The organism is Phyllobacterium sp. A18/5-2 (assembly GCF_025452215.1).
In the GTDB taxonomy this organism is placed as follows: domain Bacteria; phylum Pseudomonadota; class Alphaproteobacteria; order Rhizobiales; family Rhizobiaceae; genus Phyllobacterium; species Phyllobacterium sophorae.
The window spans coordinates 3,289,807-3,346,211 of the sequence record NZ_CP104966.1 but is presented as its reverse complement, the minus strand read 5'-3'; the positions used below and the strand labels follow the sequence as shown (position 1 = coordinate 3,346,211).

General features: G+C 56.6%; 52 protein-coding genes, 1 tRNA gene and 4 pseudogenes (2 of these 57 only partly in view). 29 read left to right on the top strand and 28 right to left on the bottom strand.

Going from position 1 to position 56,405, the window contains the following annotated elements; translation table 11 throughout:
- A protein-coding gene (locus N8E89_RS16635) for an NAD(P)/FAD-dependent oxidoreductase (protein ID WP_106663243.1) crosses the window boundary here: on the top strand, positions 1 to 1,042 show its 3' portion. It extends 266 nt beyond the left edge of the window; the window shows 1,042 of its 1,308 coding nt (coding positions 267–1,308); its start codon lies beyond the left edge, outside the window; it ends in the stop codon at positions 1,040 to 1,042.
- Positions 1,043 to 1,132: 90 nt separating this feature from the next.
- Here the strand turns inward: N8E89_RS16635 and N8E89_RS16630 are convergent, their stop codons facing one another.
- Entirely contained in the window at positions 1,133 to 1,717 is a 585-nt protein-coding gene (locus tag N8E89_RS16630; protein ID WP_410010386.1) for a MarC family protein, read from the bottom strand.
- Between the two features lie 381 nt (positions 1,718 to 2,098).
- Here N8E89_RS16630 and gyrA point away from each other — a divergent pair, with 381 nt between their 5' ends.
- Positions 2,099 to 4,816, top strand: a complete 2,718-nt coding sequence (gene gyrA / locus N8E89_RS16625) for a DNA gyrase subunit A (RefSeq protein WP_245448663.1) — start codon at positions 2,099 to 2,101, stop codon at positions 4,814 to 4,816.
- 18 nt (positions 4,817 to 4,834) lie between these two features.
- Here gyrA and N8E89_RS16620 read toward each other — a convergent pair whose 3' ends face one another.
- Positions 4,835 to 4,975 carry a hypothetical protein gene (locus N8E89_RS16620; protein WP_162707136.1) on the bottom strand — a complete coding sequence of 47 codons (141 nt, stop codon included), beginning with the start codon at positions 4,973 to 4,975 and terminating at the stop codon, positions 4,835 to 4,837.
- A gap of 185 nt (positions 4,976 to 5,160) precedes the next feature.
- Here N8E89_RS16620 and coaD point away from each other — a divergent pair, with 185 nt between their 5' ends.
- Genes coaD through tgt form a run of 5 tightly spaced genes read left to right on the top strand, consistent with a single transcriptional unit; the run spans position 5,161 to position 9,026 of the window.
- Positions 5,161 to 5,655 carry a pantetheine-phosphate adenylyltransferase gene (gene coaD / locus N8E89_RS16615; protein ID WP_106663246.1) on the top strand — a complete coding sequence of 165 codons (495 nt, stop codon included), beginning with the start codon at positions 5,161 to 5,163 and terminating at the stop codon, positions 5,653 to 5,655.
- A 15-nt stretch (positions 5,656 to 5,670) separates the two neighbouring features.
- Positions 5,671 to 6,255, top strand: a complete 585-nt coding sequence (locus N8E89_RS16610) for a peptidylprolyl isomerase (RefSeq protein WP_106663247.1) — start codon at positions 5,671 to 5,673, stop codon at positions 6,253 to 6,255.
- Between the two features lie 34 nt (positions 6,256 to 6,289).
- The gene (locus N8E89_RS16605) at positions 6,290 to 6,799 is read left to right on the top strand and encodes a peptidylprolyl isomerase (protein ID WP_106663248.1); all 510 of its coding nucleotides are present in this window, start codon (positions 6,290 to 6,292) and stop codon (positions 6,797 to 6,799) included.
- A 17-nt stretch (positions 6,800 to 6,816) separates the two neighbouring features.
- Entirely contained in the window at positions 6,817 to 7,896 is a 1,080-nt protein-coding gene (gene queA, locus N8E89_RS16600; RefSeq protein WP_106663249.1) for a tRNA preQ1(34) S-adenosylmethionine ribosyltransferase-isomerase QueA, read from the top strand.
- Positions 7,893 to 9,026: a tRNA guanosine(34) transglycosylase Tgt gene (gene tgt, locus N8E89_RS16595; RefSeq protein ID WP_106663357.1), complete on the top strand. Its 1,134-nt coding sequence runs from the start codon at positions 7,893 to 7,895 to the stop codon at positions 9,024 to 9,026. Before queA ends, tgt begins: the two co-directional genes overlap by 4 nt.
- Here tgt and N8E89_RS16590 read toward each other — a convergent pair whose 3' ends face one another.
- On the bottom strand, positions 9,027 to 9,602 hold the full coding sequence (locus N8E89_RS16590; protein ID WP_106663250.1) for a TetR/AcrR family transcriptional regulator: 576 nt from the start codon (positions 9,600 to 9,602) through the stop codon (positions 9,027 to 9,029).
- A 162-nt stretch (positions 9,603 to 9,764) separates the two neighbouring features.
- Between N8E89_RS16590 and N8E89_RS16585 the strand changes: the two are divergent.
- A pseudogene (locus tag N8E89_RS16585) lies at positions 9,765 to 10,991 on the top strand (efflux RND transporter periplasmic adaptor subunit).
- The gene (locus tag N8E89_RS16580; protein ID WP_262260538.1) at positions 10,988 to 14,071 is read left to right on the top strand and encodes an efflux RND transporter permease subunit; all 3,084 of its coding nucleotides are present in this window, start codon (positions 10,988 to 10,990) and stop codon (positions 14,069 to 14,071) included. Before N8E89_RS16585 ends, N8E89_RS16580 begins: the two are co-directional and overlap by 4 nt.
- A 78-nt stretch (positions 14,072 to 14,149) precedes the next feature.
- Here the strand turns inward: N8E89_RS16580 and N8E89_RS16575 are convergent, their stop codons facing one another.
- From N8E89_RS16575 to N8E89_RS16565, 3 genes are all read right to left on the bottom strand, one after another.
- A complete protein-coding gene (locus N8E89_RS16575; RefSeq protein WP_106663253.1) occupies positions 14,150 to 14,404 on the bottom strand; it encodes a GlsB/YeaQ/YmgE family stress response membrane protein in 255 nt (84 codons plus the stop codon).
- Positions 14,405 to 14,741: 337 nt separating this feature from the next.
- A complete protein-coding gene (locus tag N8E89_RS16570) occupies positions 14,742 to 14,951 on the bottom strand; it encodes a hypothetical protein (RefSeq protein ID WP_262260536.1) in 210 nt (69 codons plus the stop codon).
- Between the two features lie 42 nt (positions 14,952 to 14,993).
- Complete coding sequence (locus tag N8E89_RS16565) at positions 14,994 to 15,296, bottom strand: hypothetical protein (protein ID WP_245448643.1); 303 nt, start codon at positions 15,294 to 15,296, stop codon at positions 14,994 to 14,996.
- 234 nt (positions 15,297 to 15,530) lie between these two features.
- Here N8E89_RS16565 and N8E89_RS16560 point away from each other — a divergent pair, with 234 nt between their 5' ends.
- The gene (locus N8E89_RS16560; RefSeq protein ID WP_106663255.1) at positions 15,531 to 16,247 is read left to right on the top strand and encodes a response regulator; all 717 of its coding nucleotides are present in this window, start codon (positions 15,531 to 15,533) and stop codon (positions 16,245 to 16,247) included.
- Positions 16,244 to 17,656: an ATP-binding protein gene (locus N8E89_RS16555; protein WP_262260532.1), complete on the top strand. Its 1,413-nt coding sequence runs from the start codon at positions 16,244 to 16,246 to the stop codon at positions 17,654 to 17,656. Before N8E89_RS16560 ends, N8E89_RS16555 begins: the two co-directional genes overlap by 4 nt.
- 122 nt (positions 17,657 to 17,778) lie before the next feature.
- On the opposite strand, the gene N8E89_RS16550 is transcribed toward N8E89_RS16555, so the two are convergent.
- Positions 17,779 to 17,854: transfer RNA gene (locus N8E89_RS16550), tRNA-Lys, on the bottom strand.
- 271 nt (positions 17,855 to 18,125) lie between these two features.
- On the opposite strand from N8E89_RS16550, the gene N8E89_RS16545 reads away from it, so the two are divergent.
- From N8E89_RS16545 to glmS, 3 genes are all read left to right on the top strand, one after another.
- A complete protein-coding gene (locus tag N8E89_RS16545; RefSeq protein WP_106663257.1) occupies positions 18,126 to 18,872 on the top strand; it encodes a cytochrome c biogenesis CcdA family protein in 747 nt (248 codons plus the stop codon).
- A gap of 85 nt (positions 18,873 to 18,957) precedes the next feature.
- Positions 18,958 to 20,319, top strand: a complete 1,362-nt coding sequence (gene glmU, locus N8E89_RS16540) for a bifunctional UDP-N-acetylglucosamine diphosphorylase/glucosamine-1-phosphate N-acetyltransferase GlmU (protein WP_106663258.1) — start codon at positions 18,958 to 18,960, stop codon at positions 20,317 to 20,319.
- Positions 20,320 to 20,424: 105 nt separating this feature from the next.
- Positions 20,425 to 22,248: a glutamine--fructose-6-phosphate transaminase (isomerizing) gene (gene glmS, locus N8E89_RS16535; RefSeq protein ID WP_106663259.1), complete on the top strand. Its 1,824-nt coding sequence runs from the start codon at positions 20,425 to 20,427 to the stop codon at positions 22,246 to 22,248.
- Between the two features lie 51 nt (positions 22,249 to 22,299).
- Here the strand turns inward: glmS and recG are convergent.
- Positions 22,300 to 24,409 (bottom strand): annotated as a pseudogene (gene recG / locus N8E89_RS16530) (ATP-dependent DNA helicase RecG).
- Positions 24,410 to 24,525: 116 nt separating this feature from the next.
- Between recG and N8E89_RS16525 the strand changes: the two are divergent.
- Together N8E89_RS16525 and mfd are read left to right on the top strand one after the other, a co-directional pair.
- Entirely contained in the window at positions 24,526 to 24,813 is a 288-nt protein-coding gene (locus N8E89_RS16525) for an FAD assembly factor SdhE (protein WP_106663261.1), read from the top strand.
- Between the two features lie 37 nt (positions 24,814 to 24,850).
- Positions 24,851 to 28,352, top strand: a pseudogene (mfd, locus tag N8E89_RS16520) (transcription-repair coupling factor).
- A 1-nt stretch (position 28,353) separates the two neighbouring features.
- Here the strand turns inward: mfd and N8E89_RS16515 are convergent.
- Together N8E89_RS16515 and N8E89_RS16510 are read right to left on the bottom strand one after the other, a co-directional pair.
- Complete coding sequence (locus N8E89_RS16515; protein WP_106663263.1) at positions 28,354 to 29,019, bottom strand: DsbA family oxidoreductase; 666 nt, start codon at positions 29,017 to 29,019, stop codon at positions 28,354 to 28,356.
- 14 nt (positions 29,020 to 29,033) lie between these two features.
- Positions 29,034 to 30,851 (bottom strand): extracellular solute-binding protein, encoded by a 1,818-nt coding sequence (locus N8E89_RS16510; RefSeq protein WP_410010318.1) that lies wholly within the window; start codon positions 30,849 to 30,851, stop codon positions 29,034 to 29,036.
- Between the two features lie 272 nt (positions 30,852 to 31,123).
- Here N8E89_RS16510 and N8E89_RS16505 point away from each other — a divergent pair, with 272 nt between their 5' ends.
- A complete protein-coding gene (locus N8E89_RS16505; protein WP_106663265.1) occupies positions 31,124 to 31,744 on the top strand; it encodes an invasion associated locus B family protein in 621 nt (206 codons plus the stop codon).
- 65 nt (positions 31,745 to 31,809) lie between these two features.
- On the opposite strand, the gene hspQ is transcribed toward N8E89_RS16505, so the two are convergent.
- Positions 31,810 to 32,142: a heat shock protein HspQ gene (gene hspQ, locus N8E89_RS16500; RefSeq protein ID WP_106663359.1), complete on the bottom strand. Its 333-nt coding sequence runs from the start codon at positions 32,140 to 32,142 to the stop codon at positions 31,810 to 31,812.
- A gap of 99 nt (positions 32,143 to 32,241) precedes the next feature.
- Here hspQ and N8E89_RS16495 point away from each other — a divergent pair, with 99 nt between their 5' ends.
- Positions 32,242 to 33,186 carry an AEC family transporter gene (locus N8E89_RS16495; RefSeq protein ID WP_106663266.1) on the top strand — a complete coding sequence of 315 codons (945 nt, stop codon included), beginning with the start codon at positions 32,242 to 32,244 and terminating at the stop codon, positions 33,184 to 33,186.
- A gap of 145 nt (positions 33,187 to 33,331) precedes the next feature.
- On the top strand, positions 33,332 to 34,678 hold the full coding sequence (locus N8E89_RS16490; RefSeq protein WP_106663267.1) for an Nramp family divalent metal transporter: 1,347 nt from the start codon (positions 33,332 to 33,334) through the stop codon (positions 34,676 to 34,678).
- Positions 34,679 to 34,733: 55 nt separating this feature from the next.
- Here the strand turns inward: N8E89_RS16490 and N8E89_RS16485 are convergent, their stop codons facing one another.
- The gene (locus N8E89_RS16485) at positions 34,734 to 35,936 is read right to left on the bottom strand and encodes a UbiH/UbiF family hydroxylase (RefSeq protein ID WP_106663360.1); all 1,203 of its coding nucleotides are present in this window, start codon (positions 35,934 to 35,936) and stop codon (positions 34,734 to 34,736) included.
- Between the two features lie 193 nt (positions 35,937 to 36,129).
- On the opposite strand from N8E89_RS16485, the gene pcsA reads away from it, so the two are divergent.
- From pcsA to N8E89_RS16455, 6 genes and pseudogenes are all read left to right on the top strand, one after another.
- Positions 36,130 to 36,852 carry a phosphatidylcholine synthase gene (pcsA, locus tag N8E89_RS16480; protein WP_106663268.1) on the top strand — a complete coding sequence of 241 codons (723 nt, stop codon included), beginning with the start codon at positions 36,130 to 36,132 and terminating at the stop codon, positions 36,850 to 36,852.
- On the top strand, positions 36,852 to 37,829 hold the full coding sequence (locus tag N8E89_RS16475; RefSeq protein ID WP_106663269.1) for a quinone oxidoreductase family protein: 978 nt from the start codon (positions 36,852 to 36,854) through the stop codon (positions 37,827 to 37,829). Before pcsA ends, N8E89_RS16475 begins: the two co-directional genes overlap by 1 nt.
- 116 nt (positions 37,830 to 37,945) lie before the next feature.
- Entirely contained in the window at positions 37,946 to 39,529 is a 1,584-nt protein-coding gene (locus N8E89_RS16470) for an ABC transporter ATP-binding protein (protein ID WP_106663270.1), read from the top strand.
- Positions 39,529 to 40,619, top strand: a pseudogene (locus N8E89_RS16465) (ABC transporter permease). Before N8E89_RS16470 ends, N8E89_RS16465 begins: the two are co-directional and overlap by 1 nt.
- A gap of 1 nt (position 40,620) precedes the next feature.
- Complete coding sequence (locus N8E89_RS16460; protein ID WP_210203719.1) at positions 40,621 to 41,541, top strand: ABC transporter permease; 921 nt, start codon at positions 40,621 to 40,623, stop codon at positions 41,539 to 41,541.
- Positions 41,542 to 41,595: 54 nt separating this feature from the next.
- Positions 41,596 to 42,663: a BMP family ABC transporter substrate-binding protein gene (locus N8E89_RS16455; RefSeq protein WP_106663271.1), complete on the top strand. Its 1,068-nt coding sequence runs from the start codon at positions 41,596 to 41,598 to the stop codon at positions 42,661 to 42,663.
- Between the two features lie 63 nt (positions 42,664 to 42,726).
- Here the strand turns inward: N8E89_RS16455 and bfr are convergent, their stop codons facing one another.
- The 8 genes from bfr to N8E89_RS16415 all read right to left on the bottom strand — a co-directional run bounded on the left by bfr (position 42,727) and on the right by N8E89_RS16415 (position 46,696).
- Entirely contained in the window at positions 42,727 to 43,212 is a 486-nt protein-coding gene (gene bfr, locus N8E89_RS16450; RefSeq protein ID WP_106663272.1) for a bacterioferritin, read from the bottom strand.
- Positions 43,178 to 43,489, bottom strand: a complete 312-nt coding sequence (locus N8E89_RS16445) for a (2Fe-2S)-binding protein (protein WP_099999058.1) — start codon at positions 43,487 to 43,489, stop codon at positions 43,178 to 43,180. Before N8E89_RS16445 ends, bfr begins: the two co-directional genes overlap by 35 nt.
- A gap of 654 nt (positions 43,490 to 44,143) precedes the next feature.
- Positions 44,144 to 44,605 (bottom strand): iron-responsive transcriptional regulator RirA, encoded by a 462-nt coding sequence (rirA, locus tag N8E89_RS16440; protein WP_106663273.1) that lies wholly within the window; start codon positions 44,603 to 44,605, stop codon positions 44,144 to 44,146.
- A 141-nt stretch (positions 44,606 to 44,746) separates the two neighbouring features.
- On the bottom strand, positions 44,747 to 44,992 hold the full coding sequence (locus N8E89_RS16435) for a hypothetical protein (RefSeq protein WP_106663274.1): 246 nt from the start codon (positions 44,990 to 44,992) through the stop codon (positions 44,747 to 44,749).
- Between the two features lie 303 nt (positions 44,993 to 45,295).
- A complete protein-coding gene (locus N8E89_RS16430) occupies positions 45,296 to 45,604 on the bottom strand; it encodes a hypothetical protein (RefSeq protein WP_106663275.1) in 309 nt (102 codons plus the stop codon).
- Positions 45,605 to 45,740: 136 nt separating this feature from the next.
- Complete coding sequence (locus N8E89_RS16425; RefSeq protein WP_146147756.1) at positions 45,741 to 45,989, bottom strand: hypothetical protein; 249 nt, start codon at positions 45,987 to 45,989, stop codon at positions 45,741 to 45,743.
- Positions 45,990 to 46,052: 63 nt separating this feature from the next.
- A complete protein-coding gene (locus N8E89_RS16420; RefSeq protein WP_106663277.1) occupies positions 46,053 to 46,415 on the bottom strand; it encodes a putative quinol monooxygenase in 363 nt (120 codons plus the stop codon).
- 101 nt (positions 46,416 to 46,516) lie between these two features.
- On the bottom strand, positions 46,517 to 46,696 hold the full coding sequence (locus N8E89_RS16415) for a hypothetical protein (protein WP_106663363.1): 180 nt from the start codon (positions 46,694 to 46,696) through the stop codon (positions 46,517 to 46,519).
- A gap of 197 nt (positions 46,697 to 46,893) precedes the next feature.
- On the opposite strand from N8E89_RS16415, the gene N8E89_RS16410 reads away from it, so the two are divergent.
- Positions 46,894 to 47,370, top strand: coding sequence for a host attachment family protein (locus N8E89_RS16410; RefSeq protein ID WP_245448644.1), 477 nt, complete (start codon positions 46,894 to 46,896; stop codon positions 47,368 to 47,370).
- A 426-nt stretch (positions 47,371 to 47,796) separates the two neighbouring features.
- Here N8E89_RS16410 and N8E89_RS16405 read toward each other — a convergent pair whose 3' ends face one another.
- The 3 genes from N8E89_RS16405 to N8E89_RS16395 form a co-directional block, all read right to left on the bottom strand.
- On the bottom strand, positions 47,797 to 47,955 hold the full coding sequence (locus N8E89_RS16405; protein ID WP_162707135.1) for a hypothetical protein: 159 nt from the start codon (positions 47,953 to 47,955) through the stop codon (positions 47,797 to 47,799).
- A 177-nt stretch (positions 47,956 to 48,132) separates the two neighbouring features.
- A complete protein-coding gene (locus N8E89_RS16400; protein WP_106663278.1) occupies positions 48,133 to 49,215 on the bottom strand; it encodes an alkene reductase in 1,083 nt (360 codons plus the stop codon).
- A 74-nt stretch (positions 49,216 to 49,289) separates the two neighbouring features.
- Positions 49,290 to 49,439, bottom strand: a complete 150-nt coding sequence (locus N8E89_RS16395) for a hypothetical protein (protein ID WP_162707134.1) — start codon at positions 49,437 to 49,439, stop codon at positions 49,290 to 49,292.
- A 370-nt stretch (positions 49,440 to 49,809) separates the two neighbouring features.
- Between N8E89_RS16395 and N8E89_RS16390 the strand changes: the two genes are divergently transcribed.
- A complete protein-coding gene (locus tag N8E89_RS16390; protein WP_106663279.1) occupies positions 49,810 to 50,352 on the top strand; it encodes a flavin reductase family protein in 543 nt (180 codons plus the stop codon).
- A 28-nt stretch (positions 50,353 to 50,380) separates the two neighbouring features.
- Here N8E89_RS16390 and N8E89_RS16385 read toward each other — a convergent pair whose 3' ends face one another.
- The 3 genes from N8E89_RS16385 to N8E89_RS16375 all read right to left on the bottom strand — a co-directional run bounded on the left by N8E89_RS16385 (position 50,381) and on the right by N8E89_RS16375 (position 52,081).
- Complete coding sequence (locus N8E89_RS16385; RefSeq protein WP_106663280.1) at positions 50,381 to 50,626, bottom strand: hypothetical protein; 246 nt, start codon at positions 50,624 to 50,626, stop codon at positions 50,381 to 50,383.
- 80 nt (positions 50,627 to 50,706) lie between these two features.
- Complete coding sequence (locus N8E89_RS16380; RefSeq protein WP_106663281.1) at positions 50,707 to 51,504, bottom strand: hypothetical protein; 798 nt, start codon at positions 51,502 to 51,504, stop codon at positions 50,707 to 50,709.
- 403 nt (positions 51,505 to 51,907) lie between these two features.
- A complete protein-coding gene (locus tag N8E89_RS16375; RefSeq protein ID WP_262260523.1) occupies positions 51,908 to 52,081 on the bottom strand; it encodes a hypothetical protein in 174 nt (57 codons plus the stop codon).
- 24 nt (positions 52,082 to 52,105) lie between these two features.
- Here N8E89_RS16375 and N8E89_RS16370 point away from each other — a divergent pair, with 24 nt between their 5' ends.
- Together N8E89_RS16370 and N8E89_RS16365 are read left to right on the top strand one after the other, a co-directional pair.
- Entirely contained in the window at positions 52,106 to 54,175 is a 2,070-nt protein-coding gene (locus N8E89_RS16370) for an autotransporter family protein (RefSeq protein ID WP_262260521.1), read from the top strand.
- A gap of 252 nt (positions 54,176 to 54,427) precedes the next feature.
- Positions 54,428 to 54,799 (top strand): COG4315 family predicted lipoprotein, encoded by a 372-nt coding sequence (locus tag N8E89_RS16365; RefSeq protein ID WP_106663283.1) that lies wholly within the window; start codon positions 54,428 to 54,430, stop codon positions 54,797 to 54,799.
- A 252-nt stretch (positions 54,800 to 55,051) separates the two neighbouring features.
- Here the strand turns inward: N8E89_RS16365 and N8E89_RS16360 are convergent, their stop codons facing one another.
- Together N8E89_RS16360 and N8E89_RS16355 are read right to left on the bottom strand one after the other, a co-directional pair.
- Complete coding sequence (locus N8E89_RS16360; RefSeq protein ID WP_262260518.1) at positions 55,052 to 55,852, bottom strand: anti-sigma factor family protein; 801 nt, start codon at positions 55,850 to 55,852, stop codon at positions 55,052 to 55,054.
- On the bottom strand, positions 55,852 to 56,405 hold the 3' portion of the coding sequence (locus tag N8E89_RS16355; RefSeq protein WP_210203856.1) for an RNA polymerase sigma factor. The gene runs 73 nt beyond the window's last position; 554 of the gene's 627 nt are visible here — the last part of the coding sequence; its start codon lies beyond the right edge, outside the window — the gene reads right to left on this strand; the stop codon is at positions 55,852 to 55,854. The genes N8E89_RS16360 and N8E89_RS16355 overlap by 1 nt, the downstream gene beginning before the upstream one ends.

The following is a 56,405-nucleotide window of genomic DNA, read 5'->3' as shown; positions in this document are numbered from 1 at the left end:
CGATACCGCCGCCAGGACCGTATCAACTGCCGATGGCGAAACGATTCCCTACGATACGCTGGTGCTGGCGACCGGTGCACGCCATGCATATTTCGGCCACGACGATTGGGAACCGTTCGCGCCCGGCTTGAAAACGCTGGAAGATGCAACGACGATCCGGCGGCGTATTCTTACTGCATTCGAAAAAGCAGAACGTGAGCCTGATCCGGCGAAGCGCGCGGAGTATCTGACATTCGTGATGATAGGTGGCGGTCCGACAGGGGTCGAGGTTGCCGGAACGATAGCCGATCTTGCCCGCGATACGTTGAAGGGTGATTTCAGGGTAATCGATCCGGCATCCGCGCGTGTCGTGCTGATCGAGGGTGGACCTAGGGTATTGCCGGCTTTCAGTGAAGACATGTCCGCCTATGCAAAGAAAGCGCTGGAAAAGCTAGGCGTGACGGTCCACCTCGGCAATCCGGTCACCGAATGCCATGCGGACGGCGTCGAATTCGGCGGACAGTCACTGCGCGCCAGGACCATCATCTGGGCAGCCGGTGTCCAGGCATCGCCCGCCGCGAAATGGCTGAATGTACCCGCAGACCGCGCCGGACGGGTCATTGTCAATGCCGACCTGACGGCACCGGGATATCCAGAGATCTTCGTCATCGGCGACACGGCCACCGTTGCCAATGGCGGCAAGGGTACGGTGCCCGGTATCGCTCCAGCAGCCAAGCAGCAGGGTGTCCATATTGCCAAGACGATCAAGGCCAGACTTGCCGGGGATAGCGCATCATCGCCATTCGTGTACCGTCACGCCGGCGATCTGGCGACGATCGGCAAACGGGCCGCGGTAACGGATTTTGGCTGGATCAAGCTCAAGGGCTACATCGCTTGGTGGCTATGGGGCCTTGCCCATATCTATTTCCTGATCGGCGTGCGCAACCGCCTGGCGGTTGCCTTGAGCTGGCTGTGGATCTCAGTGAGCGGCGCTCGCAGCGCGCGACTGATCACACAGCGGGACGCTGCAGAAGAAGCGAACATGGACGAAAGCGGAGGCTAGAGCAGATTTTGCCAATCCCTCGACTTTGAACCAAATCCTGTACGGAAGAATGACTCCAAATAGACAAAACCTGCTCTCGCAGGGCAGCCGTCAGCCAATAAACGTCTTGATGCCGTCGGCCACGAACTGAACGGCGAGGGCGGCGAGAATGACGCCGAGAAGACGGGTCAGGATGGAGCGGCCAGTCTCGCCAAGGAAGCGGTCAACGCGCTCGGCAAGCAAAAACACCACATAAGATGCGGCAATGCAGATCAAGATGATACCGATTAACGCCAGGCGCGATGTGGCGTCGGAAAGCGTGCCCGCCAACAGGATAGTGGCGGAGATCGCGCCCGGACCGGCGATAAGCGGAATTGCGAGCGGGAAGGCAGCGATGTTGCGGATATGGTCCTTGGTGATGGCCACCTCGGCGCTCTTTTCCTTTCGCTCGTTGCGGCGCTCGAAAATCATTTCGAAGGCGATCCAGAACAGAAGCAGACCACCGGCGATCCGGAAAGCGCCCAGCGTGATGCCAAAAAGGGCCAGGATCTGAGCGCCGGCGACGGCAAAGATAGTCAGCACGATGAACGCGATAAGGCTTGCCCGCAACCCGACCTGGCTGCGCTCCTTGCGATTCATGCCGCGTGTAAGCGCCAGAAACAGCGGTGCCAGACCCGGTGGATCGATCGTCACCATCAAGGTCACGAGCGCATTGAGAAGAGTGTCAGAATACGCCACGATTTTGCTTTTCTTTTCTGTTTAAAGCTCGCCAACCTGCCGATCAAAGCCTCCGCAACCTATCGGATTCTCTATCCGGCGTCGAGAAACATGGAAATCCTTGCGCAAGTTTTTCGCCGCATGAGAAAAACTATTTTATCTTATTGATATTAAAGGTTTTTCTGCTGTGAATTACTGTCCCGTTTATTGGCTTTTCGCCCGGAAAGCCGCTATAAGATCAAAGATTGATTCTATACGAAAGATGAGTGCCTCGTGTCTGACCTAACTCCACCTTCTGGCCCCGAAGACGATAAATCCGGCCCAATCTCCAGGATCGAGCCCATTTCCATCATAGAGGAAATGCAGCGCTCCTATCTCGATTATGCGATGAGCGTAATCGTCAGTCGTGCGCTGCCTGATGTGCGCGACGGTCTGAAGCCTGTGCATCGTCGCATCCTGCACGCGATGAACGAGATGGGCCTGTCGTGGAACCGGTCCTACCGCAAATCGGCCGGTGTCGTCGGTGAGGTGATGGGTAAATTCCACCCGCATGGTGACGCCTCCATCTACGACGCACTTGTCCGCATGGCGCAGGATTGGTCATTGCGGGATCCTCTTGTCGACGGGCAGGGGAATTTCGGTTCGATAGACGGCGATTCACCGGCCGCGATGCGGTACACGGAATGCCGTCTGGAGAAGGTAACGGAATCGCTGCTCGAGGATATCGACAAGGAAACAGTCGATTTCCAGGATAATTACGATGGGCGCGAGCAGGAGCCTGTGGTTCTGCCTGCGCGTTTCCCCAATCTTCTCGTCAATGGTTCTGGCGGTATCGCAGTCGGTATGGCAACGAATGTGCCGCCGCACAATCTGGCCGAGGTTATCAATGGCTGTATCGCGCTGATCGACAACCCGGCGATCGATTTACCGGAAATGATGGAGATTATTCCCGGTCCGGATTTCCCGACCGGGGGTATCGTCCTTGGCCGCTCGGGCATCTACTCAGCTTACAGCACAGGCCGCGGTTCGATCCTCATGCGCGGTAAAGTTGCAGTTGAGAGCATGCGCGGCGATCGCGAAGCCATTATCATCACCGAAGTTCCGTATCAGGTGAACAAGGCGACAATGATCGAGAAGATGGCCGACCTGGTGCGTGAAAAGCGCATCGAGGGCATCTCTGACATTCGCGATGAATCAGATCGCGACGGATATCGCGTCGTCGTTGAACTGAAGCGTGATGCGGTGGCGGACGTCATCATCAACCAGCTCTATCGTTTCACACCCCTTCAGACGTCTTTTGGCGCCAATATGGTGGCGTTGAACGGCGGCAAGCCGGGACTGCTCAATCTCCTGGACATTTTGCGCGCGTTCGTCAGCTTTCGCGAGGAAGTTGTCAGCCGCCGCACCAAGTTCCTGCTGCGAAAGGCGCGCGACCGCGCGCACGTCCTGGTTGGCTTGGCCATTGCCGTCGCCAATATTGACGAAATCATTGCACTTATCCGCCGGGCGCCCGATCCTGCTACGGCCCGCGATCAGTTGATGGAGCGCCGCTGGCCCGCCAATGATGTTGCGCCGCTGATCACCCTGATCGCTGATCCGCGCCATACGCTCAACGACGACAACACCTATAACCTCTCCGAAGAGCAGGCGCGCGCTATTCTCGATCTGCGATTGCAGCGCCTGACAGCGCTAGGCCGCGATGAAATCGCTGACGAGCTGAACAAGATCGGCGTCGAGATCGCCGATTATCTCGAGATCCTGGCATCTCGCCTGCGGATCATGGGTCTGGTCAAGGACGAGCTGGTCGTAATTCGCGATGAATTCGGCACGCCGCGCCGCACTGAGCTTACCGAGGGTGGCGCCGATATGGACGATGAAGATCTCATCGCCCGTGAAGATATGGTGGTGACCGTCAGCCACGCCGGCTACATCAAGCGTGTGCCCCTGGTGACCTATCGCGCGCAACGCCGCGGCGGCAAGGGCCGTTCCGGCGTGACGATGAAGGACGAGGATTCCGTTACACGGCTGTTCGTGGCCAATACGCATACGCCGGTGCTGTTCTTCTCGTCGCGCGGCATCGTCTATAAGGAAAAGGTCTGGCGTCTGCCGATCGGTACGCCGCAATCACGCGGCAAGGCACTCATCAACATGCTGCCGCTGGAACAGGGCGAACGCATCACGACGATCATGCCGCTGCCGGAGGACGAGGCAAGCTGGGCCAATCTCGACGTGATGTTCGCCACGACGCGCGGCACGGTTCGCCGCAACAAGCTGTCCGACTTCATCCAGGTCAATCGCAATGGCAAGATCGCGATGAAGCTTGAGGAAGAGGGCGATGAAATCCTCAGCGTCGATACCTGCGACGAGTTCGACGATGTATTGCTGACTGCCGCCGGCGGCCAGTGTATCCGTTTCCCCGTAACCGATGTGCGTGTGTTCGCCGGGCGCAACTCGATCGGCGTGCGTGGCATCACATTGGCTCCGGGGGACAAGATCATCTCCATGTCCATTCTCGGTCATGTGGACGCAAGCCCCGCCGAACGCTCGGCCTATCTGAAGCAGGCTGCGGCTGAAAGGCGGGCACAGGGCGCCGACGACGTTGAAGAAATTGCTTTGGTCGGCGAGGAAGCCACAGATGTGGCCGATCTTTCGCCGGAGCGTTACGCCGAACTGCGCGATCGCGAAGAGACCGTGCTGACGGTTAGCGAATATGGCTACGGCAAGCGCTCGTCGTCCTATGAATTCCGCGTTTCCGGGCGCGGTGGCAAGGGCATTCGCGCCACCGACACGTCGAAGACCGATGAAATAGGCAAGCTGGTGGCGTTGTTCCCGGTCCAGGATTCCGATCAGATCCTGCTCGTATCGGATGGTGGCCAGCTGATCCGCGTTCCGGTCAATGGCATCCGTGTCGCCGGACGCTCGACCAAGGGCGTGACCATTTTCAATACGGCTGATGGGGAGAAAGTGGTTTCGGTCGAACCGATTTCCGAAACGGAAACCGATGATATCGAGGCTGAAACGTCCGTTGAAGCCGAGGCAGCAACCCCTGTCACGGATCCCGGCTCTGAAGAAGTCTAGCGCCGCCGGATCGCGCGATTAAAGATCGCTACGATGGTGATAAACACCGAAGCGGGATGTTCTGAGAGGAGCCTCCCGCTTTTTATTTTCTTCTACAATCATGATGATGGCGGAAACGATCATAGCAACCATCATGGCAATGCTCAGAAGAATAAACATATTCTGTCCCTTCGATCTTGCACTCTTTCAGAGTTAGCAACGTGCTAACTTCGAAATGGTTTCACACCATTGTCTCACGCTTAGTTGAAGTTGCCTGAATGCTTGCTGATTGCTGTGTTCATCTCCCGTTCATCCGATCGATTCCGACCATTGAAAGCGCCGGGCAAAACGGTTAGGAAAGCCCCATGACAATCGCGATTTATGCCGGATCATTCGATCCGATCACCAATGGCCATATCGATGTCCTGCACGGCTCGTTCCGGCTTGCCGACAAGGTATTCGTGGCGATCGGTATTCACCCCGGCAAAGCACCGCTGTTCTCATTCGAAGAGCGGGTCGACCTGATAAAGCGCGTCGCGGCCGATGTGTTCGGCAAAGACAGCAACCGTCTCGACGTGATTGCCTTCGATGGGCTCTTGATCGATGCGGCACGCAAGTATGGGGCATCACTCATGGTTCGTGGTCTGCGTGACGGCACAGATCTCGATTATGAGATGCAGATGGCGGGGATGAACGGCCAGATGGCCCCGGAATTGCAAACCGTGTTTCTCCCGGCGGACCCCTCGGTCCGCACCATTACTGCCACATTGGTTCGTCAGATTGCCGCTATGGGCGGTGACGTCCGGCATTTTGTTCCTGCTCTTGTCGCTGATGCGCTCGAGGCAAAATTCAAATCCTGATTTTTGGAGACTTTCATGTCCTTTATCCGCACAGCGCTCCTTGTTGCTGCCGTTTCGTCCCTGTCATTCGCAGCGCTGGCCCCGGCCCGGGCCGATGACGCGAACACCATGACCATCAAACTCAAGGATGGCGACGTCAAAGTCGAGCTGCTTCCCGATCTTGCGCCGAAACACGTCGAGCAGATCAAGGCGCTTGCCAAGGAGGGCGCCTATGACAATGTGGTGTTCCATCGGGTCATTCCAGGCTTTATGGCACAGACCGGCGACGTGCAATATGGCAACACGGAAAAGGGTTACAAGCCGCAGGCTGCCGGGACGGGTGGCTCGACGCGTCCGGATCTGCCTGCCGAGTTCTCGAAGGAGCCTTTCGTGCGCGGGGTTGTCGGTATGGCACGCGCGCAGAATCCCAATTCCGCCAATTCGCAGTTTTTTATCATGTTCACTGAATATCCCTCGCTGAACGGCCAGTATACGGTCGTCGGCAAGGTCACGAGCGGTATGGATATCGTCGACAAGATCAAGAAGGGTTCGGAGGCAGACAACGGTGCAGTCGAAAACCCCGACAAGATGATCAAGGTCACGGTTGGTTCAGCCAAATAATCACTAGCTTAGTTAAATCAGGAGATTGCCGAAAATGGCTTACAAAGACCCAGAAAACACCATCCTTCTTGAAACCACGAAGGGAAGTGTCGTTATCGAACTCTACCCGGATCTCGCGCCTGGACATGTCGACCGGATCAAGGAACTTGCACGCGAAGGTGCCTATGACGGCGTTGTGTTCCATCGCGTGATCGATGGATTCATGGCGCAGACCGGCGATGTCAAGTTCGGCAAGAAGGGCGGCACATCGTTCAATCCAGCCCGCGCCGGCATGGGCGGTTCGGAAAAGCCCGACCTCAAGGCCGAATTCTCCAATGCCAATCATGGCCGCGGCGCCTGTTCTATGGCGCGTTCGCAGAGCCCGAATTCGGCCAACTCGCAGTTCTTCATCTGCTTCGACGATGCAGGCTTCCTTAACCGCCAGTATACGGTGTGGGGCCAGGTTATCGAAGGCATGGACAATGTCGACAAGATCAAGCGCGGCGAGCCGGTGCAGGATCCGGATTCCATCGTTTCCATGCGCGTTGCAGCAGACGTCGAATAAGATCGTATTGATGCATTATGCGTGTTGATCTTTTCGATTTTGATCTGCCGGAAGAGAACATCGCATTGAGACCTGCAGAGCCGCGCGATTCAGCGCGGCTTTTGCTTGTGAAGGCGGATGCGTCCGGGTTCGAGGACAGTTGCGTCCGCAATCTTGGCGATTTCCTGCGGCCCGGGGATGCACTGGTATTCAATGATACCAAAGTGATACCAGCACAACTTGAAGGCTTTCGCGAACGTGAGGGCGTGAAGGCCCAGATCAGCGCGACTTTGCATATGCGTGCTGGTCCTGATCGCTGGAAAGCGTTTCTGCGACCGGCGAAGCGCATCAAGCAGGGTGAGCGTATCGATTTCGGCCACGGCAACAATGCGTGCCTGCTCGGAGCATTGCAAGCGACGGTCACTGAAAAGGGCGAGGCTGGCGAAGCGCTGCTGGTCTTCGATTTCAGCGGTGCAGATCTCGATCAGGCAATTGCCGCGGTGGGTCATATTCCGCTACCGCCGTACATCGCTTCCAAGCGTGCAGACGACAGCCGTGACCGGGAGGATTATCAAACGGTTTACGCAAGGGAAGAGGGCGCGGTCGCAGCGCCGACGGCCGGCCTGCATTTCACGCCTGGGCTGCTGGACGATCTGAAGAAGCGCGGGATAGAAGAGCATTTCGTGACGTTGCATGTGGGTGCAGGCACGTTTCTGCCGGTCAAGGCCGAAGACACAGCCAATCACAAGATGCACGCGGAAATCGGGACAGTGGATCAACGGACGGCCGAGGCACTGAACGCCGTGAAGGCGCGGGGCGGGCGTATTGTCAGCGTGGGCACGACATCCCTGCGGCTGCTCGAGAGCGCGACGGACGCAAATGGCGTGATCCAGCCGTGGTCCGGCCCGACGGACATTTTCATCACGCCGGGTTACAAGTTTCGCGCTGTTGATATGCTTATGACCAATTTTCATCTGCCGCGCTCGACACTGTTCATGCTGGTCTCGGCCTTCAGCGGGTTCGAACGCATGCATGCGGCCTATGAATATGCGATCAAAAATCACTACCGCTTCTATTCCTATGGCGATGCAAGCCTGTTATGGCGATCGGCATCATGAGCGAAAATTTTGAATTCAAGCTGATTGCCACCGATGGCATGGCGCGGCGCGGTGAAATCACCATGCCGCGTGGAACGGTACGGACGCCGGCGTTCATGCCTGTTGGAACCGGCGGCACCGTCAAGGCGATGTACATGGACCAGGTACGCGACCTGGGTGCCGACATAATCCTTGGCAATACCTACCATTTGATGCTGCGGCCGAGCGCCGAACGCGTTGCCAAACTTGGCGGACTGCACGAGTTCGCGCGCTGGGCAGGGCCGATCCTGACCGATTCCGGCGGATTTCAGGTCATGTCACTGGCGCAGTTGCGCAAGCTGACCGAAAAGGGTGTGACCTTCCGTTCGCATATCGATGGCAGGGCCTATGAGATGAGCCCAGAGCGCTCGATCGAGATCCAGGGATTGCTGGATTCAGATATTCAAATGCAGCTGGACGAGTGCGTCGCCCTGCCGTCGACGCCGAAAGACATTGAGCGGGCGATGGAACTGTCGCTCCGCTGGGCGGAGCGCTGCAAGGTGGCTTTCGGCAACCAGCCTGGCAAGGCGATGTTCGGTATCGTGCAGGGCGGCGACGTGGCCGATCTGCGTGTTCGCTCGGCGCAGGCACTGAAAGCCATGGATCTGAAGGGCTATGCCATTGGCGGGCTGGCGGTCGGCGAGCCGCAGGACGTCATGCTGGAAATGCTCGACATAACCTGCCCGGAGCTACCGGTTGAAAAGCCACGCTATCTCATGGGTGTCGGTACGCCGGATGATATTCTGAAATCGGTGGCACGCGGGATCGACATGTTCGACTGCGTGATGCCGACGCGGGCAGGGCGGCATGGCCTTGCCTTTACCCGGCGCGGCAAGGTCAATTTGCGCAATGCAAGGCATGCCGACGATCCGCGCCCGCTAGACGAGGAATCGCCGTGCCCTGCAGCACGCGACTACAGCCGCGCCTATCTGCACCATCTGGTCAAGTCCGGCGAAGCGCTTGGCGGTATGCTGCTGACATGGAACAATCTTTCCTACTACCAGCAATTGATGCAGGGTATTCGCGATGCAATCGAGGCTGGCCGGTACAGCACTTTTGCCGAGGAAACCCAAGCTGCGTGGGGCAGAGGCGACATACCCTTGTTAGCGTGATCAGACGGCTGCGACCGGCGTTTCTGACGCTTCGGCCGGCTCGAACAGGTTTTTCAATCGGTCGATCGCCGCGACCTGTTCGTCCCGGCTGAGCAAATTCATTTCGAAAAGTTTCAGGCTGCGCAAACCTTCGATCGTCAGAAAAACCATCATCACCAATGTCGGATCTTCAGCGTTTTCGCGCATCCGCTGCAGCAATTGCCTGTTATAGCGGCGAATTGGCTCAAGGAAGCCCGGGTCGTTAGCAATCGCCGCAAGAATGCCGGACGGTTCGGGTTCATTGCACAAAAATTCCGCGCGGTAGACGGCGATGCAAGCAAGCACAACACTGTTTGGGCCATGGTTTCTTGCTGCTTCTTCACGACGAAGTGATTCGTCGAATTCAGACACATGCTGCTCTACGAGCGCCTCAAGCAATTTGGCCTTGGTCGGAAACGTATAGAGCAATCCCCCTTTTGAAAGACCCGCTCGCCGCGCTACCGCATCCAATGAAAGGTGAACCGGGCCCACCTCCTTGGCGATTTCGGCCGCGGCTTGCAAAATCTTGTCTTTCGTGGAGAGAGTATCATTCGTCATTCTAACACTTTCGATCTATGAGAGGCGTGAAACCCGTATTGACATTACCGTCCAGACGGTACAGTACATGGCGCGTGGCAATCAAGCCCACCTGACGTTAATCTCATTTGACAGGCTGGCAGACCTCTTTGCTGGCCATTGTTTTGTTCCGGAGCAGTTCCCATGAAGCGGTTCATTCTACCCGTAATCGTTGTAATTCTCGTTGCGCTGCTCGGGTCGGGTTGGTTGGTTTCAACTTGTTCCGGGACAAGGCGATCAAGGATTTCTTTGCCACCATGCAGCAGCCGGCGGCTCCTGTCTCGACATATACGGTCGAGCCCGGCGAGTGGACTCCCGAGGTTGAGGCGATCGGCACGGTGAGCGCCATTCAGGGCGTTGAGCTGTCGGTTGAGGTTGCCGGGATCGTCAAGGATATTCCGTTTACCGCCAATCAGACGATCCAGCAGGGTGCTCCACTTTTGCAACTTCGATGACGCTATCGAGAAGGCTGACATCGTCGCCGCCAAGGCACAGGATGTACTGATGGACCAGACACTGGCACGCGCACGTACACTAAGTACCCGCGGCGTCGGCGCAGTGTCCAGTGTTGATGAGGCGCAGGCGGCGTCTCTGGCCAAGAAGGCCGAGATTGCCAAGTTGGAGGCCGTTATGGAGCAGAAGCTGCTGAAGGCGCCGTTCACGGGTACTGTCGGTATTCCTCGCATCGAACTCGGTCAGTATCTCGCGCCGGGCACGGTGGTGGTTACCCTGCAGGACCTTACCACGATGCGCGTTGATTTCACGGTTCCAGAGCAGGCGTTGAGCGAAATCAAGATCGGTCAGCCGATCAAGCTCGGTCTGACGGACAATGATATCAGCTTCAAAGGTGAGATCACGGCTATCGAACCAAGAATTGACCCGGCGGCGCGGTTGATTTCCGTTCGCGCGAAAGTGGACAATCCGGAAGGAAAGCTACGTCCGGGTCAGTTCGCCCAGGTGCGTGTGACTCTCCCGAAGGAAGAGGACGTTTTCACCTTGCCGCAGACCGCTCTCGTTTCCAGCCTTTACGGCGACTACGTCTTCGTTGTCCGTCCTGCGCCGGACGAAGCCAAGCCAGCTGATGCTACGAAGCCGGCCGATGCCCAGTCATCGGGCGCGGCAAGCGCTGCAGATGCGGCAAAGCCGGCCGAAGGAGCCGATGAGAAGAAAGAGCCGAAGCTTGTCGCGACACAGGTTTTCGTCACGCCAGGCCGCCGTTCTGGCCTTGTGGTCGAAATTACCAAGGGCATCAAGCAGGGCGATATTGTCATAACCGCCGGTCAGAACCGTTTGAGCCCTGGTGCCGCCGTCAAGATCGCAAATGACGTGAATCCGGCCAACACCAAAGAAGCAGGACTGCCAACAAAATGAATTTCTCAGACATTTTCATTCGCCGTCCGGTCCTGTCGACGGTTGTCGCTCTGATGATTATTCTCCTCGGCGCTCAGGGGCTCGTGAACCTTTCGGTTCGCGAATATCCGAAGGTCGAAGAAACGGTCATCACCATCAAAACAGCCTATGCCGGCGCCAGTGCTGATCTGATGCAGGGATTCATCTCTGCTCCTATCGCCAAGGCCGTGACGACCACGGAAAACATCGACTATGTGACGTCGTCGTCAGCCCCATCGTCGAGCACGGTCACAGTGCAGATGAAGCTCGGCGCCAATCCGGATGCCGCGCTGACCGAAGTGATTTCCAAGGTCAACCAGGTGCGCGGCGACCTGCCCGAAGAAGCGGACGATCCTGTCATCACCAAGGGTACAGGGCAAGACTTCGCGACCATGTATCTGGCCGTGCAGAACCCGAACATGACGAGCGAGCAGATCACCGAGTATCTGGAACGCGTGATCCAGCCGCGCATGTCGACGATTCAAGGCGTCGCGGACGCGCAGATTCTGGGTGGCCAGGTCTTCTCCATGCGCGTGTGGATCGATCCGATCAAGCTGGCGGCGCGCAAAACGACGGCGTCGGAGGTCTTGACCGCCATCAACCAGTCGAACTTCCTGTCGGCGCCGGGCAAGGTGGAAAACCTTTATAACGCGTCGCCGATTACGTTGAAGACGACGTTGCAAACCCCGGAGGCGTTCGGCGCCATGCCGATCAAGTCCGATGGTGACAATATCGTTCGCTTGCGCGATGTAGCGCGTGTTGAACTTGGAGCTGTTAGCAAGGATACGATCGTTACGTTCAATGGGTCGAGCGGCACATTCCTTGGTATCTTTCCAACCCCTGCTGCCAACCCGATCGACATGACGGCCGCCGTTCGCAAGGAATTGCCATCGATCCAGGCAACCCTTCCCGAAGGCATGTCCATCGTCATGCTTTACGACGCGACGGAACAGATCAGTTCGTCAATCGATGAAGTGTTCAAGACCATCATTGAAGCCGTCCTCATTGTCGTCGCCGTGATCTTGCTCTTCCTCGGGTCTTTCCGCTCGGTCATCATTCCGGTGGTCACCATCCCGATTTCCTTGGTTGGTGTGTGTTTCTTTCTCTTTCTGCTCGGTTATTCGATCAATCTGCTTTCGCTTCTGGCTATGGTTCTGGCCATTGGTCTCGTCGTGGACGATGCCATCGTGGTTCTGGAGAATATCCATCGCCATATCGAGGAAGGACTGAGACCGCTCGACGCCGCGCTGAAAGGCATGAAGGAAATTACCGGTCCGATCGTCGCCATGACCATTACGCTGGCAGCTGTGTTCGCACCGCTCGGCTTTACGGGTGGATTGACCGGTGCCCTGTTCCGTGAGTTCGCTTTCACTCTTGCGGGCGCCGTTATCATTTCCGGTGTGGCAGCGTTGACTGTCTCGCCAATGATGTGTGCGTTGTTGTTGCGTGCGGGTGGCCACAGCCGGTTCCAGCAGATTGTTGACCGCAGTTTTGGCTGGCTCGAGGGTGCCTATGAACGGCGCGTCGCCGGTTCGCTCAATTTCCGCGCCGTGACCTTGTTTACCGTTATAGCGCTTGTCGCGCTGACCGGATTCCTGTTCACCAAGACGTCGTCCGAGCTTGCGCCGGAGGAAGATTCCGGCGCATTGTTCGCCGTCGTCAATGCGCCGCAATATGCGACGTCGGACTATACCAAGCTCTACGCCGACCAGATCGATGCGTTGACCAAGGATTTGCCCGAGCTGAAAGCCCGGTTCAATATTCTCGGCCTGGGCACGACCAACTCGGCATTCGCGATCTGGGTGTTCAAGGATTGGACGCAGCGCGACAAATCGCAAAAGCAGTTGCAGCAGGAGCTGCAGGGCATGATCAGCCCGATGGCCGGTGCTGAAGCCTTTATCTTCGCCCCGCCCACTTTGCCGGGCACCGGCGGCGGCCTGCCGATTTCCGTGGTCATCCAGTCCACCGGTCCTGCCGACAAGGTGTTCGAGGTCGCCGAGGAGATCAAAAACAAGGCGCAGGCCTCGGGTCAGTTCATCATCGTCCAGAACTCGCTGTCCTTCAATGCTCCGCAAGTTACGGTAACCATCGATCGTGACAGGGCTTCCGCATTGGGTGTACCGGTCAGCGATATAGGACAGACGCTCGGCCTGCTTGTTGGCGGCGGCAAGATCTCGAAGTTCGACCGTGACTCCAATAGCTACGACATCATCCCGCAGGTGCCGCAGGATTATCGTTCAGATCCGGAAAAACTCGGCCAGTATTTCGTCAAGAGTGCATCCGGCGACATGGTGCCGTTGTCGGCTGTCATCAAGGTTACCGAAAACGCATCGCCTGCAGCAATAGAACAGTTCAATCAGTTGAACTCGGCAACGATCTCTGCATTGCCATTGCCTGGTGTTACGACCGGACAGGGGCTGCAGACGGTTATCGACACAGCCACCCCTTTGATGCCCGACGGTTTCTTCATGGACTACTCCGGTCAGTCACGTCTGGAGATCGAGCAGGGGAGCACGATCCTCATTGCTTTCCTGCTGGCCGTGGTCGTCATCTATCTGGTGCTTGCAGCTCAGTTCGAGAGCTTCCGCGATCCATTCATCATCATGATGTCGGTTCCGCTGTCGATCTTCGGCGCGATTGTGCCGCTCAATCTCGGATTGGGTACGCTGAATATCTACACCCAGGTGGGGCTGATCACGCTCGTCGGACTGATCACCAAGCATGGTATTCTGATGGTGGAGTTCGCCAACCAGCAGCGTGATTTGCATGGTATTTCCCGGCATGATGCCATTATTCTTGCTGCGAAGACCCGCCTGCGTCCGATCTTGATGACCACAGCGGCCATGGCGCTCGGCGTCATTCCGCTGATCACGGCGACGGGTGCGGGTGCGGCAGCCCGCTATTCGATCGGGCTGGTGATCTTCTCCGGCATTCTGGTCGGCACGATTTTTACGCTCTTCGTCGTTCCGATGTTCTACACCTTCATCTCGAAGAAGGATGCGAAGACCGAAACGACTCCAGCGCCAGATGCGGGTATTGCTCCAGAGCCCAGTCATCCCTGAGGCAGGCGGTAGTCAAGAAGAAAGCCTCCGAGCCCTAGCGGCCCGGAGGCTTTGTTTTAATTTGGAATTTTTGAGAAATCAGGCGCGTTTAACGGCGCGAAGTATAACGAGGAGGATAACCGCCCCGATCGTTGCGGCGATGATGGCGCCGAGAATGCCGCCGCCGAGCGAGATACCGAGCGCCGGGAAAAGATAACCCGCCAGGAAGGCACCTATCACGCCAACGATCAAATCTCCGACGAGGCCAAAGCCGCCGCCGCGGACGAGTTGGCTCGCAAGCCAGCCCGCAATCAAGCCCACCAAAAGGAAAACAAGAAGACCTTCTGCACCCATAATGAAATCTCCATAAACCGGTTTCGCCCGCGCACAGCCCCAAAAATCAGTCGATCCCTGGAAAAGACGATGCACCATTCATCGCGTTACTGCGTCCCATGCGCGTCGAATGGAACGCAGGGCGTAGTAAGATGCTTCGCCGGCCGTGGATTCCTCAGTCCATGTTTGGCAGGAGAATCACCTTGGCAATTTTACGACGGTAAACAGAATTTGGATAACGAAACTTGTAATCAAATAAATGCGTGGTTGGGGAGCCACAATACAAGAAACTATACCGGCAATGGTTTCCCACGACCGGCATAGTTTCCCGCACAACGAATTTCCGGACTATCGAGGATTACTGCGTGACAGCTGGCTTCTTTACAGCGGTCTTGGCGGCGGTTCCATGCACCTTCTTCATATGATGCTTATGCGCAACCTTTTTAACTGTCGTGGTGGGGGCGGTCGTCGTTGCAGCAGGAGCGGCGCTCGCAACGGAGCTGAGAACCGGAGCCGATACAGCGAGAGCAACGGCGAGGCCGAGAGCTGTGTAGAGGGACTTTTTCATGGGTCAGTTTCCTTTTGATGCGGGCTTTGGGGACGCAGTCGATCAATCGGTGACCGGCTGCACACCAAGCAGCTTCAATGACTGTGCGTACGCTCTTATGCCCTGTGCCTGCTTGTTGCTTGCGCAGAATCTGGCCGCCTGTCTTTGAAGTGCTTTCGCCTTGGCCGCCCGTTTTGCCTCGGCGTGTTCGGTGATTGCGTGTTGAGCCTGTATTTGAAGTTTTCCGCAAAGTTCGATGCGGGTCGGCGTCTCGTCGGCAGCGGACTGTTCGATCGATGCGGTGAGGATCATCACACCGGTCAGGAGGGGAGCCGCAATGGTTGCGATGTTTCGAAGAAGGGCCATTTTTGAGCTACGAAGTAATCCCGTTTCAATCAGTCATGCCAAGTTCGACACGCTCTTTATCCGGCATGACTGTTGCCCCGGTTTTTCTGCATTGTTGAGTTTTGTTTCTGGATTGTTTCCGGACCAACGATCCCAAAAAATTGCGTGGCTTTTCGAATGGGATCGTGCGTAAAAACAAGGAGTTGGATTGCGCCCAAAGGCAAAGCGCAAAGCCGTCGCCACCGGGAAATGAGCATGAAATCCGAAGCGCATATTCTGATTGTCGATGACGACGAGGCCATTCGTGATCTCCTGCATGAGTTCTTGAAGAAGCGTGGCATGCGCGTCTCGGTTGCAAGGGACAGTGAGGAAATGCAGGACGTCCTTGCGCGCACACCGATCGATCTTCTGATTTTGGACGTTATGCTTCCGGGCAAGAGCGGCATGGAAATCTGCCGGGAGATCAGGATGCATTCGCGCATCCCTATCATCATGTTGACCGCCATTACGGAAACAACCGACCGGGTCGTCGGGTTGGAAATGGGTGCGGATGATTATGTCTCCAAGCCGTTTGACCCCAGGGAATTGCTCGCGCGGGTGAGGGCGGTGCTGCGCCGCCTGGATACGTCGGCGCCGGACCGGAGAATGGAACCTCAGATTCACAAATTCGCCGGTTGGACCATGGATTGCGCGCGGCGAAGACTTGTCTCGCCCGATGCCGTGCGCGTGGAACTCACGACAGCCGAATTCAACCTGCTAGAAGCATTGGTGAAGAGCTCGCAACGGATGCTGAGCCGCGATCAATTGCAGGAGCTGGCGGGAAGCAGCGCCGCCTATGGTTATGATCGCAGCGTCGATATTCTCATCAGCCGCCTCCGCCGGAAGATGGAGGATGATTCGCGCTCGCCGAAACTTATTCTCACAATCCGCAGCGGCGGTTATCAATTCGTTCCGGAAGTCACCTCGGAATGAAACGCTTCCTGCCTCAATCATTGCCGAGCTGGATCCTGCTCATTCTGATTGCCGGACTTCTGACCACACAAGTCGCCACGCTTTCGATCGTTTCGCGTGACAGGACTGAAAGCAACGACGTGCTTGAGCTTTTCCGGTTGAGCGAGCGTGCCTATACCTTGGTCAAGGTCCTCTACGCGGCGCCGGGGCCTGAAAGAAAGCAGCTCGCTGCCGCGTTGTCCAATAGCGCCAATCCGCTCTCGATGTCCGATCAACCAGCGGTGACTTCGGTCATCGCCGCTGATGACAGCCTTGCGGAGCTTGAGGACGTTCTGGTCGCGCGGCTGCAGGAGTTCGGCGTGACAGATGCCCGGATCCGCCGTGTTTCGGCCAGAGTCCCCACCAACACTGCACCCGGCCCCGGCGCGCCTGATCCTGACGCCGGTTTGATCGAACGGCAACTATCCGCTTTGGCGGAAGACTTCAGCCAAAGCGACGGGCTCGCTGCGTCAATCAAGTTCAAGGATGGTCAATGGCTGAACTTTGTCACACCGATTGCACCTGTGAACCCGATATTCACTGCGCAGACGCTGCCACTGTTCATCTCCGTGGCCGCCATTGTCATTGCCATGTCAATCTGGGCGATGCGCCGGCTGACGGCCCCGTACACCGCGCTCGAGCAAGCGGTCAAACGCATCGGTGAAGACGTCAAGTCGCCGCCTCTGCCTGAATTTGGCAGCAGTGAATACAAATCGGCGGCAAGGGCGGTGAATGCCATGCAGGCACAATTGAAGGAATATGTAGCCGACCGCGAGCAGCTGGCGGCGGCACTCGCTCATGATCTGCGAACGCCGCTAACGCGCATCCGCCTGCGTCTCGAGCTTTTGCGCAAATCCCCTCTGCGCCAATCGCTGACGCACGACCTGAACGATATCGAAGCCATTTCACGATCGGTTATCGATTTCGCAACTTATGAGATCGTCGACGAGGAACAGGAGAAGATCGATTTCTGGTCGCTCGTCGACTCGGTCACTGACAACTATCCGCAGGTTTCGTTCGACAAGCCAGCGCGCGCCTCACGCCGGCTGATTTGCATGGGTAGACCGATCGCTCTGCGGCGCTGCGTCACCAATCTGGTGGACAATGCGGTGACCTATGGCGGGAAGGCACATATCAGCCTGGCACCAAGTGGAGGCGACATCCTGCTGACAATCCATGATGAGGGCCCTGGCATCCCGCAGGCAAAGCTGGACGAGGTGTTTCAGCCGTTCCGGCGGGTCGAAAGCTCCCGCAACCGGCAAACGGGTGGCTTCGGCCTTGGTCTGACGATCGCGCGCAATATCGCACGCCGTTGCGGAGGGGATATCAAACTGGAGAATGATGTGAAGGGCGGCCTGAGGGCTGAACTGCGAATTCCTCGCATTGTCTGAATAAAAAGCTAAACGGCGAGCGTTGCGGCCAAACGGAGGCGAGTCGAGATTGGTCCGGGGGCCTGGTGGGCAACTACTCAGGTTAGCGACAGAAGCGTAATGGCTTGATTTGTTTTGTATTGTGGTGAGCGCGCAGGGATTCGAACCCTGGACCTACTGATTAAAAGTCAGTTGCTCTACCGGCTGAGCTACGCGCTCCCAAGGAAGCCAGTTCGCTGGCCTCGGGAAGTGCGGCGGAACATAGGTGCGACTTGCCAATCGGTCAACAGCTATTGTGCATAGTTTTCGCAACAAAAAGCGTTGTTTTTGCTCGTTTCGCTAATTTTCGTTCGAAGGCGGCAATAAACATGCGGTCATACCAACCGGGGAGCGCCGGGATAAGGCCGAACTGGCGAAAAGGTGATTGGAATTCCCGAGGGATTCGGCTTAATCCGGCCCACAAGACGAAAATGCCAATGAAGGAGCGCGGATGGCGCTTGATGTTTCCTATCTGACCGCAGCTGGCGCCGGGGCCCTGTCGTTTCTTTCACCTTGCGTGCTGCCGCTGGTTCCGCCCTATCTCTGCTACATGGCTGGCGTGACTGTCGAGGATTTTCGTTCCGATCAGACCGCAGCGCGGATCTCACCGGTGCGGCAGGCACTTCTGCTGTCATCGCTGGGCTTTGTTCTGGGTTTTTCCACGGTTTTTGTGCTGCTCGGTGCAGGCGCTTCAACGATCGGCGGATTCCTGCGGATGTGGCAGCAGGAAATCGGCATAGCGGCCGGCATCGTTATCATTTTGATGGGGCTCAATTTTCTCGGCGTATTCCGGCTGGCATTTCTATCGCGCGAGGCGAGGTTTCAAACGCAAGGGGCGCCCGCCAATCCGTTTGCCGCCTATGTGATGGGGCTCGCCTTTGCATTTGGGTGGACACCGTGCATCGGCCCGGTGCTGGGTCCCATATTGGCGCTGGCCGGCGCGCGCGACACGGTGGCCGATGGTGCTTTGCTGCTTGCCGTCTATTCGCTGGGTCTTGGCATCCCATTCATTATTGCCGCGCTGTTTTCGGGCATGTTCATGCGATTCCTCGCCAGATTCCGCACGCATCTCGGCAAAGTGGAAAAGGTAATGGGCGGACTGCTGGTGCTGACAGGTATTCTGTTCCTGACAGGCGGCTTGCAGACATTCTCGTTCTGGCTCCTCGAAACATTTCCCATCCTCGGTCAACTCGGCTAAACAGACGGAAGTTTCCATGTTGGAAACCAATGGCGTGTCATGGTCCGGCACGATATTTTAGTCAAAACTGATCTGGAAGTCCGACATGACATCACGTTCCTGCCTCACGGTTATTCTCGCTGCCGGTGAAGGTACGCGCATGAAATCCTCCCTGCCAAAGGTACTCCATACCATTGCCGGCCTGCCGATTGTCGCCCACGTGGCCAAGGCTGTGCATGGCGCGGGTGGTAGCGATATCGCCCTTGTGGTTGGCAACGGTGCCGATCAGGTCGAGGCTGCAGTGCGATCGGTGACCGCCAATGTAACGGTGCACGAGCAGGCCGAGCGGCTGGGAACTGCCCATGCCGTGCTTGCAGCACGCGAAGCCATCATGCGCGGTTACGACGACATTCTGGTGGTCTTTGGTGACACGCCGCTGGTTGAAACGGCCGCTCTCGAACAGGCGAGGACCAAGCTCGCCGCCGGTGCAGATATTGTCGTCATGGGTTTCCGGCCGACAGTGCCGAATGGTTATGGCCGCCTCATAGAACAGGATGGTCGTCTGGTTGCGATCCGCGAGGAGAAAGACGCGAGCGAGGCGGAGAGGAAGATCGGCCTTTGCAATGGCGGGCTGATGGCGCTGCGTGGCGATGGTGCGCTTGAGCTGCTGGAGAAGATCACCAACAACAACGCCAAAGGCGAATATTACCTCACCGACGTTGTCGAGATTGCCAACGCAGCGGGAAAGTCGGTCGTCGCTATCGAGATTTCACCGGACAATGTGATCGGCATCAACACGCGCGTCGAACTTGCCGAAGCCGAGGCAATCTGGCAGACGCGCAAGCGCCGTGACATGATGCTGGCCGGCGTTACCATGCGGGCGCCGGAAACGGTGTTCTTCGCGCACGATACGCTTATTGAAGCCGACGTAATACTTGAGCCCAACATCATCTTTGGACCAAAAGTCTCGATAGCGAGCGGCGCGGTGATCCATGCCTTTTCCTATTTCGAAGGCGCGAAGATCGGACCTGACGCCAATGTCGGCCCTTTCGCCCGGCTGCGGCCGGGTGCGGATCTTGCAGCAAAGTCCAAGGTTGGCAATTTCGTTGAGGTGAAGAATGCAAAGGTCGGTGTCGGTGCCAAGGTCAACCACCTGACCTATATCGGCGACGCAGTTGTGGGCGCTTCGGCAAACATCGGCGCCGGCGCGATCACTTGCAATTATGATGGCTATAACAAGCACCTGACCGAGATCGGGGCCAATGTTTTCATCGGTTCCAATTCGTCGCTGGTGGCGCCCGTTTCCATCGGCGATAATGCGTATATCGCCTCGGGCAGCGTGATAACGGCAAACGTTCCAGCGGAAGCTCTGGCCTTTGGCAGGGCACGGCAGGAGGTCAAAGAGGGGCGGGCTACACAATTGCGGGCACGCTATGCGGCGCAAAAGTTAGCCAAGAAGGCTGAATAGGCACGCCTTTTGTTCGAATAGAATTCTGAGATGATAAGTGTTTCACTGCAAACTTGATTCTGACGCTGGCTAGAGCCGAGAAATTCTGGGGTATTGGAGTAATTCATGTGTGGGATCGTAGGTATTATCGGGCGTGAGCAGGTTGCGCCGTTGCTTGTGGATGCGCTGAAGCGGCTTGAATACCGCGGCTACGATTCTGCCGGGGTCGCCACGCTCGAAGGGGGCGTGCTGGATCGCCGCCGGGCCGAAGGCAAGCTGATCAATCTCGACAGATTGCTGAAAGAGAATCCACTCGGCGGCACAATTGGTCTTGGCCACACCCGCTGGGCGACCCATGGTGCGCCGACAGTGCGCAATGCGCATCCGCACACGACGCCGCGCCTGGCCGTCATCCACAACGGCATCATCGAGAATTTTGCCGAACTGCGTGCCATGCTTGAAAAGGATGGCTATGTCTTCGAAACCGAGACCGACACGGAGACCGTAGCGCACTTGGTTACGCGCGCCCTCGATCGCGGGCTTGATCCGGTTGAGGCGGTTCGACAGACGCTGCCGCAATTGCGCGGAGCTTTTGCCATTGCGATCATGTTCAAGGGTGAGGACGACCTGCTGATCGCCGCCCGCAATGGGCCGCCACTAGCGGTCGGCTACGGCGATGGGGAGATGTATCTCGGCTCCGACGCAATCGCGCTTGCCCCGTTTACGGACAATCTTTCGTATCTGGAAGATGGTGATTGGGCCGTGCTCACCCGCAGCGGCGTTGTAATCTATGATGAGACCGGCGCAACCGTCGATCGCCCTGTGCAAAAATCGGCCGGTACCGCATTTTTGGTCAGCAAGGGCAACCACCGGCATTTCATGGAAAAGGAAATCCATGAACAGCCGGAAGTCATTTCCCACACACTGGCGAACTATCTCGACTTTTCCAAAGGCAGGATTCGGCCCGGCAGTGCACCCGTCGATTTCGCCAAGATCGACCGGATTGCGGCTTCCGCCTGTGGAACGGCCTATTATGCCGGGCTGGTTGGCAAATACTGGTTCGAACGGATTGCACGGCTGCCGGTCGATATCGATGTCGCGTCCGAATTCCGATACCGCGAAATGCCACTTTCGAAAGACAGCCTTGCCCTGTTCGTCTCGCAGTCCGGCGAGACGGCGGACACCTTGGCATCGCTGCGTTATTGCAAACAGCAGGGGCTGACCATCGGTACGATCGTCAACGTCAGGGAATCGACGATGGCGCGCGAGTCCCACACGGTATTTCCAACCCTTGCAGGTCCGGAAGTCGGCGTGGCCTCGACCAAAGCCTTCACGTGTCAATTGTCCGTGCTGGCATCATTAGCCGTCGCGGCCGGCAAGATGCGCGGTACGATCAACGAGGACGAGGAGCGCCAGCTCGTGCGTGAACTCTCCGAAATACCACGCTACGCCAATCAGGCTCTGCGGTTGGAGCCGCAGATCGAGGCCATTAGCCGCGATCTGAGCCAGGTCAAACATGTGCTGTATCTCGGCCGTGGCACGAGTTACCCACTTGCGCTCGAAGGCGCATTGAAGCTCAAGGAAATCTCGTACATCCACGCCGAAGGTTATGCGGCGGGCGAGTTGAAACATGGACCGATTGCGCTGATCGATGAATCCATGCCGGTCATTGTCATCGCTCCCTATGATCACTGGTTCGAGAAAACCGTTTCGAACATGCAGGAAGTCGCTGCGCGTGGTGGCAAGATCATTCTCATTACCGATGAGAAGGGCGCGGCCGCAAGCACGCTGAATACGATGCACACGATCGTCCTGCCGGATACGCCCGAGATCATCGCGCCGATCATTTACGCGCTGCCGATCCAGATGCTGGCCTATTACACAGCCGTATTCATGGGGACGGATGTGGACCAGCCGCGCAACCTGGCAAAATCGGTGACTGTGGAATAGAGCAATTCCAGGAAAAGTGCGTACCGGTTTTCCGACCGGAATTGCGCAACGTCATCCGGCGCGCAAAAGTCTGACCGCCTCATCGCGTTCGAAGAGATAGAGCAGGATGCGCAGGGCTTCGCCGCGCGCACTCTGCAACTCGGGGTCGCGTGTCAGAATATAGCGCGCATCCTTGCGCGCGATTTCCAGGAATTCCTGGTGCGCCTCGATGCTGGCAAGGCGGAAACCGGGCGTGCCAGACTGGCGCGTACCCAGGAGCTCACCTTCGCCGCGCAGTTTCAGATCTTCTTCGGCAATGCGGAATCCATCTTCGGTTTCTCGCATGATTTTAAGCCGCGCCTGCGCCACCTCACCGAGCGGTCCCTTGTAGATGAGAAGACAGGTTGAAGGCTTGTCGCCACGGCCCACGCGGCCGCGCAACTGGTGCAGTTGGGCGAGGCCGAAGCGTTCGGCGTGTTCGATGACGATGATCGTCGCATCCGGCACATCGACCCCAACCTCGATGACTGTTGTTGCCACGAGCAAGCGTGTATCGCCGCTCTTGAAGGCGAGCATCGCCGCGTCTTTTTCCGGACCTGTCATGCGGCCGTGCACAAGACCGATCCTGTCGCCGAGCAATGGCCTGAGCGATTCAAAGCGTTCTTCGGCGGAAACGAGATCGACCAGCTCGGATTCCTCGACGAGGGGGCAGATCCAGTAGATCTTCTGTCCTTCGGCGATAGCCGTCCGCATACGGTCAACCAATTCGCTCAAGCGCTCCATCGGCATTATGGCCGTGGTGATCGGTCTGCGCCCCGCGGGCTTTTCGGTGAGTTTCGAAACATCCATATCGCCGAATGCGGTCAGCACCAGCGTGCGCGGAATCGGTGTCGCCGTCATCACCAGCATGTCGGGCGCCGTACCCTTGGACGTCAGAAGCAAGCGCTGATGTACCCCAAAACGGTGCTGCTCATCGACGATGACCAGAACCAGATCATGGTAAGCGACCTTTTCCTGGAACAGGGCGTGCGTGCCGACAATGATATGAACAGAACCGGAGCGCAGGCCCTCCAGTATCTCTTCGCGCTCGCGACCCTTTTCGCGGCCCGTGAGCAATGCGGCGCGCAATCCGGCCTTCGCCGCCAAGGGCGCGATGGTGGCATAATGTTGGCGCGCCAGGACTTCCGTTGGCACCATCAGCGCCGACTGGCCTCCGGCCTCTGCGGCGTGGGCCATGGCCAGCAACCCGACAACGGTTTTCCCGGAACCCACATCGCCCTGCAACAACCGCAGCATGCGTTCCGGCTGGCGCAGGTCGGCGATGATTTCCTTGATCGCCTGGCTTTGGCTACTGGTCAGAGTGTAGGGCAGTGCCGCAATGACCTTGGCCTTGAGATGGCCATCGCCCTCGAAGTTTCCGGCCCGAAAGCCGTTTTGTTTTCTGCCGGACGAGTGCCAGTGCCAGTTGACCGGCAAGAAACTCGTCATAAGCGAGCCGCTGGCGTGCTGGATGATCCAAGGCGATGTCGCCCGGATCTTGTGGATTGTGCAGCGTATGAAGTGCTTGGCGGTGAGACGGCAGGCCATATTTATCGAGGACCGGTGGATCGATCCATTCCGGCATATCGGGTGCCTTGGCCAACGCCTCCTGAACACCTCGTGCCAGCACCTTCGGCGATAGCCCGGCGGTCAGGGGATAGACCGGCTCGACCAAGGGAAGCGTCGCCGCATCGCCGATGCTGGCGATATGGTCAGGATGGACCATGGTCGGGCGGCCATTGAACCATTCCATCGTGCCGGAAACGATGACAGTTTCCCCCACCGGCATGACCTTTTCGAGCCACGCCTGCTTGGCGTGAAAGAAGGTAAGGCCGATCTCGCCAGTATCATCATGGGCGAAGACGCGGTAGGGAACATTGCTGCGTCCGCCCGGAGACGGCAGGTGGCGGTCGATTCGCACTTCCAGCGTAACAATCGCGCCTTCCGGGGCATGGGCGATCCCTGGGCGATTACGCCGGTCGATCACGCTATGGGGCGGGAGGTATACAAGATTGCCGACGCGCGGTTCGGTTCCTGGAGGCTGCGTGCCAAGCAGCGTCGCGAGCATGCCCGAAACTTTCGGTCCTATGCCGGAAAGCGAACGAACAGACGCAAATAGGGGATCAAGCAGTGACGGGCGCATGCGTAACGTTTAACGGCTTCGATGTGCGTTGCAAGGCTGACAGACGCGACAAGGCAGGCTATACCGACCGGCGCCCACCACAAAAAACGATCCAAAGGCAAAAACGGAGCTTGTTCATGACCGGAAGCAGTCGTACCACCGCCGATTTGCAGCCAAGGCAACGCCGTATCCTGTTCCGCTGCTGGCATCGCGGCATGCGTGAGATGGATCTGATTCTAGGACAGTTTGCCGATGCCCATATCGATACCTTGTCCGACGAGGAACTTGACCAATATGAAGCACTGATGGAAGCGCTTGACCGGGACCTTCTGAAATGGGTTACCGGCGAGGCCGACGTTCCCGCCGAATTCGACACGCCGATCTTTCACAAGGTCGTTGCATCCCGCAACAACATCAGCTTTTGAGTCACGCCGAGGCGTGACCGGGAAATTCTGAAATCGCATGACTGCCTTTACCAAACTCGGATTGAAACCTGACATCAATGGCCATGTGGTCATCGATGGTGTTGTTGATGGCTATGAAGGCTTTGCGCTGGCGAAGGTGGTGGCCGAGACGGGGGCAGGTGGCCCTGTGCTGTTCATCGTTCGGGATGGCCAGCGCGTCGCGGACCTCGAGCAGGTATTGAATTTCGTCCAGCCTGATCTGCCTGTACTGCAGTTGCCCGCGTGGGACTGCCTTCCCTATGATCGCGTATCACCCGGCGCGGACACGTCGGCGCGCCGTCTGGCGGCGCTGGCCGGCCTTGCTTCGTTGCGCGATCACAAGCACCCAGGTGTCATTCTGTCAACCGCCAACGCGGTGTTGCAGAAGCTGCCGCCGCGTAAAGTCCTGGCCGAACAGCTGTTCATGGCTAAGCCCGGCAATAGAATTGACATGAATTCGCTTGTGCAACGCCTTGAAAACAATGGATTTGAGCGTGTTCCGACAGTGCGCGACGTTGGTGAATATGCAGTGCGCGGGGGGATTCTCGACCTGTTTGCACCTGGTGCGGACGAGCCGCTGCGCCTGGACTTCTTTGGCGATACGCTGGAAACAATCCGCACTTTCGATCCTGCATCGCAGCGCACGTCGAGCCAAAAGACCGAATTCTCCATGCAGCCGATGAGTGAAATTACGCTGTCACCGGAGATTATCAGCCGCTTCCGTTCACAATATGTGCAGAAATTCGGGGCACCTTCGCGTGATGACGCGCTCTACCAGTCGATCTCGGAGGGCCGCCGTTTTGCCGGTATGGAACATTGGCTGCCGCTTTTCTATGAGAACCTGGAGACAGTGTTCGACCATGCGGGCAACATGCCTGTCGTCTTCGACCATCTGGCGCATGAAGCCATGGCAGAACGTCACAAGATGGTGCTGGACCACTACGAAGCACGCAGGCGGCAGTCCGACGGAAAGGAACCCGGTGATGCGATTCCGTACAAGCCCGTCGAGCCGGGTTCGCTTTACCTGACGCCGGCGCAGGTAGAAGCTGGCGCTGTTGCATCGGGAATGCGGATTGATTTCACACCGTTCGATGCGCCGTTTGTGACAGGGCGGGCAACGATCCACGCCGGTGCGCATCGCGGGCGCACATTTGTTGAAGAGCGGACGGCGAAGGATACCAATGTTTTCGACAGCGTGGTCAAGCATATTGCCGACGAGCGCGCTGCGGGCAAGAAGGTACTGCTGGCGGCGTGGAGCGAGGGCACGCGCGACCGCCTGGTGCAGGTTCTGAACGAACACGGTCTGGAAAAGATCGAACTCGTCGATGATCTGCGGACTGTAAAGGCACTTGCTCGCGACAAGATCACGGCGGGCATCCTTTCGCTGGAGACCGGCTTCGACGCGGGCGAATTGGTCGTTGTTGCGGAACAGGACATTCTCGGCGATCGGCTGATCCGTCATTCCAAGCGGCGGAAACGCGACCGTGACTTCATCAGCGAAGTGGCGGCGCTCAATGCCGGCGACATTGTCGTGCACGTGGATCACGGCATAGGCCGATTTATCGGTCTGAGGACGATCACTGCTGCCGGCGCGCCGCATGATTGTCTTGAATTGCATTACGCAGGCGATGACAGGTTGTTCCTGCCGGTTGAAAATATCGAGCTGTTGTCAAGGTTTGGCACCGAAACTTCAACTGCTGTCTTAGACAAACTCGGTGGTGGGGCGTGGCAGGCGCGCAAGGCAAAGCTGAAAAAGCGCTTGCTCGACATTGCAGGCCATCTTATCCGCATTGCCGCCGAACGGCAGATGCGCGGCGCACCGATCCTCCTGCCGCCGGACGGGCTCTATGGCGAATTCGCCGCCCGGTTCCCTTATGACGAGACGGAAGATCAGGACCGCGCAATCGTTGCCGTGATCGACGATCTGTCGCTGGGCAAGCCCATGGACCGGCTCATTTGCGGCGATGTCGGCTTCGGCAAGACGGAGGTCGCATTGCGTGCGGCATTCGTGGCGGCACTGAACGGAGTGCAGGTTGCCGTCGTGGTGCCGACGACGCTGTTGTCCCGCCAGCATTTCAAGACATTTTCATCCCGTTTCCAGGGGCTGCCGGTCAATGTGGCACAGGCCTCGCGCCTCGTTGGTTCGAAGGAACTTGCCGAGAACAAGAAAGGCATCGCCGAAGGTCAGGTCGACATCGCGGTCGGCACGCATGCATTGCTCGGGCAAGGCATCAAATTCAAGAATCTCGGCCTCTTGATTATCGACGAGGAACAGCATTTCGGCGTCAAGCACAAGGAACGGCTGAAGGAACTGAAATCGGACGTGCACGTCCTGACACTCTCGGCGACGCCGATACCACGGACCCTTCAGCTTGCCTTGACCGGTGTGCGCGAACTGTCGTTGATCACCACTCCGCCCGTCGACCGCATGGCCGTGCGCACCTTTGTCTCTCCGTTCGATCCGCTTGTCATTCGCGAAACACTGCTTCGCGAGCGCTATCGTGGCGGACAGAGCTTCTATGTCTGCCCACGTATTTCAGACCTGAGCGATATCAAAGAGTTCCTGGACGCGCAGGTGCCGGAACTAAAGGTGGCAATTGCTCACGGCCAGATGGCTCCTGGCGAGCTCGATGACATCATGAATGCCTTCTATGACGGGCAGTATGATGTGCTCCTGTCGACCACCATCGTGGAATCCGGCCTCGACATTCCGACCGCCAACACGCTGATCATCCATCGTGCCGACATGTTCGGCCTGTCGCAGCTCTATCAGCTGCGCGGACGCGTTGGCCGGTCGAAACAGCGCGCCTATGCGCTGTTCACGCTGCCAGCCAACAAGCTGCTGACGCAGACCGCGGAACGCCGGCTCAAGGTATTGCAATCACTCGATACGCTCGGAGCCGGTTTCCAGCTTGCAAGCCATGACATGGATATTCGCGGCGCAGGCAATCTGCTTGGGGAAGAGCAGTCGGGTCACATCCGAGAGGTTGGATTCGAACTCTACCAGCAGATGCTGGAAGAGGCTGTTGCCGAGATCAAGGGCACAGGTGAAGTCGAGGACGGACATTGGTCCCCGCAAATTTCGATCGGCACCGCCGTCATGATTCCCGAGACCTATGTTCCGGATCTGCAATTGCGCCTCGGCCTCTATCGCCGCCTTGCCGATCTGGAGGAATTGCAGGAGATCGACGGCTTTGGCGCCGAAATGATCGACCGCTTCGGTCCGCTGCCGGAGGAAGTCCAGCACCTCCTCAAGATCGTCTATATCAAGGCGCTGTGCCGCCGCGCCAATGTGGAGAAACTTCGATGCGGGGCCGAAAGGCGTCGTTATCCAGTTCCGCAACAAGACATTCAATAATCCTGCCGCACTGGTCAAAATGATCGGCGAACAGGGTGCCATGGCCAAGATCCGGCCCGATCAAAGCATCGTGCTGGTACGCGACTGGCCAACGGCTGAAAAGCGGCTCAATGGTGCGGCGGTCGTCATGACGCAATTTGCCAAGCTTGCCGAGGCCTCATAGCTCAGGCGGGGCGGGGCTCAAAACCATCTGCTGTCTGGCGGATGGCATCGGCCAGTGCATCTGCTGATTGCGCGCCCATCACCGCGTATTTCTGGTCGAGAATGAAGCAGGGAACGCCACGTACGCCGATCTGATTGGCGGTGTCTATTTCCTGCTGAACGCCCACCGTATCCGCGTCCGTCGGCAGCAGGCTGGCCACAATCGCAACGTCCATGCCAGCTTCTCCGGCGGCCTCAAGCAGCACCTGCTGGTCGCCGATGTTCTTTCCCTGTTCGAAATAATAGGAGAAAAGAATGCCGACGACCTTGTCCTGAACGTTGGGCTTGGCTTGTGACGCCCAGCGGATAAGGCGGTGTGCATCCAACGTATTCGGGCTGATTTCGATGGCTTCGAAGTCAAATTCGATGCCTGCTTCCTTGCCGAGTTCGATCAATTGCTGATGGATCTCGAAAATCCGGTCGGAACTGCCGAACTTCTCCTGCATGTAGCGATTGCGGTCCTTGCCCTGGCGCGGAATCGTCGGGTCGAGCTGGAACGGCCGCCAGTTCACGGTCACGTCGAGATCCGGATTAAGCGCCAGAGCGCTTTCAAGCCGTTTGCGGCCAAGAAAACACCATGGGCAAACGACATCCGACACCACGTCGATCATAAATTTCTTGTCAGTCATGATTTCAACTCAACCTATCGTTTGTCTGACCACCAGGTATTTAGCTGGTTACCGACCAGGGATGTCTTGTCTGGATGTTGCAACTGCGCCCAGCGCGCAACCCATTGCTCGGGCTGGTAATAGATCGGCACCATATAATGGCCGGAGATCAACATCCTGTCGAGGGCGCGCACTGTGCTGGTGAACTCTGCCTGTCCGCGAACCGCCAGCATCTTGTCGAGCAGCGCATCAATTGCCGGATCGGCCACACCCGCGTAGTTGAAGCTTCCTTCAACCTCTTTGGACTGACTTCCCCAGCGGCTAAACTGTTCATATCCGGGAGAAAGCGAGCTCGAATAGGCGCCAAGGATGACGTCGTAGTCGAATGTCTGCAGACGTTTCTGATATTGGGCATCGTCGACGGTCCGGATCGTGACACCAATCCCCAGACGTTCGAGCGTGCGCTTGTAGGCAAGTCCAAGGCGCTCTTCACTTACCGAGCGTGTCAGGATTTCGAAGGCGAACGGCGTTCCCCGCGGATCGAGCATCTGTTCGTTCTCGATCTTGTAGCCCTGACCAACAAGAATGTCGTAGGCGCGCTTCATTTCCTTGCGGTCGCGTCCGGATCCGTCTGTTGTGGCAGGTTTGTAGGTGCCATCCATGACTTCAGGCAGGACGGCATTCGGATATGGAGCCAACAGTTCGCGTTCGGTCGCATCTGCGGGTTTCCCCAGTGCGGACAATTCCGACCCCTGCCAGTAGCTGCCCAAGCGCTGATAGCGGCCTGCGTAGAGATTGCGATTTGTCCATTCGAAGTCGAACATCAGAGCGAGCGCTTCTCGAACTGCCTTGTCGTGGAACTTTGTACGGCGCGTGTTGAAGAGGAAGCCGAACATGTTGGCGGGGGATTGTGTCTCGAATGTCTCCTTGATCACACGTCCATCCCTTGCCGCAGGAAAATCATAGGATGTTGCCCATTTATTCGGATCGCCCTCCAGGAAAACGTCGAACACGCCCTTCTTGAAGGCCTCAAACTGGGCCTGGTTGTTGCGGAAATATTCGACCGTAACGGTATCAAAATTGTTGAAGCCGATTCTGCTCGGAAGATCTGCACCCCAATAATCGGGATTGCGCTTGAAAACGATCCGCTGTCCCGGTTGAACTTGCGCCACGGTATACGGCCCGCTGCCCACCGGGATTGACAGAGGCGAACTGTCGAATGTGTCAATGTCGATCTTATGCTTCGGCAATACCGGCATCAGCGCCAGGACAAGTGGAAACTCCCTGTTCGCCTGTTCGTTGAATGTGAACCGGACGCCATGTTCGCCAATCTTTTCAATTTTGGAGATGAGTTTCATGCGGCTGCTAAAGGGTGGCCGGCCTTTTTTTGTCAGCACGTCGAAAGTAAAAATAACGTCGTCGGGGGTCACCGGTTGTCCGTCAGACCATTTTGCTTTCGGATTGAGCGTGAATTCTACCCATGTCCGCTCATCATTCGTTTCGACTTTCTCGGCCAGCAACCCATACATTGTGAACGGCTCGTCTGCGCTCCGCTGCATCAGCGATTCATTGACAAGATTTCCAAACTCCGGGTCGCCAAACATGCCTCGGGCATATGTTCGCATGCTTTTCACCAGAAACGGGTTGAGGCTATCGAATGTGCCGACAACGCCGTAGGTGATCGAACCGCCCTTCGGCGCTTCGGGATTAACGTAGGGAAAATATTTGTAATCGGCGGGCAGGGCTGGTTCGCCGTGCATGGCGATTCCATGGGTTGGTTCAGCAGATACTGCGCTTGTCATCGAACAAAGCGCGGCCAGGAGGGCCAGTGCTTGAATGGTTTTCTTCAACATCGTCTCAACCTTGCACCCAAAAGCAGGGATTCATCCTGATTCGTGTCAAAGACTACCACTTGACGACGATTCTGCGGCGTAAGGGGTATAATCATGCATGTGAATTTAAAACAGAGCCAAAAGGTGGCTGGATTTGCGTTAACATGCAGTGTAACACGGCCTTCGATATCGAGGGTCACTCTCTTGCCGCATTTGGTAACCAAAGCCAGACAAGCAAAATCAGGTGATCAAGACACACTTCGGATAAGTGCGCTGAAAGGAACCAGTTGACCATGTCCATCCGCAAGACCATCGCTGCAACCGCATCCCTTGTCGGTGCCACTGCATTACTCGCCGTCGCGGCGGTACCAGCGTCAGCCCAACAGCAGAGAGCGCCGCAGGGTTGGTTCAAGGTCTGCTCCAAGCAGGAAGAGAACGATATCTGCAATACCCAGAACATCGTGACTGCTGATAGCGGCCAGCTGCTGACAGCCGTCAATCTCATTGAGATCAAGGGCAAGATCAACCGGAAGATTTTCCAGGTTTCCGTTCCGACCGGCCGCCTCATCGCGCCGGGCGTCGGACTCCAGATCAATGGCGGCAAGACGCAGAAAATCGAATATGCAATCTGCTTCCCTGATCGCTGCATCTCCGAAGTCGCCTTGTCAGACGAGCTCCTCTCGTCATTCAAGAAGGGCAACCAGCTGACGCTGACTTCGGTCAATTTCCAGAACAAGCCCAATCCGATCAACGTTGCATTGACTGGATTCAGCCAGGCCTATGACGGCCCGGGCCTGCAGCAGAACGAACTTGAACAGCGCCAGAAGACCCTTCAGGATGAAGTCCAGAAGCGTCAGAAGGAATTCGAAGAAAAGATGAAGGCTGAACAGCAAAAAGCCAAAACCGGCAACTGACCGGCAGGCAGGAATCAAAAAGGGACGCTTCGGGCGTCCCTTTTTTGTTGTCCGTTGCTCTGACGCTAATTGATGTGCGGTCGCTTTACCCGATAGACGCCGCCTTCAGTCTTTTCGAACATGTTCTTGATCTGAGGATGCCTCAATGGCACACCACTCGTGTCGGCCATCAGGTTTTGCTCCGAGACATAGGCGACGTATTCGCTTTCCGCGTTCTCGGCGAAGAGATGGTAAAACGGTTGGTCGCGGCGCGGTCGTATATCCTCTGGAATGGATTGATACCACTCTTCCGTATTGTTAAATTCCGGATCAACGTCAAAAATTATTCCACGAAAGGCAAATATCCGGTGACTAACCACCTGACCTATCTGAAATTTTGCATGTCGTATCTGTGTCATCATTGTCATTCGGTATAGATATCTCGTTCTGTCAAATCTCGCGAGCTTAATTGGCGTCCTGCCGTAACTCTTTCGCGCCGCAACCCTCAAAAGCCAATTATGCTCAACGTTTTTAACCTCGTGCTTCCGTTCTTTGGGCTTATCTTTCTTGGCTTTTTCGTGGCCCGGATTAATCGCCAGCCCCTGGAAGCGCTGGGGTGGATGAACACTTTCATCGTTTATGTGGCGCTTCCAGCCCTGTTTTTCCAGATACTATCCCAAACCCCGGTGGCGGAATTGACGCAGTGGGCATTTATCATCGGTTGCACCGCGTCCACATTCTGCATCTTTCTGACGATGTTCCTGGTCGCATATGTGAGGACGCGAAAGATTGATGAGAGTACGATTCAAGGTCTCGCAGCGGCCTATGGCAATATTGGGTATATGGGCCCGGCGCTGGCAATCCTTGCCTTCGGGGCGCCTGCTGCTGTGCCCGTGGCCCTGATCTTCTGCTTCGACAACACGCTTCATTTTGTCATGGCCCCGCTGATGATGGCGCTATCCGGCAATGACAAGCGGTCTGCACCCGATCTTGTGATCAGTGTTCTGCGGAAGATATTTTTTCATCCCTTTATCATCGCGACCATTCTTGGCGTGGCAGCGGCGATTATTGGCTTCGAGCCGCCTGTTGCACTCGATAGATTGATTGATTTGCTCGCGAAGGCCGCCGCGCCGTGCGCGCTGTTTGCCATGGGCGCTACACTGGCATTGCGCCCCCTGAAGCGGGTTCCAAAGGAGCTCTATCTCATCGTTCCGCTTAAACTGCTGGTTCAGCCCGTGCTGATCTATGGCATTCTCAGTCTGGCGGGAGACTTCCCTCCAATTTGGGTCAACACGGCGATGTTGATGGCAGCTTTGCCCACAGCGACGAATGTCTTCGTCATCGCTCACCAATATGGTGTTTGGGTAGAACGTGCCTCCAGCAGTGTATTGGCAACCACGCTGTTCTCAGTACTGACGCTGACACTGTGGCTCTACGTGATGACTCACGGACTTATCGAATAATTTCAGCAGCCGGGTCGCCTGAATTTCTTTCATATCCGCAATAAATCGATCGAACGGCTGTCTTTGCACAGGTCGAAGGCTTGCGATTGGAAATTTTCTCTCTATATAGTTGCGAATGATTTGCAATTGCGATTAAGGGTTGTTCATGGATCAAATACGGCAGGCGGCCGACACGCCTCAAGGCTGGCGGCGCGCAAGGGGCGAGGCGTCGCTTTCTGATGTTCATCGTTCGATTGCCGTAACGACCAGTGGACCGGGCTGGCGCCGCGCGGCTGCTTTTGTCGGTCCAGGCTATCTCGTCGCAGTTGGATATATGGATCCGGGCAACTGGGCCACGTCGCTCGCTGGGGGCTCGAAATTCGGCTACGCGCTGCTTGTCGTCGCGCTCGTTTCCAACATCATGGCGATCGTGCTGCAGGCATTATGCGCGCGGCTTGCGATCGGATCGGGCAGGGACCTTGCGCAGGCCTGCCGCGATGCTTTTCCAAAGCCAGTGGCCTATTCGCTATGGTTCCTTGCCGAAATCGCCATCATTGCCACGGATATTGCCGAAGTGATCGGCACTGCCATCGGACTTAATCTGATCTTCGGGATACCGCTGGAAATTGGTGTTCTTATCACCGCGCTCGATGTTTTCCTCATTCTTTATCTGCAGAAACTTGGCTTCCGTTGGGTCGAGGCCCTGATTATCACCCTGCTTGGAGTCATTGCCGTCTGCTTTGCCATCCAGATTTTCCTCGCCGATCCAGAATGGGGCGCTGTCATCAGGGGCTTTGCGCCAACAACGGAAATCGTGACCAATCCCGAGATGCTCTATCTGGCGCTTGGTATTCTTGGCGCGACGGTGATGCCGCATAACCTTTACCTGCACTCTGGCATTGTTCAAACGCGGAACTATGGCTCTTCGCTGCCGGAAAAACGGCAGGCGCTGAAATATGCGACGATCGATTCCACCGTTGCCTTGATGTTTGCCCTGCTGATCAACGCATCGATTCTCATTCTCGCAGCGGCAACGTTTCACAAGACAGGCCAGACAGGGGTTGCTGAGTTGGGTGAGGCGCATTCACTGCTTGCACCGCTGCTCGGTCTGGCGATTGCCCCGACGCTGTTCGGTATTGCCTTGCTCTGCTGTGGTATCAACTCGACGGTAACAGCGACGCTTGCAGGACAGATCGTGATGGAAGGTTTCCTGCACATCAAGCTGGCGCCTTGGCTGCGGCGGCTGATAACGCGCGGCATCGCGATCGTCCCCGCGGCCATTGTCACGATCTGGTATGGCGAGAGTGGCACGGCCAAGCTGCTTGTGCTGACGCAGGTGGTCCTCAGCCTTCAATTGTCGTTTGCGGTGTTTCCCTTGGTCATGTTCACGGCGAGCAAGGCCAAAATGGGCGCGCTTGTCGCACCGCGCTGGCTGTCGGCCTTCGCCATGTTCATCGCCGTGGTGATCGCTTTGCTGAATGTGAAGTTGCTGAGCGACTTCGTCTTCGCATAATCCCGGGGACAGGACCCGTTTATCTGGTCGAAATCATAACAACAGGACCCGACTCCTAGTGGTTCGGGAGCGCGTCTTTACGCGAGAAGCGGAAGCCGCTGCCTGGACGCAGGCCTTCGCGCATGACGAAACCACGCAGCGGCGAGAAAGCACGCAACAACTCGAGTCCGCCACTGCGCACCATCTGAACCGGCAGAAAATCCGACAACAACGATCGGTTCAGGGCATCGACCGCGCCGGTGCGCGCAATGATATCCGGGCTTCGCTTGCGGTTATAGCTGGACATAACGCTCGATATGCCAAGGTCAGTGCCATCATTGGGAAGCGTTTCCAGGAGGGTCTCAACATCCCTGACACCGAGATTGAGGCCCTGCGCGCCGATTGGCGGGAATACATGCGCGGATTCGCCAGCCAGAAACACCCGGTTGCGGGCAAAGGAGGTTGGTACAAGCCCCGAGAGCGGCCAGCTCTGCGGATCAACATCGATGGTCACCGCGCCGAGCATCGACTGCATGCGATCCTCAACCCGCATTGCCAACTGATCTCTTGTGAGTTCGAGGAGTTCGACAGCGTGCGCTGGTGTCGTCACCCAGACCAGGCTTGAGCGTTTGCCGGCTAGGGGAACCTGCGTGAACGGGCCATGCTCGGTATGAAATTCTGTAGAAATATCATGATGATCGCGCGTATGGCTAAAGCTTAGGACGATGGCCGTCTGGTTATAGCTCCAGGTCCGCGCGGATATTCCGGCGGCTTCGCGGGCCAGCGAAGAACGGCCATCGGCGGCGATGACGATATTGGCGGTGTACACGGCGCCGTTGCCGGCTTCGACTGCAATTGCAGATTCAGTCGGGTGGTAATGGCTGGCAGAGGCGGCCACATGCTTTACCGGCGAGCCCTTCAGCGCGTCACTCAAGACCTCGGTCAAAGTGACGTTCGGAATGTTGTAGCCGAAGGCGGGCTCGTCGATTTCGCTGGCCTCAAAGGTCACAGCGGGGCTTCTGATGAGCCGGGTTGTTCCGTCGAGAATACGCATGGTGGTGATCGGAGCCGCGTGCGGTTCGATGCTTTCCCACAGGCCGATCTGCCTGAGAAACTTGATGGCAGGCATCATCAGCGCGGTTGTCCGCTTGTCATTGCCTTCCGGTATCGTCCCGAGACTGATGACGTTCTCGAAGGTCTGGCCAATGGCGATCGCGGCGATCAACCCCACATGCCCAGCTCCTGCAATCACAATGGGATCTGTTCTGGTGCTGGTCATATTCGCCTCCGCTTCCATGCTCGCTTCGAGCTTTCAACAGTTTATATCAACTTCATTGCTTGCGCTTTGAACCATTTTCAAGAAAAGCTGATCGCAAATCGTTCGCCGCTGGTAAGATACTACGGCGAGCGAGCAATTATCATGCAGCAGATTGGCGCGGACCGTGAAAAAACCAACCTTGCCCAAGGGCGTCATGCCCAAGAAAGTAACGGCTCCGCAGGCGAAAGCATTTTCCGTTCATCTGCTGACAGCGTCCGGTTCCTTTCTGGCATTCCTGTCGGTTGTTGCCGCCAGCGAAGAAAGCTGGACAGCCATGTTCTGGTGGCTGGGGCTGGCTTTGTTCGTCGATGGTATAGACGGGCCAATAGCCCGCAAGCTGGAAGTCAAATATGTCCTGCCTAACTGGTCAGGCGAACTCCTCGACAATATCATCGACTATATGACCTATGTTCTGATCCCGGCCTTCGCGCTTTATCAGCGCGGTTTCATGGGCGAGGGGCTGTCGTTTCTTGCGGCGGCGATCATCGTCGTTTCGAGCGCTATCTACTATGCCGACACCGGCATGAAGACCAAGGAGAATTTCTTCAAGGGGTTCCCGGTGGTCTGGAACATGATTGTCTTTACGCTGTTCATTGTCCGCCCCGGAGAATGGGTGGCATTTGCCATTGTCCTTGCCTCGGCGATCGTCTCATTCCTGCCGGTGTATTTTCTCCACCCCGTACGCGTGCAACGGTTGCGGCCATTGAATCTTGCCATATTTTTCCTGTGGTGCGGCTTTGGCGCGATCTCGCTGTTTCAGGAACTGGAATCGCCGCTCTGGGTGCGCATTGGCATTTCGGTGACAGGCATATATCTCTTTTGCATCGGTGCTGTGATGCAGGCATTCCCCAATCTTGGACGTACGGAGAAATCATGATGGTCAAAGCTGTTCGCATTCATCAAACCGGTGGACCGGAAGTGCTGACCTACGAGGATATCTCCATTGGTGCCCCGGGACCAAGCGAAGCACACATTCGCAACGATGCAATCGGGCTGAATTTTCTCGATGTCTATTACCGGACCGGCCTTTATCCATCACCCAGCCCCTTGCCGCTGATCCCCGGACATGAAGGCGCGGGCGTGGTGCTGGCAGTCGGTCCGGATGTAAAGGACGTCAAGATCGGCGATCGCGTCGCCTATACCAATCCCATTGGTGCCTACGCCGAAGAGCGGTTGATCCCGGCGGATCGGCTCGTCAAAGTTCCGGGCGCTATCGCGCTGGAGCACGCGGCTTCCATGATGCTGAAGGGACTCACTGCGCAATATCTGCTGCGACAGACATTTCCCGTGAAAAAGGGCGATACGATCCTCTTCCATGCGGCAGCTGGCGGCGTTGGATTGATTGCCGGTCAATGGGCGAAACATCTCGGCGCGACAGTGATCGGCACAGCAGGCTCGGAGGAGAAGGTCAAGCTGGCGCTGGATCACGGATATGATCACGTCATCAATTACAACACCGGGAACTTCGTAGAACAGGTAAAGGAGCTCACCGGCGGAAAGGGTGTTGATGTCGTCTATGATTCGGTGGGCAAGGACACGTTTGACGGCTCGCTCGATTGCCTGCGCCCGCGCGGCATGATCGTCTGTTTCGGCCAGTCCTCCGGAGCGGTTCCGCCATTCGATCTCGGTATCCTGTCGCGCAAGGGTTCGCTCTATCTGACACGCCCAACGCTCTTCGTTTACGTTGCAGCGCGCGATGCTCTCGAAAATGGGGCCAATGAATTATTCGATCTCGTGGCGAAAGGCGTGATCAGGATCGAGATCGGACAGACTTACGCACTCAAGGATGTGGCAACAGCGCATCGCGATCTCGAAGCACGCAAGACCACTGGCACGACAGTGCTCATTCCTTGAGCCACTGCAACCATTGCTTGAATATTGTGCGCAAAAGGCCGTGGCCGTACGTTTTGCACTTTCCAAATTTGGTGGGCCTGTCATAGGATCGCAAACGGTCTTGGCCGCGGGGAACGATGACAGAACAAACAAAAGACGGCTCTGAAAAACCGCTACTGGAAGCTGACAAGCTCACCAAAATTTTCGGGACACTCAAAGCCTGCGATGAAATCAATCTGAGGATTGGAACGGGCGAAATTCACTCACTGCTCGGTGAGAATGGCGCGGGCAAGTCGACCCTCGTCAAGATGCTGTTCGGTGCGTTGCAACCAACCTCCGGAGCGATTGCGTGGAAAGGCAAGAGCGTTGCAGTCGCCAATCCGGCGATGGGCAGATCGCTTGGCATCGGCATGGTTTTCCAGCATTTTTCATTGTTCGACGCGCTGACGGCGGCGGAAAACATAGCATTGTCGCTGGATGAGAAAACGCCACTGGACACAATTGCAAACCGGGCGAGGGAAATCGGAGATACTTATGGCCTGCCGGTGGATCCGGAGGCGCTTGTCGGCGACCTTTCGGTAGGTGAGCGCCAGCGGATCGAGATCATCCGGTGTTTGCTCCAAAATCCCGACCTCATCATTCTCGATGAGCCGACATCGGTTCTGACGCCGCAGGAAGCGGATCTGCTGTTTGTGACATTGGAGCGCCTGCGGTCCGAGGGAAAATCGATCCTCTATATCAGCCACAGGCTTGAAGAGGTGCGGCGCCTATGCGACCGCGCGACCGTATTGCGGCACGGCAAGGTTGTCGGCCAATGCGATCCGCGCTCCGAAACCGCCGCATCGCTGGCACGCATGATGGTCGGGAGCGATATTCACGTCATCGACAGGCATCCGGCCGCAACGCATGCATCGGCACAAACTGCGCTGGTTGAAGTGAACGGCCTTTCGCAGAAACCGCGCGGACCCTTTTCCGTGCCGCTTCACGATATCCATCTTTCAGTTCGATCAGGGGAAATTCTCGGAATTGCCGGTGTTGCAGGCAATGGACAGGGCGAGTTGTTCGAGGCAATTTCCGGCGAAGTCTTGCAGGAACGTCCCGAAATCATCCGCATTCGCGGAACAGATGCTGGTCGCACAGGCATTTCCGCGCGGCGCAAGCTCGGTGCCGCTTTTGTGCCGGAAGAAAGGCTTGGACATGGTGCTGTTCCAGACATGTCGCTGACCAACAATCTGCTGTTGTCGCGTCATTCCACGGACCGCAAAGTATTTCTCTCCGGCGGGGCATTAAGGCTCGTCGCGGAGTCCAGCCTTGCTCTTGCGGCCAAACGGATCGTAGCGCAGATGGACGTTCGCAAGAGCGCGGAAAATCCAGATGCATCAGCACTTTCCGGAGGAAACTTACAGAAGTTTCTCATCGGACGTGAACTTGATCGGAACCCTTCCGTCATGATCGTCAATCAGCCGACCTGGGGCGTCGACGCCGGAGCTGCTGCGCATATTCGCCAGGCTTTGGTGGATCTGGCCCGCAGCGGCTCGGCGGTCATCGTGATCAGCCAGGACTTGGACGAGCTCTTCGAGATTTCCGACCGGATTGCGGCGATGGTACATGGCCGCCTTTCGGAATCCGTGCCTATAGAACACATGAACCGGGAACGGGTAGGGCTGATGATGGGAGGAGCCGACACGTCGGCACCCCTGGAGGATGCAGGGGCGGTATGATGCGGATCGAAATCGTCAAACGCCCCCAGCATTCGGCATTGTTCAGTGCCCTTTCGCCATTCATCGCCCTGTTTCTGACCTTGATTGCGGGGGCGATACTGTTTGCAATTCTCGGCAAGAATCCGATTGCCGCACTCTATTCCTACTTCATCGAACCCTTGACGGAAGTCTGGTCCGTCCACGAATTGCTGGTCAAGGCGGCACCACTTATACTGATTGCGGTTGGACTATCCGTCTGCTTCCTGTCGAACAACTGGAATATCGGCGCCGAGGGCCAATTGATCGCCGGAGGCATTGCCGGATCGATCCTTCCGGTCATGTTCCCGGATTTCCAGGGCTGGTATGTCCTTCCCATCATGCTTTTGCTTGGTATGGCCGGTGGCATGGCCTATGCGACGATCCCGGCCCTCCTGAAGGTCAGGTTCAGCACGAACGAGATTTTGACCAGCCTGATGCTGGTGTACGTCGCCCAGCTTTTCCTTGATTGGCTGGTACGCGGGGCGTGGCGCAACCCGCAGGGGTACAATTTCCCAGAAACAGTCCAGTTCAATTCCAGCGCCATCCTGCCGGAAATATGGTCGGCTTCGGGCCGGGCGCACTGGGGTTTCATCCTCGCGCTGTTTGCGGCTGTTGCCGTCTGGTTCATGCTGTCGCGGACCTTGAACGGATATGAGATCAAGGTGCTTGGCCGTAGCGCAAGGGCAGGGCGATTTGCCGGTTTCAGTGCCGGACGGTTGACGTTCTTCGCCTTCCTGGTATCGGGCGCCCTCGCTGGCCTCGCAGGGATTGCCGAGGTATCTGGTGCAGTTGGCCAGTTGAGGACGAGCATTTCACCCGGCTACGGATTCACGGCAATCATCGTCGCGTTTCTCGGAAGGCTCAATCCTTTGGGGATAGTTGCGGCCGGACTGGTGCTGGCATTGTCCTATCTTGGGGGGAAGCAGCGCAGATTTCATTGGGTATTTCGGAAAAATCGGCGCGCATATTCCAGGGCATCATCCTGTTTTTTGTCCTCGCCAGTGACACCCTGATTTATTATCGCATCCGGATTGTGTCCCGGCACAGCGAAACAGCATTGAAGGGTGCGTGAAATGACGATGTTTGAGGCCATACTCCTGACGGTTGCGACAGCGGCAACACCGCTATTGATCGCGGCGCTGGGCGAACTCGTCGTCGAGCGTTCGGGTGTCCTCAATCTAGGGGTTGAAGGCATGATGGTGATGGGGGCCGTTGCGGGTTTCGCCGTTGCCCAAACAACCGGTTCGGCCTGGCTTGGCATGTTCGCGGCGATCCTGGCAGGCGCGGCATTTTCGCTGCTTTTCGGGTTCCTAACGCTAACGCTGGTAACCAACCAGGTGGCGACCGGCCTCGCTCTGACATTGCTCGGCCTCGGCGCCTCGGCCATGATCGGCGAAAGCTTCGTTGGCTTGCCCGGCGTGAAGATGGCATCGCTCTACATTCCGGGCCTCTCTGATCTGCCCTATGCAGGCAAATTCCTGTTCGGGCAGGATCCTATTTTCTACATCTCCATCCTGCTTACGATCGGCGTCGTGTGGTTCTTGTTCAAGACCCGGGCCGGCCTGACATTGCGCGCCGTCGGCGACAATCATATTTCGGCGCATGCATTGGGTGTCCCCGTCGTCCGCATACGCTATCTGGCCGTCCTGTTCGGCGGTGCCTGTGCCGGTCTTGCCGGCGGACAGCTCTCGCTTGTCTACGTGCCGCAATGGGTGGAGAACATGACGGCCGGCCGGGGCTGGATCGCGCTTGCGCTGGTCGTATTTGCCTCGTGGCGGCCATGGCGTATCCTCGCCGGCGCCTATCTCTTTGGAGCTGTCAGTATCGGCCAGTTGCATGCGCAGGCTCTCGGCATCGGAATTCCGTCGCAATTCATGTCATCGCTGCCCTATCTCGCAACGATCGTCGTGCTTGTGCTGATTTCAAGAAACAAGCGGCTGACCCTGATGAATACGCCGGCATCGCTCGGCAAACCCTTCGTGCCGGACCGCTGACGCAGGTACGGGAAAAAAAGACATCGCAATCGTTTAACAGAGAGGTGAACTTAAATGAAAAAACTCATCATGGCGCTGACAATAGCGGCCAGTTTTGCTGTGGCGGGAGCAGCGCATGCGCAAGAAAAGCTGAAGGTCGGCTTTATCTATATCGGACCACCCGGTGACTTTGGCTGGACATATCAGCATGATCAGGGCCGCAAGGAGCTGGAAAAGGCGCTTGGCGACAAGGTCGAGACCACCTTCCTTGAGAATGTACCCGAAGGAGCCGATGCGGAGCGCTCGATCGAGCGTCTGGCCCGCGCCGGGAACAAGCTGATCTTTACGACATCGTTCGGCTATATGGACGCCACGATTAAGGTCGCGCAGAAGTTCCCGGATGTGAAGTTCGAACATGCAACCGGGTACAAGACCGCCGACAACGTGGCTGTCTACAACTCGCGGTTTTATGAGGGCCGCTATGTGCAGGGCGTGATTGCAGCGAAAATGTCGAAGACCGGCGTTGCCGGCTACATCGGCTCCTTCCCGATTCCGGAGGTGGTCGAGGGCATCAATGCCTTCATGCTCGGCGCACAATCGGTCAATCCGAATTTCAAAATCAAGGTGATCTGGGCGAACTCCTGGTTCGACCCGGCCAAGGAAGCAGATGCTGCCAAGGCACTTGTGGACCAGGGTGTCGACATCATCACCCAGCATACGGATTCGACCGCACCGATGCAGGTTGCAGCGGAACGCAAGATCAAGGCGTTCGGCCAGGCTTCCGACATGATCAAGTTCGGCCCCGAAACCCAGCTGACGTCAATCGTCGATAATTGGGGCCCGTACTATATCGAGCGGGCCAAGGCCGTGCTGGATGGGTCCTGGAAATCCCACAATGTATTCGAGGGCATGCATGAGGGGCTGGTCGTCATGGCGCCCTATACGAACATGCCCGACGATGTGAAGAAGCTGGCCGAAGAAACACAGGCTAAAATCACCTCGGGTGAGCTGAAGCCATTCACCGGGCCGATCAAGAAGCAGGACGGGTCGGATTGGCTGAAGGCCGGTGAGACGGCCGACGACAAGACCATTCTCAGCATGAACTTCTATGTTGCGGGTGTTGACGACAAGTTGCCGCAATAAGCGACAAGTCAGAAATGGAAAGGGCGCCATCGGCGCCCTTTTTTATGACGGAGATTGGTCTGATCAATCGACTTCATTGGCTGAAGCGGCATTGAGCTGGCCATAGCGCTCCGGTCCGATGGCATTGAGTAGGCCGATCTGCGTTTCAAGAAAGTCGATGTGACCTTCTTCGTCTTTCAGCAGCTCGTCGAAGAGTTCCTTGGTAACGTAATCGCCGAGCTGGTCGCAAATCTCGCGCGATTTCTTGTAGGATTTGACCGCGTCATACTCGCCCGCGAGGTCCGCCTCGAGGACTTCCTTCACGTTCTGTCCGATGCGCAATGCGCCGATGGACTGCAGGTTCGGATGGCCTTCCAGGAAGATGATGCGCTGGACGATCTTGTCGGCGTGGTGCATCTCCTCGATGGATTCCTCACGCTCCTTCTTGGCGAGTTTTGTGTAGCCCCAGTCATCCAGAAGGCGATAATGCAGCCAATACTGGTTGACGGCCCCCAATTCGAGAAACAGCGCCTCGTTAAGCCGCTCGATGACCTTTATGTCGCCCTTCATGTCGTGAACTCCCGTATTCGTGACGCAATGATCGGACACGGTCGATAAACGAAACTGCATCAGAATCGTCTGAACCGTGGCGAAGATGATATTCTTCCGTCACCTTTATGATGGTTTCAACGACATTTGGGAAGCAGCCACAGCAGCGGCCGCGCTTCTTCATGGCATGGTAAACTTTTGCCGGAACAACAAGTTGCCATGGGTCCGCATCGAGAAGCTCAACGATAGTATTCTCGATCTCTTTCTGGGTGATAATATTGCAATGACAAACTAGCATTTTGTGCCGACGCCGTATCCTGCAGAACAAGCACCCGCGACATTCGACATCAACATGGCATCAAACTTGGATAAACTATTGATATGAAAGCGTTTTGTACGCTAGACCCAAGAGATATTGTCCCGTGGCCGGGTGATACTTTCGAACCAATCAATGGTTCCTCCAATCGCAAGGGTTCAAGGCCCAAACATTAAAGGTCAAACGTTCTATCAACGCTCCAGCCATAAAACCGGTTTGTTGGAATGCTGTCAAACGCATATGGTGAGATTATGCCATGATTTCAAGTAGTTAGAATTATTCTAAACTAGGAAAATAACCTAACCAATTCAATCATGTTTGCCGATATCAAGCGTTATCGGGGACAATATTCCGGGTCTGGCCGACCATGTGTCAAAACGTCTCATCCGGGTGTGGCGCTGGTGCCAAGAGCCGTACCCCGGCAACCGAGCAAAACCTGACTACAACGCAGGGTACAGAAACCCGAGCCGGAATCGCGCTTTGTCAGGTAAGAGTCGGCCACTCTTCAGCGGATCTCGAGGTTTGTCCGGCAAAAAGAGTCGCAGTTGAGCTGACATTTCAGCAGGACTGGGCCGAACGCAGCGAAGCGAACGAGCGCGAAAGCGTGCGCCGTATCCAAGGTACGGCGCACGTCTATCAACTGGCTGTTGCGAGACGCTTTTCGAGAACGTCGATGCCGAGCAAGGCACGAACATCGCGCTTGTCGACGATATCCTCGATCGAATATTGAGCCAGCACTTCAAAGAAGGCATTGAGCGCCTTGCGCAGAGCGGCGTTCAGACCGCAGCTGTCGATCAGCGGGCAATCGGCAGCATCGTTTTCGAAGCATTCGGCCATGGCGAAGTTTTCTTCGGTGACACGAACGACGTCAAAGAGCGTGATGTCTCTTGCCGGTTTGCCCAACTTCACTCCGCCGTTGCGGCCGCGCACCGTTTCGATGAAGCCATTCTCCACGAGTGGCTGCAGGATCTTGAAGAGGAACAGTTCAGAAACCGTGTAAGCCTGCGCGATTTCGCCGATCCGGCTCAGATTGCCGTCATTGGCTGCGCAATACATGAGGATCCGGATCGCATAATTGGTCTGTCTTGTCAGTCGCATGGAAATGTCTCTTTCAACCCGTTGCCGGGCAGGCACGTTCAATCTGGCCGCAGTTTAGAATTATTCTTGATAAAGTAAACGATAATATGAAACGTGCTTTCATATTATCCGAGATCTGGCGGGGATTGAAGCGGGTACGTTCTAACGGACGAGGACGACGACAGAAGCCGTTATCAGGGAAGTCGCAACCAGCAATAACAGGCCATAGAGCCGCGGCTTATCGAAGAGGACCGCAAAGCCAGCGGACCAGACGACAACCGCGGCACCCAATGCATAGAGAAAGCCCGCCTTGTGAGCCCAAGCGATATGAACAGCCATGAGACCGCCGATTATAAGGGCACCAAATACGACCATCAGAGCCAGGGCGTACTTTTCAAAATTGTCCATTCAGGCAACTCACTCTCAAGACCTGGATTGCGGAATGGCTGGCCGGTTCTGCTCCGGTGCCTTTCGCGAATAACCGGTCCTTCATAGACCGTTCGCACGGGGGAACGCAACATCATGACGATGAACGGCGGCACTTCACCGGCCGGATGTGTGCCATCGGCAACAAAAAAGGCCGGGAGGACCCGACCTTTCGAATTCGTCTCAACACCAGTGCCAGTACATCCGTGGTCAAAAGCGGAAACGAATTTCTATGCTGATATAGGCACGCCGGGCATGCTATTCAAGGCCGGAGCGCAAACCGCTCTAGCGGCGATAGGCATTCAATCCGGCGAGGAGACCGATACCCGCAACGGCCGATATGATCGCTACTGCGGCAAGCGGGTTCTCACGGGCCTTTCCGGCCACCATCTGCGCTTCGTCACCGACAAATCGAGCAGCCTTCTGACTGCCTTGCTTCACGGCCTTATAGGCGGAGTTACCATTGCCGAGAAGATCGTAACCTTGTTCGGAAAGCGATTTGCTGATCGTCGAAAGCTGTTTGCGCAAAGCCGCGATCTGATTTTCCAGATCCTTTTCAGACATATCTTGTACTTTGGTTGCATTCGTAGCCATTCCAGTAATCCTTTCCATTTGTATAGAAAGGTGGAACGTGACTTACCGGGATTTGTTCCCGATCGAACGGTTATTCACCCAAGGCAAGGGCGCGCGCGGCCGTTATTTCCAGCAGCCGTTGTTCTGGCCATTGAGATTATGCGAATCGATATCGATGCCGGCGGAAAAGTCGTTCTTTACCAAATAAACCGCCGTCTCCGGCTTGATGCGGATTCTGTTCCAGCCTGCGCAGCTGGATTTGCCCGCCGGTTTCTGGTCCATCCAGCGCATGGCGCCGCAGCCGGACGTCGCGATAATACAGGGCAGGAGAAAGGCCAAAGCCATTCTTTTCATCATTGTGTTCTTTCGACGGGATAGATCGCGGGTTGAAAATAGTGATGAACATTCATCGCACATTTTCCCTGAATCATGCCACAGGACTTTAGTCTGAAGATTGGAAGCCTTCGGCTTAATCATCGTTGCTGGCGTTCAGTTCCTGCGGTGTCATGCCTTCGGCAGCTTTTGCACTCAAAGACTGCGCCAGTATGAGCCGGCTCGACACGAGCAGGGGCGCATTGGCGGCTCGGACCTTTGCCAGCCGCGGGTTGTTTTCGTGCGCGGTCACCGCCGCTTCACTTGCATAAAGCTCGTTGACCATGACCTTGTTGGGAATGGGCGTTCCATTGCGCTCAATTGGCTTGATGACTTCGAAGCGCAGGCAACCTGGTTCTTCTTCCAATGTCTTTCTGGCGTGTTCGCGAATAAGTGCGGTGAATTCCTCTTCACAGCCTTCGCGCGTTTCGAACTCAACAATAATAGTCAATGCAGTCATAAAAACTCAGCCTCCCATTTCCTCCGGACCCTACCAGCCGCCAAAGGACAAATCCAGACGAGGTGCGGGTGAAAGCGGCCTTTACGGCGATTTTACGGGGATCATTTCGTTCGCGCAAAGAGGAGAAGACCAATACCGGCCACGATCGTAATGAGTCCGATATAAAGCCATCGCGTCTGGCCGACCATGAAACTTCCGCCGATAATGCTGAGACCTTGAAGGGCCCAGATGGCCCCAAAGACGATCAGAACGATTGCTGCGATGAATAGACCAATCCTCATGGCGACCTCATTTCCGGTGATTGTCGAATATCGTGCCAATCTTGCATTGCGGGCGCTGATTGAAAACAAGAAAGCCGGAACATCTGCAGTTTCGAGACGTTGTTCCATGGTCACGGCCGTCTGCCACACTTAAAGTCATGCGACCGCAGGCAACACGATTTCCAACGGAACGAAACTCCATTAAAAGGGAAGTTCAAATGCCAACGTATCAGTCGGAGTTCGAGATGGTGAACGTCATGTTGAACCGCCACACCTGGGTTTTGGTCGCAGATGGAGAGAAAGCACTTTTTCTGCGTAACAAGCATGACATGAACAATGTGCAGCTTGGCATTATTCATCAGATGCATCATTCCAACCCCGCCACACGCGAACAGGGCAGTGACAGGCCCGGTCGTTCCTCCAGTGGACCCGGGTTGGGCCGCAGCGCCGTGGACGACACGGACTGGCATGAAATCTCCAAAAAGCGCTTTGCCAAGGAGATTGCTGACGAACTCTATTGTCATGCACATAAGGGGGAATTCGAGCGGCTGATCATCGTCGCGCCGCCGCTCATGCTGGGTGAGATGCGTCAGGAATTTCACAAGGAAGTTTCCGACAGGATTGTCAGCGAAATACCCAAAACCCTGACCAATCACTCGACGAACGATATCCAGGCAATCGTGGAAGAGAGTTAGAGCAAATCTTGTTTGGCTAGAGCCGGTTCTGTTTCGTGGATGGCATCCACGTGGAAGGTGGAAGGCCGATGTTTTTCCATCGGACGAAGCCGGCCTGACAGAGTGGGTGGCCGTGGAGGCAGCTACCGGGGCTAATGCTTACGGCTTAAGCCGATTGTACTAGATGGTGGTTTTTTGCAACAAGCGGGGCGGGTGTCCCGCTTGCCCTTGGGCGGTGGAAATGCGGTATCCCTACACAAGCAAAACCCCTGCCGGGTGGGTAGGGGCTTCGCGAGTTGAGGCTTGATTTGGCTCTAACAAACTGGACTCTGGATAAAAATATCGCGCATCGTTTCAGTGCGGCGCAGGCTCAAGGTACCGCTACACTCAACCTTTCAAGATCGTATCACATGTAGCCTCAAATTCAAGGATTAGATGGCGATGCTTCTATCCCGATTTGGCCTTTAAACGCTCCAGTTCTTCTTCCAACCTTTTAATTCGCTCTTCCAAGGCATTGATTGCCTTGAACACTGCAACACCCATGCTTTTGAAATCGCCACTATGGATTGCTGCTTCGATCGCATGTCGGGCATTTTCAATTGACATTGTTTTCTCCACTTGACGGTGCCGAACAGTTCATGCGGAAAGCCCAATCCTCAAGGGGCATGAGGATTGGGCCATTGTTGGCTTGTGGGTTAGCCAAGGGCTGGTTGGGGTAACCAGTTATAAGAGAATGCTTATGCAGGAATTTGGTTCCAGCGCATTGAAAAAAAGTTCAGGTGATCAATTTTCAACGAGCTCAAGGCAAGGATAGTCGGTGTAGCCCCGTGCGCCGCCGGAATAATAAGTTGACTTATCTGCAGCATTCAGTACCGCGCCCTGGAGCCAGCGTTGCGGGAGATCGGGATTGGCGATGAAAGCTTCGCCAAAGGCAATCAGATCTGCCCGTGCCGTTACCAGCGCGTACTCGGCGTCAGCACGCTTGTAACCGCCGGCAAGGATGAGGGGACCGGCGAAAGCTGCGCGTATGGCGGAAGCAGTAACAGGGTGCTCTCCGGGTTGAGCGGGGGGCTCAACCACATGCAGGTAGGCGAGGCCGATCGGATCGAGCAGCCGGGCGATCTCCGGGAAATGACTGGCGGGGTTGCTATCGTACATGCCCTGATAGGGATTTGTCGGTGACAGGCGAACACCGATACGATTGACTGGCCAGTGCGCGCTGACCGCTTCGACGATCTCAAGCAGGATGCGAGCCCGATTCTTCAGTGAACCCCCATAGTGGTCCGTACGAATATTGCTGCCATCCCGCAAGAACTGATCGATCAGATAGCCGTTTGCGGCATGGATTTCGATACCATCGAATCCGGCAAGTCTCGCTCTCGCCGCTGCCGACGCAAATTCAACAACGATTGATGCGATGCCGGCGGGGTCAAGCGCTTGTGGTGTGGCGTAAGGTTGCACACCTTCTGCGGTGTATACCGTTCCTGCTGCCCGCAGGGCCGACGGCCCGACGGGTTGGCGGCCGTCAAGCAATTGCGACGGATGAGCGGTGCGTCCCATATGGGATAGCTGAACGAATATTCTTCCACCCGCCGAATGAACGGCGTCGGCTACCAGCCGCCAGCCGGATTGCTGCGCGTCATTGGTGAGGCCCGGACGTGCCGGAACATCGATCGCGCTGAAAGGATCGACTTCTGTCGATTCCGCAATGATAAGACCGGCCGTGGCGCGCTGCGCATAGTATAGCGCGTTGAGCTCGCCGGGAATCTTGCCATGGGATGCGCGGCGGCGGGTCATGGGCGCCATGACGATGCGGCTGGGAAGGGAAAGATCGCCGATCGTAAACGGGGAGAACAGCGTCGTCATTGGCACAGTCGGTCCAGAAATTATCGGCATTCCTTCAGGAGAGCGTAATGGTCATGCGAACGGGCAGATGCGGGTTACGCGGGCAGTAGATTGAAGAGAACTGCAACGTGGAATGCAAAAGCAGTCGTAAACAGCAAAACGACAAGTCCGCGATCCTTCAGGACGCGGCGAAACGGCGAGGCGATTGTATCGCGTGATGTCGTATAATCCGTGGATGCCATCATGAATCGTCCCTCGTTGTCCTTACCTATCTTGCGGCATTCGATACACGATTAATACGATAGAGATTACAAATGTACCGGTTCAGCGGGTAGTGTTTTGCGTCTTACGGGAAGTTTGTGGAAATTTATTCTTTGCACCATGGTCCGGAGGGTGGTCCAAGCGCGACAAATCCCTACCGCGGGAGTCGGGTATCTGCATTTCCTGGATTTGAATTCCCGAAAATGGCAAAAATCGCGAAACAAAATCGCCAAAAGAGCGTGGCTTGAGCAAAGCGCAATCTGGTTGGATGCGGGTGGGATGTGCTGCAATACCGGTCAGAGCGGGAGTCCATTTCGCTGGCTTTATGCGTGCAATCCAGAAAATGAGGAAAGAATGTCCGTCTTTCAGACCCGGGCGCGTGCCGTCCACCATGAACTGACCGTGGAAGCAGACCTGTTCAAGGACTCCATGCGGCATCTGGCTGGCGCCGTGAGTGTCGTTACCGTTGGCCGGGGCAATGACCGCACCGGATTTACGGCCACCTCCGTATCGTCGTTGGCCATCGATCCTCCGTCGGTCATCGTCAGCCTCAATCGCGATTCTTCGTCATGGCCGGTGCTGCAGCGACATGGCAGTTTCTGCGTGAATGTGCTGGCGCATGATCAAAAGCACGTAGCCGAGAGTTTTGCGGGACGGGGCGGGCGCAAAGGCCCGGAACGTTATCAGGATGCACAATGGCAGGAGCTTGCCACGGGCACGCTGGCACTGGCCAATGCCTTGACCGTGCTTGATTGCGAACTGGATGACGCCATCGAACGGCATTCGCATGGCATTCTCATCGGCAGGGTCAGGGCGGTAACTTTGCGCCGCAATGCCGAACCGCTGCTCTATTGGCACGGCGCCTATCGCCGCATCACCGCGCCCGTTGAAACATAAGGGCCAATCGAAAATAAGGACGCTTGCGTCAGGTAACGATCGCTGTGATCGAGGCTGCGATCAACGCGACCGACAGAAACAGAATGAGCCCATAAAGGCGCGGCTGGTCGAAAATGACCGCAAAACCGAGGAAAAACGCCGAACAACCGGAAGCCAGGGCAAACAAGAAAGCGGCTTTGTCGTTTGTGGTTATCGCAAATGCCATGAGGCCGGCAATGATCAATGCGCCAAAGACGATAAAAATCCAGGTCGCGAAGGTTTCGTAGCGATCCATGTCTGCTCCTGCTTATTCATGCACGTACTTCGAGGGCGATTACAACGGAATATCAACATGCAGTCAAATCGCGGCGCCGTTCAGATATCACAGGGCCCGCATTCATCATTCGCCTCACTTCGGCCGAGCGCCGCAAGCCAAAGACTGTCGAGACAGCGTAGTTCGCTGCCATCAATCTGGTCCAGAAACAGCCAGTATTCGCCTGTGGGGAAGTAGTAACCCAGCGCTTTTTCCGTGTTTTCCGCGTGCTGCAATTTGGCCTTGTCAATTCTCTGCAACAAACCGCCGATGCGAACCTTGACGTCCATCATCGACCAATCTCTCAGCCGGCCGATATCGACGCGCGGGAAAACCAGGCGGCTCGAGTCAAGGTGCGAGAGATTGACACAGAGGCAGCCCTGGCGCGCCGCCGAAACGAGCAGCCTCCCGGTCTTTGCCTCGAGGTTTTGCAGCGTGATGTCGGAGCGGAGCGGATCCGGATTGCCATAGCCATAAAAGTGCGTCGGCCCCTCATTGTCGTAGTTCATATCGCAACCGAGGAATGCGAGTACGTCGGGTTTCAGGGCGTGGAGCACCCAATAGGCGGTTGTCAGCGACATGGTCGCGCCGGCGTAGACAAAGCCCCCATAGGCGTTCTGCGCCGGAACATAGTCGGCCGCCGTATGGATGCTACGCCCCGTCGCGATCTCCTTTTCCGGCATTGCATGTGCCGGAAAATCTCCGGCGTGAACCAGATGATTCCAATCGTCACGCACGCGCCAGGCATTGTTGATCGCAACGATTTCGTGAAAGGGCGCACGCTGCCATTCCCGCGATCGAACAACATCCGGCGCGCTACCGAGTATTAGTATGATTTTTGGATGTGACGCGGACTGCATGGACATGTTCCGTTTTAAACTTCAATGATAGCGCGACACCATGTGCAGAATGAGACGTATTTACCACACCGTTGAAATTCACTGTATATTGATAAAACCTTTGGTTGCGTAAATTATAATCAGCAACTACTTTCCAACCCGAAACAATCGTCTGTTTTATCGCCTGGATTGTATTGAGTCTAAAGCTGTCCCGGCCGTTTCATGACTGTTGCAGGAGGGGTTGCATGAAGTCTTTCAGCTTGCGTACACGAATCGTCTGGCTCTCTTCTGTCTCCCTCTTATCACTCATCACATCGAAACAGTTCGCCCTCGCAGCCTGCACACTCGTTCCGACGGCGGGTAGTGACACTTATATTTGCGATAGCGGCACTGGAGGTCCTTTGACGGATACGGGGGGAGCAACTCACTGACCCTTCCGGCCGGGGGCACAGGCACCATCACGGGCCCGGTTACCTTCGGTGCCGGTGCCGACACGGTCATCATCAATTCCGGTACGATCAACGGCAATCTGAGCGAAGGCGGCGGCAATGACCGGCTCGAGTTGAATGGCGGTACGGTCAACGGCACGATCTTCCAAAACGGCGGTACGGATACATTCATCATGACCGGCGGTGTGGTCCAGCGGGTCGAACAGGGCAGCGAGCTCGACACCGCGACGGTCAGCGGTGGCCGCATCATCGGCCAGTTCTTTGCCGGTGATTTCTTGACGATGACCGGCGGGCAGATCGGCGAAGTCAATCTCGAGCAGGCCAACAATGAAATGCGCATGTCGGATGGCACAATCGACCGTTTTGTGATTGCGACGCAGGGCCGCGACTTGCTGGTACTCTCCGGCGGTTCCATAGGCACCTTCGTTGACCTGGGCAGCGGCGATAACCGCATATTCGTTTCCGGCGGCTCCATCGGGAGTACGGTTACGACCTTGGGTGGCAATGATCAATTTACCTGGGACACAGCAGGGGCGATCGGCGGCGCGATCAATCTGGGTGCGGGCAATGACACCGGAACCTTGCAGAATCTCACGGAAGCCACACTTTCCTCGACACCATTGATCAACGGCGCAGCCGGTACGGACACGCTGACATTCGCCAATACGACCGCTACCACGTCCGGCAGGTATATGAACTGGGAAAATGTGGCGCTGACCAGCGGCTCTGCGTTTACACTGGACAGCAACTTCATCGTAGGCGACAGCGCAACGGGAACGGGCAGTTTTACGATCGATGCCAGCAGTACGCTGTTCGCCGGCGATGGCGTCAATGCCGCAATCGCTCCTTTCACAAGCGGTCAGCTGGTCGATGTCACCAATGCCGGGACGATTGACCTGACCAACGGTTCAAGCGGTGCTGCGGACACTTTCACGGTCCTTGGCAATTATACCGGCAGTGGCGGTGCGATCCGCCTGCAAACCGTGCTCGGGGATGATTCCTCCGCATCCGACAAGTTTGTCATTTCCGGTGGAACGGCTGGCGGTACCACAGGCTTGGCCATCACCAATCTTGGCGGCGGCGGTGCAAGCACGGTCCAGAGCGGAATTCTCGTTGTAGAATCCATCAACGGCGCGACAACCGGCGCGTCGGCATTCAGCCTCAGCAATTCCGTTGCGGCGGGCGCGTTCGAATATTTTCTGTTCAAAGGCGGTGTCACGGCTGGAACTGCGGAAAACTGGTATCTGCGTTCGACCCTGGTATCCGGAAGTGAGAATCCCGGAAGTGAGAATCCAGCGACACAACCGACAGGCGGTGACATTGAACTGCCTGGACCGGGTGTTGAACCGCCTAACGCAGGCGCGACACCGGTCGTTGCGGCACCGGGCGAAGTTATTCCGCTTTATCGCATCGAAGTGCCAACCTATTCGGCCGTGCCGCCGATGGCCCGCGAAACCGCGCTCGCCACGCTGGGGACGTTCCATGAAAGGCGGGGCGAACAAAGTGTGCTCACGCCCGGAGATAATTTCTCGGCTGCCTGGGGCCGGGTCTTCGGACAATCGACGGAGCAGAGCTGGTCCGGAACGGTTAGTCCGTCAGCCGATGGAAACCTCTACGGCATTCAGGCGGGCCTCGACATCATCCGCTCCGAGACCGAAGGCGGGCACCGCAATATTGCCGGGCTGTTCTTCGGCTACTCCAATCTGAACGCGGATATCAAGGGAGAGGCGCTCGGCTGGAACGACCTGGATGTCGGCAAACTCGATCTCGACACTACCAGTTTCGGCGGCTACTGGACGCATATCGGACCGTCAGGCTGGTATCTGGATGCTATTTTGATGGGATCCTGGTTCAGCGGCGATTCAACCTCATCGCGCGACGTTGGGATCGACATTGACGGTACGGGAATCACCGCCTCGCTCGAGGGTGGCTACCCGGTGGCGCTCTCGCAAAGCTGGACACTGGAGCCGCAGGCACAGTTGATATGGCAGCATCTATCGCTGGATGACCAATCGGACGCATTTTCGGATGTTTCTTTTGACACGGATGACGGCGTCGTCGGCCGCCTGGGATTCCGGTTGCAGGGAAATTATCAAACCTCGTCAGGCCTGTTCCAGCCTTACGTGAAGGCCAATATCTGGCATGGTTTCGGCGGCACCGATGCGATTCTGTTCGACACCGATGCCATTACCACGGAGAACGAGATCCACGTCGCTCGAACTCGGCGGTGGCATCGTCCATGATTTCTCGCAAAGCGTCAGTGCTTTTGCGGTTGCGGACTACACCTTCGATGTCGATGGCGCCGAGATGGAGATATTCGAGGGCAATATCGGGCTGCGCGTCAAATGGTAGGAAGCGCGTGCTAAACTTTTTGTGATGCCTCAATTCGGATCAGAATTCGGCGCACTCTCTCCACAAGCGAACGGCTTGGTTCGCTGCAAAGACGGGCACTGCCGGCGCTCCGCTGGCAACCCCGACAGAGGGAGTAAACGACCATGAAATCGATACTGATTGCTATGGGAATACTGGCTGCCACCAGCCTGTCCGCTTTCGCCGCCGAACCGGCGAAATTGACGGAGACAAAGATGGGCAAGATTTACACGACAGAGAAAGGCATGACCCTCTATACCTTTGACAAGGACACAAAGGGCAAGTCGAACTGCGATGCCAAATGCCTGGCGAACTGGCCGGCATTCTACGCCGAGGCGGGAGCCAAGGCGGAAGGCGAGTGGACACTGGTCAAGGCTTCGGACGGCAAGGAAATGTGGGCCTATGAAGGCAAGCCGCTTTACACATTTGTAAAGGACAAGAAGGCTGGCGATATGACCGGCGAGGGTGTCGGGGGCGTCTGGCACGTCGCGAAGTAAGAAACCTTCATTGGAATTCAATAAAGGGCGGCTCCCGCGGGGCCGCCTTTCTATTTTCGTCCAGTTGCATGCGAAGAAATCGGCCTCGCCAGATCCCTCGACCTTGAACCGCTTCACACTTGTCCTGGAAATGCTCTCTTTGTTTTTACGCATTTCCGGACGGAAAACCGCTTCACACTTTTCCTGGAAATGCTCTCTTTGTTTTTACGCACTCCGGACGGAAAACCGTTTCACACTTTTCCTGGAAATGCTCTAGGTGGAGAGGGCCGTTCTCACCCGCTCGGCCAGAACGGTCAACTGATCGGCCGAATTATGGCCAATCAGCATGTAGCCATGGGCTTGATCGGACCAATAGACGACATTCATGCCGTGGCGCTGTTCGGCGCGCGGGGAATTCGGCCCCTTGGATGACCGAATGATGCAGAGCGCCAGCGGCCCGCTGGCAGGGTCGAGATAGGCGATCTGGCCAAGGGATTTGCCGTCATACTGAAGAACCTGAGCGCGCTTCAGCGCGATACCGGGCAACGAAACCGCTTCCGCGGGAAGCGACAGGCCAAGGCTGTCGCCAAGACTGCGCAGTTGCTGGCCTTGCGATGATTCATCACTCGTCAGGTTGGCAAGTGTATCGGCTGTGTAAAGCGACAAATACTCCGCGACAACCGCACGCCACTCCGATCCGTCGCTTTCGCTGGAAGCATCCTGCATTTCAATGTAGGCGCGATCCGCGACGACGCCTACAAGGACCAAGCCGATGGCGGCGGCGATAAAACTGCGCCGGTTCCAGTTTTTCCCTGCTGGTTCCGCCGCAATGGACGAGGGAAGACCTTGAAGAATGGCCTCAAGATTAGCTGTCGGAGCATTCTCAAGCAAAGGTTCGAACGCGTCATAGAAAGGCATCTCGCTGCGCGACAGGAATTCGAACCGGGTGGAGACAGTCTCATCGGTGTTGATCAGTGTATCAATCCGAAGGCGCTCGGCGTCATCCAGTTCCCCATCGAGAAAGGCGACCAACAGTTCGTCGGAGGGCATTTGGTCTTGTCTGTGGTCAATCATCAATTCCCTCCTTTCGTTCGTTTCGCGACCATTTCCGGACCGGCATTCTCGGCAAGTTTTGCACGAGCGGCCGCAAGCCGGCTCATCACCGTTCCTATGGGCACATCCAGCACGTCGGCAATCTCCTTGTAGGAGAGGCCCTCGACATAGGCGAGGAACACCGCCGTCCGTTGAGCTTCGGGCAAATCATTCACTTGCCGCAGGACCTGATTGGCCAGAACATGGCGCTCGGTTTCCTGTTCACCGTCGAAGGTAAGCGTGACGTCCGCGTCGACAAAACCGTTGCCCATACGGATCCGCCGGGAGCGAACTTCATTGAGCCAGATCGAATGCAGGATCGAGAACAGCCAACGGTCAAGCCTTGTGCCGCTCGTAAACTGGGCGGCGCGCTCCAGCGCACGCACACAAGTAGCCTGGACGAGATCATCTGCAACATCGCGCTGGCGGGACAGCACCACGCCGTACCGCCAAAGCCGGGCGAGGTGCTGGCTCAAACTCGCCCTGATTTCGTGTTCGCTCGCGATAATTGCCTCCGTCCCGGCGTGCCCAATCC

Coding starts and splice junctions, on each gene's coding strand:
- N8E89_RS16630 (WP_410010386.1), bottom strand. CDS start 1,717: ATGGTGACGATCGATCCACCGGGTCTGGCACCGCTGTTTCTGGCGCTT.
- gyrA (WP_245448663.1), top strand. CDS start 2,099: ATGCAGCGCTCCTATCTCGATTATGCGATGAGCGTAATCGTCAGTCGT.
- N8E89_RS16620 (WP_162707136.1), bottom strand. CDS start 4,975: ATGTTTATTCTTCTGAGCATTGCCATGATGGTTGCTATGATCGTTTCC.
- coaD (WP_106663246.1), top strand. CDS start 5,161: ATGACAATCGCGATTTATGCCGGATCATTCGATCCGATCACCAATGGC.
- N8E89_RS16610 (WP_106663247.1), top strand. CDS start 5,671: ATGTCCTTTATCCGCACAGCGCTCCTTGTTGCTGCCGTTTCGTCCCTG.
- N8E89_RS16605 (WP_106663248.1), top strand. CDS start 6,290: ATGGCTTACAAAGACCCAGAAAACACCATCCTTCTTGAAACCACGAAG.
- queA (WP_106663249.1), top strand. CDS start 6,817: ATGCGTGTTGATCTTTTCGATTTTGATCTGCCGGAAGAGAACATCGCA.
- tgt (WP_106663357.1), top strand. CDS start 7,893: ATGAGCGAAAATTTTGAATTCAAGCTGATTGCCACCGATGGCATGGCG.
- N8E89_RS16590 (WP_106663250.1), bottom strand. CDS start 9,602: ATGACGAATGATACTCTCTCCACGAAAGACAAGATTTTGCAAGCCGCG.
- N8E89_RS16580 (WP_262260538.1), top strand. CDS start 10,988: ATGAATTTCTCAGACATTTTCATTCGCCGTCCGGTCCTGTCGACGGTT.
- N8E89_RS16575 (WP_106663253.1), bottom strand. CDS start 14,404: ATGGGTGCAGAAGGTCTTCTTGTTTTCCTTTTGGTGGGCTTGATTGCG.
- N8E89_RS16570 (WP_262260536.1), bottom strand. CDS start 14,951: ATGAAAAAGTCCCTCTACACAGCTCTCGGCCTCGCCGTTGCTCTCGCT.
- N8E89_RS16565 (WP_245448643.1), bottom strand. CDS start 15,296: ATGGCCCTTCTTCGAAACATCGCAACCATTGCGGCTCCCCTCCTGACC.
- N8E89_RS16560 (WP_106663255.1), top strand. CDS start 15,531: ATGAAATCCGAAGCGCATATTCTGATTGTCGATGACGACGAGGCCATT.
- N8E89_RS16555 (WP_262260532.1), top strand. CDS start 16,244: ATGAAACGCTTCCTGCCTCAATCATTGCCGAGCTGGATCCTGCTCATT.
- N8E89_RS16545 (WP_106663257.1), top strand. CDS start 18,126: ATGGCGCTTGATGTTTCCTATCTGACCGCAGCTGGCGCCGGGGCCCTG.
- glmU (WP_106663258.1), top strand. CDS start 18,958: ATGACATCACGTTCCTGCCTCACGGTTATTCTCGCTGCCGGTGAAGGT.
- glmS (WP_106663259.1), top strand. CDS start 20,425: ATGTGTGGGATCGTAGGTATTATCGGGCGTGAGCAGGTTGCGCCGTTG.
- N8E89_RS16525 (WP_106663261.1), top strand. CDS start 24,526: ATGACCGGAAGCAGTCGTACCACCGCCGATTTGCAGCCAAGGCAACGC.
- N8E89_RS16515 (WP_106663263.1), bottom strand. CDS start 29,019: ATGACTGACAAGAAATTTATGATCGACGTGGTGTCGGATGTCGTTTGC.
- N8E89_RS16510 (WP_410010318.1), bottom strand. CDS start 30,851: ATGTTGAAGAAAACCATTCAAGCACTGGCCCTCCTGGCCGCGCTTTGT.
- N8E89_RS16505 (WP_106663265.1), top strand. CDS start 31,124: ATGTCCATCCGCAAGACCATCGCTGCAACCGCATCCCTTGTCGGTGCC.
- hspQ (WP_106663359.1), bottom strand. CDS start 32,142: ATGACACAGATACGACATGCAAAATTTCAGATAGGTCAGGTGGTTAGT.
- N8E89_RS16495 (WP_106663266.1), top strand. CDS start 32,242: ATGCTCAACGTTTTTAACCTCGTGCTTCCGTTCTTTGGGCTTATCTTT.
- N8E89_RS16490 (WP_106663267.1), top strand. CDS start 33,332: ATGGATCAAATACGGCAGGCGGCCGACACGCCTCAAGGCTGGCGGCGC.
- N8E89_RS16485 (WP_106663360.1), bottom strand. CDS start 35,936: ATGACCAGCACCAGAACAGATCCCATTGTGATTGCAGGAGCTGGGCAT.
- pcsA (WP_106663268.1), top strand. CDS start 36,130: ATGCCCAAGAAAGTAACGGCTCCGCAGGCGAAAGCATTTTCCGTTCAT.
- N8E89_RS16475 (WP_106663269.1), top strand. CDS start 36,852: ATGGTCAAAGCTGTTCGCATTCATCAAACCGGTGGACCGGAAGTGCTG.
- N8E89_RS16470 (WP_106663270.1), top strand. CDS start 37,946: ATGACAGAACAAACAAAAGACGGCTCTGAAAAACCGCTACTGGAAGCT.
- N8E89_RS16460 (WP_210203719.1), top strand. CDS start 40,621: ATGACGATGTTTGAGGCCATACTCCTGACGGTTGCGACAGCGGCAACA.
- N8E89_RS16455 (WP_106663271.1), top strand. CDS start 41,596: ATGAAAAAACTCATCATGGCGCTGACAATAGCGGCCAGTTTTGCTGTG.
- bfr (WP_106663272.1), bottom strand. CDS start 43,212: ATGAAGGGCGACATAAAGGTCATCGAGCGGCTTAACGAGGCGCTGTTT.
- N8E89_RS16445 (WP_099999058.1), bottom strand. CDS start 43,489: ATGCTAGTTTGTCATTGCAATATTATCACCCAGAAAGAGATCGAGAAT.
- rirA (WP_106663273.1), bottom strand. CDS start 44,605: ATGCGACTGACAAGACAGACCAATTATGCGATCCGGATCCTCATGTAT.
- N8E89_RS16435 (WP_106663274.1), bottom strand. CDS start 44,992: ATGGACAATTTTGAAAAGTACGCCCTGGCTCTGATGGTCGTATTTGGT.
- N8E89_RS16430 (WP_106663275.1), bottom strand. CDS start 45,604: ATGGCTACGAATGCAACCAAAGTACAAGATATGTCTGAAAAGGATCTG.
- N8E89_RS16425 (WP_146147756.1), bottom strand. CDS start 45,989: ATGTTCATCACTATTTTCAACCCGCGATCTATCCCGTCGAAAGAACAC.
- N8E89_RS16420 (WP_106663277.1), bottom strand. CDS start 46,415: ATGACTGCATTGACTATTATTGTTGAGTTCGAAACGCGCGAAGGCTGT.
- N8E89_RS16415 (WP_106663363.1), bottom strand. CDS start 46,696: ATGAGGATTGGTCTATTCATCGCAGCAATCGTTCTGATCGTCTTTGGG.
- N8E89_RS16410 (WP_245448644.1), top strand. CDS start 46,894: ATGCCAACGTATCAGTCGGAGTTCGAGATGGTGAACGTCATGTTGAAC.
- N8E89_RS16405 (WP_162707135.1), bottom strand. CDS start 47,955: ATGTCAATTGAAAATGCCCGACATGCGATCGAAGCAGCAATCCATAGT.
- N8E89_RS16400 (WP_106663278.1), bottom strand. CDS start 49,215: ATGACGACGCTGTTCTCCCCGTTTACGATCGGCGATCTTTCCCTTCCC.
- N8E89_RS16395 (WP_162707134.1), bottom strand. CDS start 49,439: ATGATGGCATCCACGGATTATACGACATCACGCGATACAATCGCCTCG.
- N8E89_RS16390 (WP_106663279.1), top strand. CDS start 49,810: ATGTCCGTCTTTCAGACCCGGGCGCGTGCCGTCCACCATGAACTGACC.
- N8E89_RS16385 (WP_106663280.1), bottom strand. CDS start 50,626: ATGGATCGCTACGAAACCTTCGCGACCTGGATTTTTATCGTCTTTGGC.
- N8E89_RS16380 (WP_106663281.1), bottom strand. CDS start 51,504: ATGCAGTCCGCGTCACATCCAAAAATCATACTAATACTCGGTAGCGCG.
- N8E89_RS16370 (WP_262260521.1), top strand. CDS start 52,106: ATGACCGGCGGTGTGGTCCAGCGGGTCGAACAGGGCAGCGAGCTCGAC.
- N8E89_RS16365 (WP_106663283.1), top strand. CDS start 54,428: ATGAAATCGATACTGATTGCTATGGGAATACTGGCTGCCACCAGCCTG.
- N8E89_RS16360 (WP_262260518.1), bottom strand. CDS start 55,852: ATGATTGACCACAGACAAGACCAAATGCCCTCCGACGAACTGTTGGTC.